The organism is Candidatus Schekmanbacteria bacterium RIFCSPLOWO2_02_FULL_38_14, assembly GCA_001790855.1.
Lineage (GTDB): Bacteria > Schekmanbacteria > GWA2-38-11 > GWA2-38-11 > GWA2-38-11 > 2-02-FULL-38-14-A.
Map to the genome: position 1 here is coordinate 1 of MGDH01000022.1, position 57,671 is coordinate 57,671.

Genomic DNA, 57,671 nt, shown 5'->3' on the forward strand with positions numbered 1-57,671 from the left:
AGCATTTCACCGCGAAGAAGCACATAAATTCTATGAAAAAAATGGTTTTGAGAAGAGGGCTTATCTTTTTTCAAAAAGAGTCATAAAGACTTAAAGATAGATAAGGAAGCTTTTAGTTGATTTAATGTAGAGACAGAGTTTATCCCTGTCCAAAAACTTCCTTCTCCCCTTGCGGGAGAGGACTCTGGGTGAGGGGGAGTTATTTTCTAACCTGGAATTTCCAGTAAATTACTCCAGACATCCCAACAATCACAAAGGTGAGTATTAGAATAGTTCTTGAGGATATCTGAACATAAATCATCTCCTCAAGGTAATGGGTAATAAAAGAGCTAGGGTAAGCTAAAGAGGGGTCGTATTGCTCATGTAACCATACTTCAAGATGGGTCAGTGGGCATATCCAGAAAAATATCTGGCTCACAATGCTGAATAGAAGGCTTGCTATATGGATATTCCGCACAGCTCTATTATACCTTCCCCAAAGAGCTCCAAAGATTATGAATAGAATCCAGAGGAAGTGTAAAATGATAACAAAATCAGCAGAAAGTTTGTAGAGCATAGACCTTGTTATACTCTCGTAAGTTATAATAAGAAAAATTTGGTAGCCGCAGGCTTTAGCCTGCGATCAAAATGACAAATTCAAATCTCAAAATCCAAAGTTCAAATGAATGTTAAATGAGGGAATGTCAAAAGATTTTTGAGATTGCCACGTCGCTATCGCTTCTCGCAATGACTTCCGGGTCCGTCTGTAAATCCCTACACCTGTACTCCAAAGACACCCTTGAAGGCAAAGCCGAAGGCAATTGAAAGGACAAAGAAGATAACAAGCCAGTGGATTTTGTAACCAAAGACATTTAGGTCTGTAGGAGAATATCTTATCTCAATTGATTCCACAACTGAGTTCTTTTTAATCGGTTTTTCTGCAGGATTAAAAATCAGATCAAAAAAACCAGAGGAAACTCTTTTTGGAGAAATCATTGTAAGTTTGTCAGTGACTTTAATATTTTTATGAAATTTCTCTCCTCCAATCTGAAATTCCAAATCAAAATTTCCATACTCCTTTGCCCTGATTCTCCAGTCTACTTCTTTCCTTTCATCAATTCTTAAAATCGGAGTCTCTACCTCTATGCCCGGGTGAGTGATAATTTTTGCTTCTATACCGTTCACATTAATGCCTTTGTTCATATTCAATACAACAATCGCATCATCCCCTGGTTTCAGAGGAGAATACCCAAACCTGAAATTAAGCTGTATCAGTATAAGAACAACCGGAATCATCATAACAAGCATAGGCATCACTGAGTATTTCATATAAGTAAAATTATGCTTTAATATGTTTTTCTGGGCATTAAGTATTAAACCCATGTCATCCTTGAAAAGCCTCACCTCAAGAAGGTGAGCTTTTATTTTTTCCTTTGCCTCCTTTATCCCTTCCTGATTTGAAGTGTAGCGGAAAATAATAAGCATAACAATTCCTGTGAGAAAGGAAATTATGCTAAGTCCCCAGAGAGGGTTTACTTCCCTGAAAGGAGAAAAAAACAGGTCAAAAATTTTGTTTAAAAAATTATTCAAAAACCACATAAGTTAATTCCAAATATCAAAATGAGTTTATTTTGAACTTTGACATTTGAGCTTTTCACGAGATGTATCCCAGTCCCTGAAGCTTCTTTTTTATCTCATCCTCTGAATCAGATTCCTCAAGCTTTGCTATCTCTTTTTCAAGGGCATGGGTTATGAATTCCTCTACAGAAGAATACCCCGCAATCTGGGAATACTTCTTCACTTTTTCAAGCAATTCCTTGTTTAATTTTATTTTTGAACCAAACATATGTCCTCCTAAAAATAAGTTCCAAATTTCAAAATCCCTGCCTGACGGCAGGCAGGCAAATGTCAAATGAATGTCAAAATCCAAATATCAAAAGTTTTAATAATCATTTGAGCTTTAGAATTTATTTGAACTTTGAGCTTTGTCATTTGATATTTTCATATCCATTTTAATAAATAGAGGTACCCACCATCTCTTTTAATTTAGGAATCCCAAACTCTGAAAGAACAGTTGGAGCTAAATCTGTAAGAGATGGATTTTTCAGTTTTATTTTTTTGTTGCTCAGGATTATTCCGGGCACTTCCTCTGCAGCCATGCAGTGGTCTCCGCTCCATTTTTCAGTATTATCTTTTAAAAGAGCTTTTGGTATTGCCCCAAGCGCTGCCTCCCATCCTGTCCTGTATCCTCTTGCATATCCAATTAAAAGGTCAGGTGAGTTTTTTACATAAGGACCTTTATATATCTCAGATGCTTTATATACTCGTAAAACTACTTTCTCGCCATTTTTTGGGTCTCTTGCTTCAAGAAGTTTTTTTGAAATTTCATCCAAAAGTTTTTCATACTCAGGCCCCTGCTCCACAATCCCGTTAGCCTCCCTGTCTGTACGGTTGATGTAAAGTCCGTTAAATCCAAGTGAGTAAGCCTTGGTACCTGACCAGTCAACATTTTCAAAAAATTCCTTGCTTTCACCAGCAGATTCATCGTTCAGCTTAATATAACCATTCTGCATGAGCCATGTATTTATCTGAAAAGAGCGGTAATAAGGAGCAAAACCGTGGTCTGACATTACAATAAGAGTAGTATTGCTATCTATCTTTTTAAAAGCTTTTCCAAGAACCCCGTCCATTTCAATATAGAGGTTTTCAATCACTTTCGCATACTTCTCTCCATTTTCTTTATCATAGGCTGGATGGGTTTTGTCAGTTGTTCTCCAGAACATATGACTATTTAAATCAGTGGTTCCAAAATAATAAAAAAGAAGTCCTGATTTAAATCTGTTCAATTCATAGTCAAACATCTCTTCTCTTTCCTTCAGAACAAAATCTGACTGCTGGAGATATTCACCATCATTTAATATTCCGCCAGACAAAGCCTTTGTATCCTCTGGCATCCCTTGTGTGTAGAAATAACCAAACTGTTCGCAAAGCTCTTCAGAGTAATCTTGCGGAGTTGAAATCGGCATTGCAGGGGCTGAAGGATCAATATTTACCGGGCTAACATAGAGTTTAAAATCAGGTCTGACCTCTTTTAAAAAAAACTTACAGATTCCATAAACACTCTGGATGTAGGGAATCATTTCAAACTCCACTCTCACCCACCTGCTCCATTCACCCTGCTTTAGAATTGCCTCCCTATCTCCTACAACAACCTTGCCAACTGGATTTTTTGGATCAAGATAGAGTACAAAATCTACTGTAGATGTTGGATTATCTTTTACAAAAGCATTCGGAGGACCCATCAGCTTACCCTCTACCTTGTTGTCCGCAACATTGGCTTCATATATTTTACCACCTGAAACATCTTTTTTCTCTGTTTCCGGTCTGTTGGTATAGAATGAAAAAGTTCCGTAGGAACCGACTATGTCAGGAGTCCCCATTCCTGAAAGAGCCCTTCCTTCTGTTTTAACCGGAGGGAAATTTGAAGGAATTCTGAAAACAGTTGTTGGAATCCCCTTATCCTCAAGAATCTCCCAAAATGCCTTTCCCTTCCTGAGAAGCAGAACTTCTCCCCCTGATAAGGGAATTATCCATTTGCCAAGTTTGATAGTATTCCCGGCTGGCTTTGTTTCTGAAGTTGAAAGGTAGGGAATCATTGTCTTTGGATCATTATGTATGAAATCAAAAATTCCGTGCCCGCCCGGTGTCAGACCAGTTATAAAATTAGCCCATGCAACAGGACTCTGAGGAGGCATACTTGTCTGAAGAGGAAGAAATGAACCTGTCTCCTTAAGATGCCTGAAATTCGGCATTTTGTCCTCACCCATCATCCTTTCAAGAAGCTGCGGGTCCATCCCGTCAAAACCAATGATAAGAACTTTTTTAGATGTATTATTAGCTTTGCTCTTGGTACAGCCTGAGACTGTGCTGATAAGAGCTATCAAAAAAATAAGAATTGCTGTAAATCTGAAATAATTCTTTTTTGTAATTTGAAAATGTTTAAACATATTTTTTATTCTTAATAACTGTAGGGACAGGGCTTGTCCCTGTCCATTATATTGGACAGCCATAAAGGCTGTCCCTATATTTAATAATTATTCCATAACTTAAAACTAATAACCCAACCACTGGAACCCTTGACCCTTTTACCCTTACCCATTTATTAATGGCTTCCCATCCATATAAGAAGGAACTTCTACGCCAAAAAGCTTCAGCACAGTCGGGGCTATGTCAATAATCTCTGGAGACTGAGCATCTATTTTCCTGTTGCAGAAAAATACTCCGGGAACAAGCCTTGGGTCAATGCAGTGGTCGCCGCTCCAGCTTTTCACATTGTCATCAAAAACAGTATGGTTCACTATTCCTGCCACTCCATCCCACGAAGCCCTGTAGCCAATATTATAACCTATGAAAAGGTCAGGTGAGTTTGACACATAAGGACCTGAAAAAATCTTTGAACTGTCAAAAACCTCCTGTATGGCAACCTCTCCCTTTTCCTCATCCCTAAGCCCGTTCAGCTTCTGGATGATTTCTTTTTTCAATTTTTCTGCTTCTTTACCGGGACTTACAATCCCCTTTGCTTCCCTTCCCTTTATATTTAAATACATTCCTCCAAGCCCAAGAGCATAAGCCTTAGTCTTTTCCCAGTCAACATCCTTAAACCATTCTCTGCTCTCATTTCCATTTTTAAGTGCAAGATAACCGTTAAGATAGAGCCACGAGTTAAGATTTATTCCTCTCCTGAATGATTTGAAACCATGGTCTGACATTATTATGAGGATGTCCTTCTCGGCAATTTTCTCCATAACCCTTCCAACAAGGCTGTCCATTTTCATATAAAGTTCTTCAATGGTTTTTCTGTGTTTTTCTGTATCCTTATTCCTGTTTGCCGGATGTCCCTCGTCAATGTAGCGCCAGAACATGTGCTGGATTCTGTCAGTTGAATCAAAGACACATGCACAGACACCTTTTTTGGTTTTTTCAAGGGCATTGAAGAACATCTTTTCTCTTTCTTCCTGTATCAGGTAGCACTGCTTCAGGAATGCATCTTCATCAATTATTCTTTCATTTAAAGCCCATGTATCTTCTGCAAGCCCCAAGGTTGCAAAAGACCCGAACATCTTCGCCAGATAAATTGAATAGAAAAATGGATGGGAGATTGGCATAGCAGGATTCTCAGGGTCAATATTAATCGGAGTCACATAGAGTTTGAACTCAGGTGAAATTTCATTGATGTAGAATCTGCATATACCGTTAACCTTAACTCCAAGCCCGGGTTTAAAGGTAAGCTTAATCCATTTTGAGTATTCACCCTGTTTCAGCCTTAACTTTTCTTCTTGTATCTTAATTTCAGCTTCCTGTTTTTCATTATCAATAGTAACTGTGAATGGAATACGCATCTCTTCCTGTTTTTTAAGCAAAGAGTTTTCCGGTCCCGCGATATAGGAAGTTATTTTATTTGCTTCAAGTTTAACTGGTATCTGGACTCCTCCTGTGTGTTTCTTCTCGCTCGTTTCTGTCGTGTAAAAAGAAAATGTCCCCTGTGTTCCCTTCAAATCAGGAACACACATGGCTGATAAAAGAACACCTTTGAATTTCTCAGGCGGGAATGTGATTGGAACCCTTAAAATTGAGCTTGTAATATCCTTTTCACTCAAAATATTCCAGAAGGGTTTGCTTTTGCGAAGCAACTGTATTTTTGGCTTGCCAATCGGAATCTGGTATTTGCCCAAAGAAATAGCTTTTGGAGCCTTCCCTACCTGACTTGAAGAAAGTTCTGGCAGGTATGTCTGCTTATTCCTGCTTAAAAAATCAAAGATGCTGTGCTTTGAAGGATTAACACCTGTAATAAAAGAGGACCACGCAACAGGAGACATTGCAGGCAAAGTGGTTCCAAGACATGTAAACGAACCCTGCTCCTTTATCTTTGCAAGATTTGGAAGTTTTCCTTCATCCATAAATTTCCTTGCAAGAAGAGGGTCAAGGCCATCAAGCCCCACAATTACAACACGGTTCACATTTGTCTTTGTAAATCCCTTCTTCCTTCTTATTGCTTTGAATAACAGCCTGATGGGCCAGATGAGGATAGAAATGAAAGCCAGAAGGAAAGTTACGAAAAGTGTTGCAAAGGAGGTCAGAAAAGCAAACCCCGCACCGGGACCAATGTAGGCGTGAAGAGTTTTTGGATATATAAAATAGAAAAAAAGAGCAAGGGATAAAATTATAATTTTTCTTTCAGTATTTTTTTTTTCCATGCCTTGTATGCTCTAAATATTTACCCTTAAAAAAAATATGTCAGGCATTTTGCCTGACTTTTTCTCGAAATCTTTACTTATATATTAAGAGAGTGTCAACCTAAAAATAGGAAAACTATTGACAAAATCTTTTATCAGCATAAATTAAAATAAAAAATATTAATAAAAACCCCCCGAGTAAAAAAATCACAAAATTAAATATTTTTTCTTTGGTAAATTTCAGTGGATATAGAACAATTGAAAATTGCTGTAAAAAATGGAAATATTGAATGGCAAAGGCATTCGTTTGAAAGAATGATGGAAAGAGAAATTTCAAGGAAATTGTGAAAGAAGTTTTGTTATCTGGAGAAATTATTGAGGATTATCCTGATAGCAAGGCTTATCCAAGTGCATTATTTTTAGGATGCATTAAAGGCGAACCTTATCAGGATAATTAAAGTTTATTGATTAAAGCTCTATAATTTTATTAATAGAGAGTTATTAGGCAGGTTCAATAATCTAACGCAATACTTTGGTATCATAGATGGTAGCCAAAGGAGGCGTTTAGATTATGAGAATAAAATCGTATAAGCAGCTTAGTGCGGAAGCACGTGGTAATTTACTTAAATGAGTCTTCAATTTAATATCGCAAAAAATACAATTATTCAGATAGTTGGCAAAACAATAACTCTTGTTCTATCTATAATTGTTACAACATCCCTTACAAGATATCTAGGACCTGAAGGATATGGCAAATATACATTCATTTTCACATATATTTCTTTTTTTGTTTTATTAGGCGATTTTGGATTAAATAGCATTCTAGTAAGAGAAATATCAAAAGAAAAAAATAATGCAGACATATTAATAGGAAATGCTTTAGTCATTAAAACATTATTTTCAACGGTAGCTATTTTTCTTTCTGTTATAATTATCTGCCTGCTTAACTACTCGAATGATATCAAAGTTGGAGTTGCAATAGCTTCTATAACTATCGCAATTTCTGCTTTTGAAACTCTCAGAATCTTATTTCAAATATACTTAAAAATGGAATATCAGGCTGTGATTGATATTGTAAGCAAGATTGTTTTTTTAGGGCTTGTATTAGGAACTATATTTTATGCAAAAAATTTATATTTTATAATAGCTAGTTTTGTTCTTTCATCCATCATTAGCTTAATCCTCACTATCTATTTTTCTTTCAAATTTATAAAACCCAAGTTTAAAATTCATTTACAATTATGGCCAAATTTACTCAAAGAAGTGCTGCCATTAGGAATATCTTTAATATTAACAATTATATATGGAAGAATTGATATCATAATGTTATCTTTAATGAAAAGCAACGAGGATGTCGGGCTTTACAATCTTGCATACAAATTTATTGAACTTTTAACACTTTTAGTTCCCGGTACTATTATGGTATCAATATTTCCAATAATGTCAGAGCAATTTAAAACGAATAAAAATAGCCTTCAGGGTCTTATCCAAAAAACTTTTGATATTATGATAATTGTTTCAGTATTTATTGCGATTGAAACAATACTTTCCGCTGAAAAGATTATTTTAATCCTTGGAGGAGAAAATTTTAAAAACTCAACATCAGCTTTACAAATCCTAATCATGGGAACTGTATTTATTTTCATAGGTAATATATTTGGTTTTTTATTAATATCTGCAGGAATGCAGAGGTTGAATTTAATAACCGATTTTATCGGAAGTGTTTTAAATATATCTCTAAACCTTTACTTAATATCTAAATTTAGCTTTATAGGAGCTTCAGTTTCAACAGTATTGACACAAGCAGTCGTACTGGTCATTGCTATGATATTTGTTAATAAATTTATAAATATCAAAATCAGCTTTCGAATTTTAAAAAAAATTATATTCATTTCTATTTTAATTTATGCTGAAATACTCTTTCTTGAATTTTTTGAAATCAATACATACACAACTATAATAATAAGCTCCTTAACCTATTTTTTGTTAGTATTTCTCTTTAAATGTTTTCTTCTTGAAGAATTAAGGCAGATTATGAAAGAAGGGCTTAATAGGCTGGGTTTTAAAGAGTTTTTTGACAAACAATAGAGGATTCTGGACTGCACCCTTTGGACTGGAGGCTTAACCGTGTAGTTTTAGGGTGACCCGTCCGAGCAATTGTTTTCTGTTTTTGTCGAGCAATATAGCTTCAAACTCTTCCGGTGGCAAGTACTGAATTCCTGAATGAACTCGCTTTCTGTTGTAGACCTTTTCTATAAACTCAGGAATGCGTTCCACGACATCCGTAAAAGTCTCATATTCCCATAAGCACACCTCCTCGTTTTTTAATGTTTTAAAGAATGACTCAGCATAGGCATTATCATAGGGGTTGCCCTTAGCCAACATGCTGATGAGAATCTAGTTCCCTGACGTAATCTCTGCAGGCATACTGGACTCCTTGAGCAGAGTGATGGATCAACCCACATCCTTTATCTCCATCCCTCTGAGAAGATTGGGATATATGTGGAAGGAATGCTCAGAATCGGTTGTCTGGATGAACCGCCTCTTGATATGCCGGAACAGGTCATACTTGTGCATAACCCTCAAAATGCGTTTTCCATTCACCCGAAGACCGTAACGAAGCCAAAGCTGGGCTCTCAATGTCCGATACCCCCAACACAAGTAATTTGCCTGTAAAGTCCTCAATCTTATCCCGCAGGTCTGCATCCACCCGTTCCCTGTCTTTCCGGCATACCTTTGGATTGTAGTAATACGTAGACTCGCTCAGTCCGATCATTTTGCACCCCTCCCTGACTGACCCACAATCTCCCCAGTGACAACGCACCCACAGGACCTTCTCATGGATGGATAAGTCTTGTTGAGTTTTTTTAAAAGCTCATTCTGGATGGTCAGCTCTCCAACCTTCTTCTTGTAACGGTCAAGCTCCTTCTCAAGCTGACGCTCACGGGCAGTGGGACTTGACTGCATCCTGCCTTAGTAAATCTGCTTTTGCCAACAGTTTATCAAAGAAGGGGAAATGTCATTCTCTCTCCCAGCCGCTGCCTTGCTGATAGCCCCACTGTCTATCTGGGATACCAGCGACCTCTTGAACTCCTCGCTGAATTGACGGTACTTCTTCATCTGTCCGACTCCTTTCTGGAAGATCTTTGCCTCTTCCTCTGTCGAACAAACAACCTAATTCTTAATGCCAAATACTCCAACTACAGGGGTGCACTCCACTCTTTGAGAAAGAACAAAACCCTGAACCCTGTCAATTTAGTCTAACCTGAGATTACAGACAGAGGGGTTTACTCCAGACTGAAGATTAATATTCATAATATTTTATGTATAGTTAGGTTCGGAAGGTTTTTTATTTGTCAATAATTATTAAGAATGTTATATGATTACTAAAATATTATTAATATTTGAAGGCTTTCATCCTTTCTAATATGGATTTGATTTTAAAAACTTATGATAAAATTAAAAATATTTTTTGACTGGTTACAGGTGTTTTTGTTTTCAATTATAATCTTCTTAACAATACCGTATACTCCTCTCTTGTGGAAGGTTTTATCTCAGGATCAGAAATCTTTTGTAATTTTTGGAATTTATCTATTGTCTTTTTCATTTATATTTTCAATCTTAATTTATCTTTTTTTCTACAAAAAAGAAAGAATGCTATTGCCTTATTTGTGGCTTTTAATAATTGCTTTTTTATATATTTTATTACTTAAGAATCTGAATGAATTTCCAGTTGAAAAGATTCATCTTGTAGAATACGGCATATTAGGATTACTTACATTTAAAGCATTAAAAAATAGTATAAAAGATTTAACTGTCTATATATTGTCATTTGTAATTACATTTTATGTAGGGATGTTTGATGAAGTAATTCAATGGATAGTCCCTAATAGAGTTGGTACGATTGAAGATGTTTGGCTCAATGTAAAAAGCAGTCTATTAATTTTGATGTTAATAGGATTAGTAATAAAACCTAAAGAAATTACAACAAATATGCATTTAAGGGATTTAAAAAGAACATATATTCCAATTTCACTGGCTGTAATAGTCACTGGAATATTTATAAACACTATTCACGGATTTGGTTTTAGAATTGAGGTAAATGATTATATTGAAGCCTATTCTCGCTTTTCAAAAACAGAGCTAAGATTAATTAATAACTTGCTTAAAAATGATTCATTTTTGCTGGAATCAACTGCTAAAAAGTTTGAGAGCGTTGATGTATTAAATTTGAAGATCCTTTCAGAAGATGGTAAAAGATTAACTTTTTTTAAAGAAGCTGCTGACCATAAATGGGAAAGAGATCACTCCTTTTCTAAAAAAAGATTTATTAAGAGCCTGAATGAACAAATTATACTCATGAATTATTATTCTTCCCTTTTTTATTTTGATTTTTTTAAATGGAGCGATGGGAAAAAAATATTTGTTGAAAGGTTTTTTCAGAATGAATTGTCAGAAAAGAGAATTTATAAAAGCCCTGTTTGCGGTATTTTGATAACTGAATTTTCAAAACTGCATATGTGGGTATTTATTATTTTTACAACTGTAATCTTTACTATTTTATTTATTAAAACCAAGGGATGATGTTATTAGGCAGATTAGAAGTAAATTACCACATGCTTCCGCACAGGGTATTCAGGTTGTTTCTTTCATAAAAATAAAATTATAGAAAATATTTTCAGTTGTAATGTCAATTTATGTAACCTAGAGCTTTCAATTTTTCCATCATTATCTCATCCTTTATTAAGTTTTCATTCTCTTTTTTGAACAGATTTTTTGGATTATAGTTTGTATCATAGGTTTCTATTGTTGTTGGAGGATATTTTGAGAGCAAATCCTTGTCAATTATTTCAGTTAATACTTTGCCATCCATATCCTTTCCAATTGGCAAACCTAAAAGATATAAAATTGTAGGAGTTATATCATAAATAGTCGGGATTTGACTGTGGAAGGTACCAGAAATATTCTTGCCACTTGCTATAAAAATCCCATCAGAACCAATTTCATGTCCACCAGATATATTATTAGAAAAAAAATTAAATATTGGTTCGTGGCCATGATCTGAAATTACAAAAAAAGTTGTATTAGCATCTTTATACTGCAATAAATCTCCTACATATTCATCTACTTGCTGATAATAATCATATATTAAATTTTCATATTTCTTTTTTTCTACTTTATTTACCCATGGGAATTTATCTATGTCAGTATATTTCCAAAAATGGTGCTCAAAATCATCTGTTCCTCTGAAATATAGAGCAAAGAAATCTATATTATTAGATGCTGCAAGTAATCGTTTTGCAATGTTGAAATAGATATTTTCTGATGTATAAGTATACTTTACATAAGATGATACAAAGTTACGCTTTTTAATTTCAGGTGAAATGTAAGATGTTATATTGTCAGAAATTTCACGGCATAAGTTAGTTGGATAAATTAAATCTTCTCTATAGCATTGATATTTATTTAAATCATTTTCATAGTCTCCAGTATTTAAAAGGAATCTGTCAGATATAAAATAACCATTAATTATTTCTGCTGGATAGGAGAAAAACCAATTCGCCATTAAGACTTTTTTCTTATTTTGTGTGAGTATATTCCAAATAGCAGGAGTTTTTCTATAAATAGGATTTATAGGATATACTCTTGTTAATCCTGTAAACTTGAGATATTGTAGTTTGCCAAATATCCCTTCTTGGAAAACTTGACACAATGGCTTGCTTACACCGTTAAGTGATATTAATATAAAGGATTTTATTCCGTGTTTCTTAGGATTTTTACCAGTAGCGATTGAAGTCCATAAGATTGGAGACTCTGTAGGTATTGAAGTTTTAATATGACTTCTAACGCCATTATCAATAAGTCTTTTTAAGTTATTTAATCCTCCCCTTTTTATCATTGGGTCTATAATATCCCATGTTGCTCCATCTACACCTATAAGAAAGACCTTGTTTTCAGAAAAAGAATCTCTCACTTTTATTTTTTCAGTTGGTATTGTATTAACTGATATTTTAGACCTATTATAAAAGATTGGGGAAACAAGAAATAAGATATAAGCAAAAACAATTATAGTGATAATTATAACTGGATTTAATACCTCATGAGATTTTCTAAGAATGTTTAAATATATGGTTGCAGATAATTTTGCAAGGATAATTGAAATTATTGCTGATACAATGACAGCACACCACATTAATATTGCCATTTTCCAGTAGTTGTCAGCAAATGGGAAGACAGAGTAATAAGAATAAGCACGAATAAATTTATTCAGAAATTGGGAAAAAAGAATCAGAGAGAAAATAATCAAAAACACAGATTGCTTAAATGGTTTTTTAATAATAAATGATGGCTTGATGAATAGAAGTGAGACATATATTCCACTAAAAATGACAGTCCCTGCGATAGATATAAGAATAGTGTAAAGTAGTATCATGTACAGAGAAATCACAAAAGCATCTGAAAAAGATATGATTCTGTCGTTAAGGAGAATGGTGCCGGCTGTAACTAGAACACCATCTAAAAAGCCAATGAGAAACAATGGTATAATTAGCCCTTTTAATTCTGAAAAGAATGTTGTATTAAGTGAATTATTTTTAGTTGTATCAGTCATAATCTAGCTTAGAAAATTCATTAGATGATTTAAAAGACTTGGTTATGCTTAAGCGATATTAAATATACAGATAGTCGAAAATCAGAAAATTGTATTATTTATTTTCCAGATTATAAACATTGTTTTTCTTCCAAAATGATTATACTCTTTTGAACGATAAATTTCATCAGATTTTTTTAATGTCAATGTTCCACCAAATACATCATATAAATGGCTAAAACTTTTAAAAAGATATTTATCATAATTTCCACTTCTAACATCAGGGTTGTCCCAAAAAGCATGGTGTACAAAATATTTTATATTTTTTTCTCTGATATAGTCAAGAAACTTTCCCTCCTTGAGATAGTCCTGAAACTCAAAATTGTTAATGACACCATCAATATTTACAATTCTTCTATTTGAAAAATAGGAGATAATTCCAGCATCCTCAAGCATGAAAATGTCATCAGGGGAGGTATTCTCCTTAATCCAGAGAGCTTCCCTGTAACCTTCGTACTGAAATCTATTCTCAACAGATCTTTTTACAGAAGCAAACTGAGCTAATAATGCAAGTATGATGAGAAGTGATGCTAAGAAAAAAGATGGTTGTTTGATGCCAGGAAAATAGTGCTGAAGTTTTTCCTCTGCTGCACGGATGATAAGAGGCATGACTAAGAGGAGAAAAACAGTATATCCTGCAAAATGCCATCTAAAAACTGCCCATTTCATAAAGAGGAGTGTATCAAAAAAATGTATTATTACATAAATAGCAAGAACTATCAATACAGCTCTGTATTCTATGTTTGGAGCTAAGTTTTTTATTGCCTTATTTTTGAATAGTGTAAGAACAAAAAACCCAATTGCAATAAAAAAAATAACAGAAAAATCAATAAACTGATAAAAGTATTCAGGGCTAAATGATGGGGTAGGAAAGGAATGTTTCAGACTTCCGCTAATGGGGGTTATATGCCCGAATGAGGAGTAATTCCATGCAAGATAAGGGAGGGGGATGAAAGATGCTGGAATAAAGATGGTAAGAATCTTTTTTAAGTATGTTCCTATTTTCTGCCGTGTTTCTGGTATCAAGACATTGTTTTGAATATTGAATGTTAGGTAGGATACTATTGATATAAAGTAAAAGATAGAGTCAAGTCTTGCGAGAAAAATGAGAGTGAGAATTATTCCAAAAATGAGGTTTTTCCTGAAATTCCCATGAGAAGTCAGAATACAGTGGTTCAAACAGTAGTTTACTGATAATAGCAAAAGGAATATAAGCAGGCCTGCCTCAAGGCCATATTCGGTTTGGCTTAAGAAACGAGGCCACATAAATATGGCAAGGGTAACAATAGGATATGGGGATCCGAACTCTCTGTAGAGAATCTTTCCTAAAAGAAATATTATGGCTCCAAGAATTACTGCCTGAAGCGTCATAACAAAGTGTATTGAGAGTTCTTCGTTGCCATTTGTCAGATAAAATATTGGGAGGATTGAAAACATCCAAAGAGGATGATACCCGTTTGTTTTGTTTATTCCGTCAAAAGTAGATGTATGTTCTTTTACAATATTCTGAGTTGTCTTAAAATAATAGAATGCATCATCTACAACTCTTCCAAGGATAAAGCTCATGTCAAGCCATGAGAATATTAAACGAGTTCCGATGACTATAAATGCTAAAATAAAAAAAAGCTTGTTTTTGCTATATAATGTTTCCATTTAAACAAGAATATTATCTATAGACATAATATTATATTAAATTTTTTAATTATATCATTGCTTTTCCTGAAGTAGCAATATCATTATTTAAGATACCTATTTTGAAATTTGACTTAAATTAATGTCATTTAAAAAGTAAATTGATAAGTTTAATGTGAATATATTTTAAAGCTTAAACATTTTTAACGAAAAAATAAGAAAATACTCATTGTCAGTTTGATATTTATCAAATTTTTCCACAAAATTATTATGTGAGACATGAACATAATTATAAAAAAAATTATAAAAGAAACTTTTAGCTTTTTTGTTTTTTACTCAGGAATTCTTTCTATATATCGTTTTTTAAGAAAAAAAAAGATAACAATATTAAATTATCATGATATTAAAGGTGAGGATTTTGAAAGACATGTGAAATATTTAATAAGGCATTTTGATATTATTCCTCTCGGTGAATGTGTGGATTGTCTGAATGAGGGTAAGGAAAAGAGCAATAGCCTTGTAATTACTTTTGACGATGGCTATAAGTTATTCTATAAAGAAATATTTCCTATACTTAAAAAATATAGTATTCCTGCGACTGTTTTTATAGCAACCGATTATGTGGGTTCAAGTAAGCTTTTCTGGTTTGATTTGCTAAAACTATATTTCGAAGAAAAAGGTGTTGAAGCCTTCAAAAAAAAATTGGAGAATATAAGAGGAGATTTTGATTCAGTAGTTAGCTCTCTAAATCAGTTAGGAGAAGATGAAAAGAGGAGAAAAATCGTAGAAATTATAGAAGGATATGAAATAGATCATGAGAATAATAACAAAGCAGCAAATTATCGTATCCTGAACTGGAAAGAGATAAAGGAGATGGCAGGAGGTCTTATTTGTTTTGGTGCCCATACAATGAGCCATCCAATACTGACCAAAATTTCACTTGATAGAGCACGAGAGGAAATTTTTGGTTCAAAGGATATATTAGAAAGGCAACTTGAAGTAGAGATAAAATTCTTTGCCTATCCCAATGGAGACGTTACTGATTTTGATGATAATATAATCAAAATTGTTAAAAAAGCAGGTTTTTCCTCTGCCCTTACTACAATTGACGGAAATTGCAAAATCGGGGATGATTTGTTCATATTAAAGAGAAAGGTGATAGATGGGAAATTTAGTATACCATGTCTTGCAGCTAAGATAGCAGGGTTGTGGGTTTCATTGACAAGAAAAGGCATATAAGTAGAATGAATAAAAAATATAACTATAATTTAAGAAAATATAAAAAAGAAGACATGAAAGAAATTTTTGAACTCATGAGATTTATCTATCCAGAAGAAAAATATAATAATTTTATTCATCGAAGGAGAAAAATGTGGGAGTGGGAGTTCTTGGAAAATCCTTTGATAAAAAAAGGGGAGGAAAAAATTTGGGTTGCTGAAGATAGCGGAAAAATTATAGGACATGTTGCAACTATGCCAGTGAAGTTGAAATGTGATGACAAATATTACATTGCCCATTTTGCAATGGATTTAATAGTTGATAGTGCTTATAGAGGGAAAGGTATTGGACAGGGTTTAATGGAAGCTTGGAGAGATAGTAGCGAAATAGCTATTGGACTTGGCTTAACTCCTGCGGTCTTACCAATCTATTATAAGTTGGGATGGAAAGTTTTTAATACAAAAAAGGTATTGGTAAAGGTATTTAAAAGTAGAAAAATTTTGAAAAAATTAATAAAAAAAGAAAATATTTTATTGAGAACTGGAGAAAAACTAATTAATTCTGGATTAAAGGCTTTTAACTTCGTTTTGAGTAAGCCTTTAAAAGTAGATTGGAAGAGTATTTTTGAAATTTATGAATTTGATTCAAAGATTGATATTTTTTGGGAAAAAGTAAAGGATGATTATAACATTGCTTTGAGAAAGAGTAAGGATTATTTAAATTGGAAATATACCAATCATCCCTATTACCAGTATAAAAAGTTTTATTATATGGGAAAGGATGGAATTAAAGGATATGTAGTTTTAAGGGAATCAGAGGAAGAGGGTTATTGCGAAGGGCATATTGTAGATATGATGACAAGAGCAGATGATTTTAAATCGATGGGTTTAATGGTAGCATGGATAATTGATTATTTTAGAAAAAATGGAGTAGAATGTATTTACTTTATGACCACATGTGCAAATCAGAGAAAAGTGCTTTTAAGGAATGGATTTTTACCTCTTAAGAGAGGTCCTGTTTTTTCTGTCTATTCCCACGATAAAGATTTGCTTAAAAGATTATGGAGTTTTAACGATTGGTTTCTAACCAAAGATTCTTCGGATTTAGAAATATCTTACATTTAATCCCCTTTGTAAAAGAGCCAACTTCCAGTTTTTAAAAATTCTGTTTTAACCTCTCTACTTTTTTAAGATATTCATAGAACTTTTTAGCCTGTTTTTCCCAAGTAAATTCTTCCTCTACTAACTCTATCCCAGAATATCCTATTTCTTTTAGGTTTCCTCGCAGATTATAGGCTCTTAGAATTCCATCCTTAATATCTAAAGGATTAGAAGAATCTATAAATATTCCACATTTCCTTTCTTTTATTATCTGAAGGTGAGCATCAATTTTGGTTAAAATTACAGGCTTCCCCATAGCCAGATATTCCATAAGTTTTAAAGGGCTACTCATTCTCCACCAAAGAAGATCAGGTAAAGGCAAAAGGCCTACATCACACATACCTATAAAGATTGGGACAATATCGTATTCTACAGGGTCATGAATTATTATATTATTTTCAAGCCCATTTTCTGCCACAAAACGTTTAAGTTCATTTTCCACATTTCCTCTCCCGAGTATAAAGAAACATAATTCTGGTATTTCATCTCTTAAAAGTTCTACAGCCTTGACAGCATCAGCAATCCCCCTTGATATACTTATTCCACCATGATACATAACAACAAATTTATCCATTAATTTAAATTTCTCTCTTAAGCTTTTTACAGATTTTGGATTGAAAAGCTTCAGAGAGACACCCGATGTCCATATCCCCATTCGTTCTTTTTCTATTCCATAATCCTTAGCAATTTTATCTCTGTAAAGTGGAGTAATAACCGTAAATCCATCAAATAAATATTTACATAAGTAAATTGATAATTTAAATCTTAAGATATGAATTTTATCCTGAATTCCAAATGTATCAACAGGAATACTTCTTATGTCTAATACAAACTTTGTTTTTATAATCCTGAGTTTAGATAATATATTGAAAGGAAACGTTGTTAACACGCAGTAGTGGTCAAGAATAACGTAATTATAATCCTTAAATATTACTTTGAATAAAAGGTAGAAAAATAGTGAAAATTGAAATGAAATACTTGATAAAAAAAAATTTCTTGGATATGGAAGAAAAGATACGTCCAAGTTTTCAACAGAGAGCGATTTCTTGTTTTTTAATGCTGGAATGAGTAATTTTACTTTATTGCCAAGCTTTTTTAACTCAAAGGCCATTTCTTGCCAAGTGGCAATATCGAGATTTTCATTAAAGTCAGTTTGAGTTATCCAGATAATTCTCATGAAAACGAACTGTTATTATATTTCTTTTACTTTGTGTAAAATATTATGAAAAAGCAGAAATGATTGCTTTTTGAATTTTAATTGACTGAAATATAACTGATATAGGGTTATTAATCAACAAAAATGAATTAGTAATTAATACTTAGTTTATCATGAATTTTTTAAGTTTTCTAAAAAAATATTATAAATTAACTTTATTTTGATTATAAATTTTATATTTACAAAGCAATTTTAGATATGATTGAGAATAATAAAAGGATTTTAAAAGTAATTATGTGTTATTTTATAGATTTAAAAGAATTACAAATAAAAAATTAAATTAAAAAAGGAGGTTGTGTGAGAATTTTAGTAACTGGGGCGAGTGGAATGTTGGGCAGCGATCTTTGCAAATTATTTTCTGAAAAATACGAAATATTGGCTACGGATCTTTCAAGTCGGATATCGCAAAAGTGGAATTGTGGTGCAAAAATTATGGAAATGGATGTAAGAGACTATGAAAAAATAAATTCTGCTTTTCAATTATTCAGGCCTGATTTTGCAATCCACTTAGCTGCAAAGACTGATGTTGATGGATGTGAAAGTGATGTTGATGGGGCTTATGGAACAAATACGATTGGAACAAAAAACATAGCGTTAGCGTGCAGGAAGTTTAATTCGGTTATGGTATATATTAGTACGGGAAGTGTTTTCGATGGTGAAAAAGAAGTTCCCTATACTGAGTTTGACATACCAAATCCTATGAGTATTTATTCTAAGTCTAAATACGAAGGTGAATTGATGGTTCAAAAACTTTTAAATAGATTTTTTATTTTTAGAGCAGGATGGATGTTTGGTGGAGGAAAGGAGGATAAGAAATTTGTTGCGAAGATATTGGATTTGGCAATGGCAAGAGATGAACTAAAAGTGGTGAATGATAAATTTGGGTCTCCAACTTATACAAAAGATATTTCAAAAGGAATAATGACTATGATAAATTCTGAAGTGTATGGGCTATATCATATGGTTAATCCTGGATATTGCTCAAGATACGAATGCGCAGAAAAAATATTAGAGTTTGCAAAAATTCAGAAATGCAGACTTATCCCTATCAATTCAGATGAATTTCCACTTCCAGCTAAAAGACCAAGAATGGAAGCTTTAAGAAACTACCATTTGGAACTTATTGGAATGAATATCATGAGACCATGGAAAGAAGCACTCGAAGAATATATAAATGAGATAGCTTAAGGATTAACTAAAAATATTTAACTGCCTATGAAGATTTCTATTATAGGAATTAACGGAATTCCAGCTCAACACGGAGGATTCGAGACCTGTGTTGATAATACAAGCACAAGGTTGGCTGCAAAGGGTCATGAGCTGACAGTTTACTGCAAAAGAAGAAATATAAAATTAAAAGATAAGTTTTATAAGGGTGTGAGAGTTATAAAGCTCCCCTCCATTGGTAACAAGCATCTTGAAACCTTAAGCCATAGTTTTTTGTCTGTAATTCACCTTTTATTTAAAAAATGGGATATAATTCATATTTACGGTATAGGGAGTTCAATTTTTGCACCATTTCTGAAGATGTTAGGTAAAAGGATTGTGGTTTCTGTTGATGCCCTTGATTGGGAAAGAAAAAAATGGGGAAAAGTCGCGAGATGGTATCTAAAAAAGTCGGCTTATTTTGCTATAAAATATTCTGATGAAATGATTGTGGATTCAAAAATAATTCAGAAATTTTACAAAGATAATTTTGCAAGAGATGCAGTATATATTCCATATGGAGCATTAGTAGGGCGGAAATGTGATGAAAAGGTTTTGAAGAAATTTAGTTTAATAAATGATAAATATCTACTTTTTGTTGGGAGATTAATTCCTGAAAAAGGAGTCCACCACTTAATTAATGCTTATAAAAAGTTAGATACCGAACTTGATCTTGTTATTGTTGGCGGAGATTGGTTTGCAACTGACTATATTGAGCATCTAAAAGATTTAGCCAGTGGAACAAAAACAAGATTCCTAGGGTTCGTTTACGGAGAAGATTATAACAACATTTGCAGTGGTGCATATGTTTATATCCAACCTTCTGAAGTTGATGGAACTTCTCCATCACTTCTTGCATCAATGGGATTTGGGAACTGTGTTATTGTAAATGGAATTCCAGAAAATTTAGAAACTATCGGAGATGCAGGTTTAAGCTATAAAAATAATAATGTTGAAGATTTGAAGGAAAAAATAAAATATCTTATATTAAATCCAGAAAAAGTGAATGAGTACAGAAAAAAGGCTGAAGACAGAATCAGGCATTACTATGATTGGGACAGGGTTTCAAAAACGCTTGAAGAGGTTTATAGAAAAATAATCAATGGTGAAAAAGTAGTTCCTGATCTTTATGAGTTTGTCAATTAGTCTTGCAGTTAATTTATTTTATAGATAGAATTTCGAAATCAAGTAATCTTTATTGTTCGCAAGCCTTGCGAAGCATTATAATTTTTTTGACAGGGTCATCACTGTTAAAAATTTCAGATCCAGCAATTAATATATCAGCTCCTGCCATGGCAATTTGTTTTGCATTATCATTTTTTACTCCTCCATCTACAGCGAGCAAAATGCGGGAGTTTTTCTTTAATATAAGGTTTTTTAGCTCTTCTATTTTTTTTAATACATGAAAAATAAATTTTTGCCCGCCAAAGCCTGGATTTACTGACATAAGAAGGACTAAGTCAATATCAGGAAGTATGTATTTAAGGGTACTTATTGAGGTAGCAGGATTTAAAGCTATTCCTACTTTTGATTTAAAACTTTTTATAAGCTCGATTGTTCTATGAATGTGTTTACAGGTTTCCTGATGAATTGTAATAAATTCACTTCCTGCTTTTGCAAATTGCTCGATATATCTATCTGGATTTTCTATCATCAAATGAACATCAAGTGGAAGTTTACTAATTTTTTTTAATGCAGTTATAATCATCGGACCAACAGTTATGTTGGGGACAAAATGCCCATCCATGATATCTACATGAATTAAGTCAGCATATTGTTCAATCGGTTTTATTGCTTTTTCCAGATTGCTAAAATCTGCAGATAGTATAGAAGGTGCAATTTTTATCATAGAAAGCTCCATTTAAAAATTTTGTTCTATTGTTTTTATCCCATCGATGAAAATTGTTATATAAGTTTTCCCAATAACTTCAATTAAGAGATTAATAGGTTTTCCGGGTGTGACAATTTTGTTAAATAATTCTTTGCTTCCTTTTGCATTTTTAACAATAATTTTTACGTTTTTATTTTCACTACCATCAGGAACTTTATAGCTGAAAGGTCTAAAAGTTTTAAGAAGTTGTGGTTGAGTTCTAAATGATGTTTTATTTATTGTTAGCTTCACAACTTGGCTGTAAGTTAAGGGATATCCAGGTTTTGGATCTTGATCAAAAACTGTATCCGGAGGCTGAGTAGGTGCTGATATTTTTTTTGGTTCTACTATGTTCACATTTAATTTGTTTAAAATTTTTAAAGCCTTTTCTTCCTTAACACTAATAAGATTAGGCATTAAGAAGTTATTTTCTTTTTTGCCAAGGCTTATTAAAATGTTTACAGAATCTCCAGGGCTTCCTTTTTCATCTGATTTTGGTTCCTGTGCTATGCAAGAACCTTCAGGGTATATATTTGAATGAACTTTTAAAATATCTCCTATCCTTAACTGCTTCTCTGTTAAAGATAATTCTATTTCTCTAAGTGATTGCCCCAAAAGATTTGGAATTAAGAGAATACGAGGTCCTTTGCTAATTAGTATTTTAACCATTCTGCCTTTTTTTATTGTTTTACCAGGTTTGGGTTTTTGGAAAATTATATGGTATATTGGTATATTGTTATCATATCTTGTTCCTTCGACAATAGGATAAAGGTTATTTTGTCCAAGGGTTATAAGTGCTTGGTCTAGCGGTTTATTGGTAAGGTCTGGAATCGTGACATTTCCGCTTTTGATAACAATATTCATTACCATTAAGCCACTTGTAAGCCCAGCAATAATGAAAGTTATTATGATAAGTGAATATTTTATTAGAGTTTTTATTAGCTTGTTTATCATTCCCATTCTATGTATTTGTTTTTAGCCATATAAACTTATCAGGAAGCTGAAATTCTGTCAATCTATAGACAGATATAGTTTTGTTTTCCATATTTCTTGACACCGGAACTGTTTGAAAGTATTGTTATTTGAATTTTGCTACTCTCTTTATTAGATAAAAAATATAAAATAATTAAAAGGATATTATTTTCTATGAATAATTTGATAATATTATTTACGACTGGATTTTATTCTGGGTATTTTCCTATCGCATCAGGAACTGCAGGTTCCTTTGTAGGTGTTGGTTTATATCTGTTAATGGATAGATTTATATCAGTTCCTTACTATGCAGTAGTAACTCTTGTTGTTTTTATTTTGGGTATATTAGCTTCTTCAAAAGCTGAAGTTGTTTTTGCTAAAAAAGACAGCGGAAAAATAGTAATAGATGAAATTGTTGGTTTTATGGTTACAATGTTTGCAATTCCTTCGACCTTGAAATATGTTTTGGCTGGATTTTTTCTTTTCAGGGTTTTTGATATCATTAAACCCTTTCCGATTCGAAGGTTTGAAAAACTTGAAGGCGGGCTTGGTGTTATGTTGGATGATTTTATAGCAGGGATTTATGTTAATTTAATATTGCATGGGTGGAAATATTTAGGATAATATAAAAAAGGGTAAAGAATATAAACAAACTTGAGATTAAGACAGTTAATTTCCTTAAGATGAATCATTTCTTGTTTTTCAGAAAGACATCATCAAAAATAGATCTGCTAATAGCTTTTTCAGCAATAATTTCTCCTCTGATTTGGTATGTTCCTTTTTCGATGTCTTTTTTAAGAGCTTCTATTTTTTGGGACCTAATTTTTTGAATATCTTTTAAAATTTTCTTTGAATTTGCCATTTTCTAGGTTCCTTTAAAAAATTAATATTTCCTTTTAAAGCTTTCTATTTTGATAACTTCTTAATCAAGAAAATAAGTTTATTAGGAATCTATCGGTTAAACAGTATTTAGTTTAAGACTTAATTCAGAATAGTAAATAATTTTAATACTAATATCTTGGGAAATAAAAAAGAATTTCAGTATCTGAAAAGCTCCAAAATAAAAAATGATTGTGATTTTTGATATTCTCATTTATTATTTAAGCAAATTACCTTGATTTATTATCAATATTTATTATGTAAACAATAAAAAATAAAGAAAATATAATATGAAGAGAGAAGAGCTTTCAATATTACCAAATAATAAACTGATATCTACCATAAAAAAGTTTAAAAAAAAACACAATGCAATAATTCTTGCTCACAATTATCAAAGAGATGAGATTCAGGAAGTTGCTGATATCTGTGGTGATTCCCTCGGACTGTCAATTGAGGCTTCTAAAACAGATGCTGAAGTAATAGTTTTTTGTGGAGTACATTTTATGGCTGAAAGCGCTTCAATTTTATCTCCCCAAAAGACAGTTATATTGCCTAGAATTGATGCAGGATGTCCTCTGGCAGATATGGTTGACGTTCCAAGATTAAAAAAGAAAAAGGAAGAACTTGAGAACATTCCTGTAGTCTGCTATGTGAATTCTTCAGCTGCAGTTAAGGCTGAAAGTGATATCTGCTGTACGTCTGCTAATGCTATTAAAGTTGTGAGTTCATTAAATGATGCTGATAAAGTTTTAATGATTCCAGATAGAAATTTGGCTTTTTATACATCAAAATTTACATCAAAAGAAATTATCCCTTGGGAAGGATTTTGTCCTACCCATCATTTGTTAAAGGTTGAGGATGTACAAAAAGCAAAAACTGAGCATCCTAATGCTCTTTTTATTGCACACCCTGAATGCACTCCAGAAATACTTAAATATGCTGACCATGTTTGCAGCACCTCAGGAATGTATAGGTTTGCTAAGGAGACCAGTGAAAAGGAGCTTATCATAGGCACAGAGGAGGGAATTCTGTATCGCTTGAAAAAAGAGAACCCTGATAAAAAATTTTATCTTCCTGCAGAGCATGTGCTGTGCCCGAATATGAAACTTACAAGGCTTGAGGATATTGCTGTAAGCCTTGAGACCTTAGAGCCTGTAGTTAAAGTTCCTGAGGAAATAAGAGTTAAAGCATACCAGGCTTTGAAGAGAATGATAGGAATACCCAGAGACTGAGGGAGAAGGTGGGAAGGTCACATCGTTCTAAATCTTACAGGTATTTTCTCTCCATTGCCTCTTTCTTCAGCAAATCTCTGAAATCAGGATGGGCAATAGAGATAAGGGCTTTTGCCCTTTCTCTCAGGCTTTTCCCGTGGAGATTTGCAGCTCCGTATTCTGTTACAACCCAGTGGACATCCCCACGTGAGGTGACGACTGCAGTGCCGGTGTCAAACCTTGGGACAATGCGTGAAATCTTCCCGTTTTTGGCTGTAGAAGGTAGGGCAATAATCGGTTTCCCGCCCTCTGAGCGGGCAGCGCCACGGATAAAGTCAACTTGGCCTCCTATCCCGCTGAATTGTTTTGTTCCAATCGTGTCAGCGCATACTTGGCCCGTAATGTCTATCTGAATTGCAGAATTAATTGCTACCATTTTATTGTTCTGAGTTATTATGAAAGGGTCATTTGTATAATCTGAAGGATGAAGTTCTACAATAGGGTTGTTATCTACAAAGTCGTAAAGATTTTTACTTCCCATTAAAAAACTTGAAATTATTTTTCCAGGATGGAGAGTTTTCTTCTCATTATTGATAACACTTTTTTCAACGAGTTCAATTATACCATCTGAGAACATTTCAGTATGGATCCCAAGATCTTTTTTGTTACCAAGAAATGAGAGTACAGCATCAGGAATTCCTCCTATTCCCATTTGAAGGGTTGAACCATCCTCTATGAGGTCTGCTATATGGCTCCCAATTTTTCTATGTACCTCAGATGATTCACCCTTTAGCAGAGTGAGTATAGGTTCTGAGCTTTCAACAACTGCTGTAAGTTTTCTTACATGAATGAAACTATCTCCGAAAACACGCGGCATCTGATCATTGACTTCAGCAATGACAATTTTGGCATTTTCAGCAGCAGGTTTTATGATATCAACTGATATACCAAAAGAGCAGAAACCATGCTCATCAGGAGGAGAGACCTGTATCAGCGCTACATCAACAGAAAGAGTTCCATTTTTAAACAGTTTTGGAATTTCCGAGAGAAATATTGGGGTAAAGTCAGCTCGTCCATCATTTACTGCATCTCTAGTATTAGTACCCACGAAAAAAGCATTATGCCTGAAAATTCCTTGATATTGTTTATGTGTATAATCTGCAATTCCTGTTGTCAGGAGACTTATAATCTCTACATTTCTTAGTTTTGGGGCTAAGCTGTTTAAAGCCTTTACCAAAACCTGAGGTTCAGCGCAACCAGAACCAATAATTATTCTATTCCCAGATTTTATTAGCTCAACAGCTTTTTCAGGTGTTGTTACTTTGTTTCTGTAAATAGCTGGCCAGTCCATTAGAATAAACTCTCAATAGGGAAGTATTTTTTCTTGAAAAGTTCAGCTAATACTTTCATGGTTATTTTGCCTTTATGGGTATAAGCACCTGATGCTATATCCGGGATATATTTAAGAAAATCATCTCCAGAATTTGTAAGTTCAAGAATATATGGGAAAAGGACATGGCTTATAGACAGTGAAGATGAGTGAGCGACCAGAGATGTAATGTTTGGAACACAGTAATGAATAACACCTTTGTATTCATAAACCGGAGATTTTAATGTAGTTGGCCTGCTTGTTGCTATGCATCCTCCCTGATCAATAGAAAGATCTATAATAAGAGATTTCTTTTTCATTGAAGCCACCATTTCCTCAGAAACTACAATCGGGGCTTTGGCTCCTTTTATATAAATGGCACCAATGACAACATCAGATTCCTTTACCCATTCTGTAAGACCATGAACACTTGAGAAACCAGTATGAACCCCCTTTCCATAATGTCTTTCAACCATTCTCAGCTTTTTGATGTCTCTATCAACAATAAGAACATTCGCTCCTAGAGCTGAAGCTGTTTCTGCCGCTGCTCTGCCAACAGAGCCAGCTCCTATTACAAGAATATTGGCTGGTTGAATTCCTGGTGCTCCGCCCAAAAGTATACCCTTTCCTCCAAAATTACTCTGAAGATACTGTGTTGCAACATGGATGCTTAGACTCCCTGCAATTTCACTGGTAGCTGAAAGTATTGGTAACTCTCCGGAAGAATCAGATATGACCTCAAATCCAATAGCAGTAATTTTTCTGTTTAAAAGTTCAGCAAGATATTTTTCACTTGCAACTGCCAGATGAAGAAAACACATCAGAATACTTCCTTTGTTCATTAAAGAGATGACTTCAAATGGCGGCGGTGTAACTGTTAGTATAAGTTTTCCTCTCTGATAGGCTTCTTCAGGGGAATAGACAATTTTTGCACCTTTGTTTAAATAATCTTCATCACTGAAATCGCTAGCTGTTCCTGCACCTTTAAGAATATAGACATTGTGACCATTCTTTACGATTGTGCTTATTGCCCCAGGGGAGAGCGGAATTCTTAAGTCCTGCTCTTGAGGATTATAAACTATGCTAATATCCATATTTTTAACTTAACTAAGGATAAAATTAAATTCTAATATTTCAAAAAATTTCAGAAATCAAATAGTTCTTAAAGCCAGAGGAAAAAGTTTAGACTAATTATTTGGGATTTTAATTTGTTTTAAACATAGATGTCAAAATCTAATATCTATTTAGTTTGATACAACTTATTCGCAAATAAAGTTTTTAGTATTGCTGAAATAGTTTTCCCCATTTTGTGTTCATAAATTCTTTCACAACCTTTTTACCTTTTACAGGATACCAGAAGAAATCATGGTAAAAATATGAACCAAATACAAAAAGATATACAAGTGGTGTATGGAAAAAGAGTTTCTGGAAAATTTTTAAAGGAGAAAACCAGAGAATATCTCCAATGTAGCTTGCAGTATTATCTCCGACAAAGAAGTTGAAGTTGACTTTTGATATGTCATCTCCAACAATTTCTATTTCTTCAATTTTTCCAACACCCAAACCCTGTTCATGGGCTAATCTGATATATTCAAGACTCATGGGGTCAAAGCCCATCATCTTGGATGCAACTGCATCTATAGCAACACAATCACCACTTGCCAGAATATAGTCTTTCTCAACAGGAATCATTGTTCTTGGTCCTGGTCCGTTTCCGCATGTAGTTCCATCCATTACAGCAAAAATTCCGGAGTGGATTTCCTTTTGTATTGCCAGAAGGTCAACAAGGGTTTTATGGATTTCGCTGTGAGTGTAATGTCTGCGAGTATTTAAAAGTCCACCAAAGGCATTCTTCATAGCTCCGGTAGTTGTAGTATATATATGGGTTTTCATAGTTGGGAGATGGATAATATTTTTATCAAAGAAAAAGTCGGGAAGATAAATTCCTTCGGGATAGATTTTGTAAAGAATATTCATTTTCGCTTTTGGCTCGTAACGAATCCATTTTATATCTTGGGGAAGGAAATTATACTTTTTAGGAATATCATATTTTTTAAAAACCGGATTGAATTTATTAAGTTCTTCTCCCTTAAAAGCATTTGTAACAACGGTTTCATTTGCTACGGACACAAGTTCAGTATAACCAGAAGATTTTAATTTTTTTATTGTTCCTTCAAGCTGCCATGGGGTTGTATTTGCACCAGGGAAAGGGAAATGCCATGAAATGTTATCTTTTAATATTGTGGTTTTGTTTTTTGACAGGAATTTATCAAATTCAGCCAAATCAAGTAATTTCTGATAGTCCTCGATTACTGTTTCAGGTCTTGTCTTTAAAACAGCAACTTTGGTTTTTGCCATTTAGTTTCTCCTTATGTAACACACTTGTTATTTAATTCGTGGCTAATTTAAAAAACGATTTATTTTTTTATGACCTTTAATTTAACAGCACCTAAAGATGATCTTACAACTTTTATAATGCCTTCAGTATCAAGTCCGAATTTTTCTCTCAATTCTACCTGAGACCCGTGTTCGACAAACTCATCAGGAATTCCTATTCTGCAAGAGACAGAATTTGCCAGTCCGTTTTCTGTTAATATTTCTAAAACTGCACTTCCAAAACCACCCTGAAGAACATTTTCTTCAATAGTTATAACTATATTTACTTCAGAAGCAATATTGCAGATTGTAGTTCTGTCCAAAGGTTTTATAAATCTTGAATTAACGACAGCTGTTCTGATACCATCTTTTTCTAATTTTTCAGATGCACACAGTGACGGATATACCATGTTGCCTATTGCTAATAGGGCAACATCTTTTCCTTTTTTAATCACCTCTGCTTTCCCTACTTCAATTAATTTAAATTCCTTTTCGATAACTACTCCGGTACCAATGCTTCTTGGGTATCTTATTGCAACAGGTTGATTCATATTAATAGCAGTATAAAGCATATGCTGTAGTTCATTTTCATCTTTTGGTGACATAACAATCATATTGGGCATAAACCTTAGGTATGATATGTCAAAAACTCCCTGGTGTGTAACCCCATCAGAGCCTACTATTCCTGCCCTATCTATAGCAAATATGACCGGTAGATTTGGGATACATACATCATGTATTATCTGGTCAAAACCTCTTTGTAAAAAGGTTGAATAGATAGCAACTATAGGTTTAAGTCCTTTTGATGCCATGCCTGCAGCAAATGTTATCCCATGTTGTTCAGCTATTCCAACATCATAAAACCTTTCAGGGAATTTATCCCTGAAAATGCAGAGGCCAGTACCTTCAGCCATAGCAGCAGTTACTGCTACTACCCTTTCATCTTTTTCTGCAAGTTTTAAAACTGTTTCTCCAAAAACCTGTGTATAAGATGGAACAGTTGATTTTTCTTTGCTAAAACAGCCGCTTTCAATCTCAAAAGATGTTACTCCGTGGAAAGTGCAGGGATTTTCTTCAGCATATTTATACCCTTTTCCTTTTTGAGTTATCACATGGATTAAGACAGGACTTTGGATTTCCTTAACATTTTTTAAAGTTTCTATCAGGTAATGAATATTATGCCCATCAATTGGTCCTACATACTTAAAACCCAATTCTTCAAATATTATCCCTGGTACAATAAGGCTTTTAATTGCTTCTTCAAGCTTTCTTACCTGCTTTGCCACCCGGGTACCGATTTTGGGGATGCTTTTGAGCAAGGTTTCTATCTCTTTTCTGAATTTCATGTAGCGGGTTCCAGTAGTAACCTTTGACAGATATGCTGCAATTGCTCCTACATTTGGGGAAATTGACATCTCATTATCATTTAATACGACTATGAAGTTTTTCTTAAATCGCCCCGCATGATTTAACCCTTCATAGGCTAATCCTCCGGTAAGCGAACCATCACCAACAACTGCTATTACATAGTTTTCTTCTTTCAGATGACGCATTGCCTCAGCAATACCCAGAGAAACAGAGATAGAAGTGCTTGCGTGCCCTGCAGTGAAAGGGTCATAGATACTTTCTTCAGGGTGTGGAAACCCGCTCAATCCTTTATATTTTCTTATTGTAGAAAATTTATCCTTTCTGCCAGTTAAAATCTTATGTGCGTAACTCTGATGGCCAACATCCCATACTATCTTATCATCAGGGGCATTAAATACATAATGAAGGGCAATTGTAAGTTCTACAACACCAAGACTTGATGCAAGATGTCCACCATTTTGTGAAATAATCTTGATTATCAGTTCTCTGATTTCTGAGGCTAATACATCAAGTTCCTTCAGTGTCATCTCTTTCAAATCATTTGGGTAATTTATCTTTTTTAAAATTTCTTCCATATTTAATTTTTTCTATTATTTGTTTCTTGAAGTTATGTATTTTGTTATCTCCCTAAGCAGTTTAGCACTGCTACCAAAGTTCTGTAAGATATTCAATGCTTCTTCAACAAGCTGACTGGCTTTCCTTTTGGAAGTATCCATGCCAAGGCATTGTGGATAAGTAGCTTTGTCAGTTTTTTTATCACTTCCTGTTTCCTTGCCAATTTTTTCTTCAATCCCTTCAATATCAAGAATATCATCTATTATCTGAAATGCCAAGCCTATTTTTGTACCGTATTGAGTTAGGAGTTTAAGGTTTTTTTCAGATGCTTTTGCCACAATTGCTCCTGCTCTTACGGATGCTGTTATTAATGCTCCGGTTTTATGTGAGTGAATATAATTAAGTGTTTCCTCCTTTACCATTTTTCCTTCTGACTGAATGTCTGCTGCCTGTCCTCCAATCATTCCGTCAATTCCTGAGAAGAATGCTATGTCATTTATTATTTTTAGTGTTAAAGAAGGGTCAAAATTTTCAAGGTTATCCTCATCACTTATTATTTTAAAAGCAAGAGTCAAAAGTGCATCACCCGCTAAAATAGCTATCGCTTCACCGAAAACCTTATGATTTGTCAATTGTCCTCTTCTATAGGTGTCATTATCCATTGCAGGTAGATCATCATGGATTAACGAGTAGGTATGAATAAGTTCAATGGCGCATGCAAATGGGATTGCATATTTCACCACACCTCCGAGGGTTTCGCAGATTACAAGAGTAAGAATTGACCTTAATCTTTTTCCTCCAGCAAAAACACTGTAATTAATGGATTCTTTGAGAGAATCCGGATATCCACTGTATTGAGAAATGAATTTTTTTAATGAATCTTCAATTAATATTTTCCTTGATTCTAATTCTTTTTTGAGCTCCATACTGTTTTTATTCATCAGACTCTTCACTGTTGAGTTCATCAAAAGGCTTTATTATGTTTGATCCGTTTTCTCCTTTAATCAGGATTTCAACTTTTTTTTCAGCTTCTTCAAGTTTTGAAGCACATACTTTGCTGAGGTTAATACCCTCTTCAAATAACCTCATGGATTCTTCTAAGTTAAGGTTTCCTTCTTCAAGTTTTTTTACAATTATTTCAAGTTTCCCAAAGGCATCTTCAAATTTTATTTCATTTCCCATCAGCAGAATTCCCCTTTTGAAAAAATATTGATTCTATAATTAATTTACTTCACAAGATATTTTTCCATCTTTTAAGGTCAAGCTTAATTGTTCTCCTGTTTTTACCTGAGATATGCTTTTAATAAGGTTTCCGTCATTTGATTTCTGGCATATGCAGTAACCTCTTTCCATCTGAGAATAAGGGTTAAAAAAATTTAATATTTCAAATCGTTTCGAATACTCCTTTTTGTAATTTGCTATCAATACCTTCATTGCTGATTGAAGGCGGTTTTCAATTTGTTTTAAAATTCCCTGATAGCTTGATATTCTGTAAGTTGGCTTATGAGCCAAAAATTTTCCATACATAATGATAAGGGACTCTTTCTTTTCACTGATGAGATTAAGAGTTTCTCTATTGATTCTGGATGTCAGTTCGTCAGTTTTCTGATAATATTTTCGAATGAGGCTTAATGGTGTATATGCCTGGCACAGGCTGATTAATAGCTCCAATGATTTATTTAGATATTTTATTTTTGACAGAAATTTATCTTTTAATCTGCTTTGCAGAAAATGCAAATTCTTTTGGATTTCTTCTTTGCTTGAAATTACAAGTTCAGCTGCTGCTGATGGGGTTGGAGCTCTGACATCAGCTACAAAATCAGAAATAGTATAATCAATTTCATGTCCAACAGCAGAGATGACAGGTATTTTTGAGGCAAAGATAGCTCTTGCAACAATTTCTTCATTAAATGCCCAAAGGTCTTCAATTGAACCTCCACCCCTTCCAACAATCAAAACGTCAATATCACTAAATTTATTCAGTTCTTCTATTCCATAAGCTATCTCTTTTGCTGCTTCATCGCCCTGGACTTTTACTGGATAAACCAGAATATGCAGGTTAGCAAATCTTCTGTTAATTACATGGATTATGTCCCTTATTGCTGCACCGGTTGGAGAGGTCACAATTCCGATTTTTTTTGGAAAAAAAGGGAGCTTCTTTTTAAACTTTTTTTCAAAAAGTCCCTCTTCTGCAAGCTTTACTTTCAACTGCTCAAAAGCTAACTGAAGGGCACCTATCCCTTTTGGTTCTATGTAATCAATTATTATCTGATAGATTCCCCTTGCTTCGTAAACTGTTATTCTTCCATTCACAATTACGCTAAGCCCGTCTTTGACATCAAATTTTATAAATCTTCGTTGTGTTTTAAAGATTACAGCTTGAATCTGGGCAAACTCATCTTTTAAAGTAAAATAGATATGTCCTGAGGATGGAATTTTTAAGTTAGATATTTCACCTTCTATCCAAATATTATTGAAATTTAGTTCTAGTTTTTCTTTAATAAGCTGAGTAATTTTCGAGATAGTATAGATTTGAGTTTCTACCATAGTTCAGTAAACCTCATGATTTTGAGATTGAGCTTAAGAGAAATAATACTCTGTGTCAAGGGAGTTTTTATAGTTTCTGAAAACTGTTTTATTTCAGAAACACAATAGGTTCTAAGCTATTTATTTTTATGGCTTTTGAGGACTATGTTTTTAAATTTTTTTTAATGTCGGGTTTTTAGACACTTTTTATATTTATAAAACAATGAGTTAGATTATCTCTGCTAAAAAATGTCGGAAATTTAGACAAATTTCAAGTTTCTATATTTGTACTTTTAAATAAGTCTAATCGATTATTATGGAATTAAGCAATTAAAACAAATAGTTATATTTTTGCCCTAAAAATGGCATAAATTTTGCATAAATCTTAAGTATCAAAAGAATATTTTTTAAAAGGGTGAGAATTAAAACTTTTATTAAAGCCTTTCTTCTCTAACCAGCAATTTCTTAAGGAAAACTATGTCTGACAATAGTGGGAAAAAAGAAGAATTTGCTGAAGAAGAAACAAAATTTCTTCAGCTAAGAACTGCTGTTAACCTTACAAAGTTAATAATATTGCAGGGAGAAATTACGTATGGAGAGGCTTTAAAACTTGTTGAAAACCTCAGGTCTTATTCCATGAAGCTTTTTCCTGAAAAAGAAGAGACTTTTGAGTTGGTTTATAGAGGAAGATTTAATAGAATAATGGACGAAAAATACAAGTATTTGGAAGAATAAATTTATTTATTCAGTAAGAGTTTCAAAAATAAGAAGGAAAGTATTATTATAATTTTTTAAGATTTAGTATTCTGTCAAAAATCTTCTCTGCAACTTCTTCTTTTGAGAGTTTTGGCAGGTCTTTAATTTTTCCATTTCTGTCTATAAGCTTGACAATGTTTGTGTCAGAATTAAAACCTGCACCATTCTGAGTTACATCATTTGCAACTATGAGGTCGCAGTTTTTTTCTTTAAGTTTTTTCTGGGCGTTTTTTATAAGGTTTTCAGTTTCTGCGGCAAAGCCCACAAGAATCCTTTTTCCTTTTTTCTTTCCCACCTCAAGCAATATGTCAGGAGTTTTTTCAAGTTTCAGGGTAACAGATTCTTTCTCATCTTTTTTAATTTTGGCGTAAGATTCTTTTTTGGGTTTGAAATCAGAAACAGCAGCAGCTTTGATTATCATAGTGGATTCCGGGAGATTCTTGAGAACTGCTTCTCTCATTTGCGAAGCAGACAGAACATTTATTATTTTTGCACCGGGAGGGAAGGGAATACCGGTCGGAGCGCTTACCAGGGTTACATCTGCCCCCCGGGCTAAAGCTACCTTAGCAAGAGCATAACCCATTTTCCCGCTTGAGCGGTTAGTGATATATCTTACAGGATCAATTGCCTCCTGAGTTCCTCCTGCAGTAATTAATATTTTTTCTCCCTTGAGGTCTGATTTCTGAAGCAAAGTTTTTTTTACTTTTTCAATTATCAATGAAACTTCAGCTAATTTTCCTATACCCTCATCTCCACACGCAAGCTCGCCTGTCTGCGGCTCAATAAATTCAACTCCAAGGGATGATAGTTTTTTTATATTTTCTTTTGTTGTATGATGCAGATACATATTTGAGTTCATGGCAGGGGCAATTAGTATTTTTCCTCTAAATGCTAAATAAAAAGTTGAAAGAAAATCATCAGCTATGCCGCTAGCAAACTTTGCAATAATATTGGCTGTTGCAGGGACCACAAGGAGGAGGTCAGTTTCTTTTGCGAGGTTTATATGGCAGACATCAAACTCTGACGGAAGATCAAACTGCCCACTTATTACCCCGTTTTTTGTAAGAGTCTGTAGGGTTAAAGGAGTTATGAACTCACAAGCATTTTTTGTCATAATTGCAGTGACTGAAACTCCTGCTTTTCTTAATTCTCTTACAATTTCGCAAGCCTTGTAAGCAGCAATTCCGCCTGTTATTCCGAGAACTATATTTTTACCCTTAAGCACAGTTTAAGATTTTTACCCGTTATAAGTTTTGTATCATATTCTTTTTTGTCATTGCGAGCGATAGCGAAGCAATCTCGGTTTTTAGCTATTAGCTGATAGCTGTCAGTATTGTAATGAGATTGCTTCGTCGCTAAATAGCTCCTCGCAATGACAAAGACTTTTTTCAACAGCCTGTTAAAGCTGTTTAGGATTTCGAATTTAGAATTTTCCCCCTACTCAACCACAATCAGTGTGTCTCCTGCATTTACAACAACCCCTTCTTCAACTGCTATCTCTTTTACTACACCTTTACTTGACGACTTAAGCTCGTTTTCCATCTTCATTGCCTCAACTACGATCATTCCTGCCCCGGACTCAACTTCTTCTCCTTCTTTTACCAGTATCTTAACGATTTTTCCTGGCATAGGAGCCTTGATAACCTGTTTTCCGCTTTCGGGTTCCTTTTTTTTCTGAGCCATCCGCCTTGTTGCTTCATCAAACACTTCAATTTCAAAGCTTTCACCACTTATATCAACTATGTATTTATTTTCCTCGCTTTTAATATTGGAAAGATATGATTTGTTTGACACAATAAGGGAGTAGAGTTCCTTTTTAAAAAGAGTAGCATCAACATCAAATTCTTCACCGTCAATCTTTATAAGAAAAGACTTCTCTTTTCTTTCAATTTCAACAGAATATTCTTTATTCCCTACTAAAATGTCAAAAATCATTTTTATGTTTTTTTTAGAGCCTGCTTCCCCACATCTGCCATTTGCCAGCAACTTTCCAGTGGTTTTTGGGCTGGTGACTCTGGTCATGGAAAAGCGATTCCTTTTCAGCCTTTTTGAATGATTCAATAACAGCAGTGAGAATGGCTATTTTGAGAGCCTCGTCTGAAGGGAAAGAAGAGGGTTCAATTCTTTTTGCTATAAAATTCGTATCAATATCACCTTCTATAAAATGTTTATTTGATATTACCTTTTTCAAGAAAGGTATTGTTGTTTTAATTCCTGTTATTGAATACTCATTTAAAGCCCTTAACATTCTCATTCGCGCTTCTTCTCTGTCTTTTCCCCATACAACAAGTTTTGAAATCAAAGGGTCATAGTGGACTGAGATATTGCATCCTTCATAAGCACTTGAATCATATCTGATTCCGTAACCTCCGGGACTACGCAGAGTTCTTATTATGCCGGGGGACGGAAGAAAATTTTTTTCAGGGTCTTCTGCGTAAATTCTGCATTCCATTGCACAGCCATTTCTTTTAATCTTATCCTGTGTAAGTTTCAGCTTTTCTCCTGAAGCAATTCTTATCTGTTCTCTAACAATATCTATTCCTGTTACTATTTCAGTTATGGCATGTTCCACCTGAAGACGGGTGTTCATTTCAAGAAAGTAAAAATTATTCTTTTTATCTACAAGGAATTCAACCGTGCCTGCATTGGTATAGTTAACTGCTTTGACTGCCTTTAGTGCAGCAATTCCCATCCTCTCTCTGAGCTTATCATCCACAACAGTAGAAGGTGTTTCTTCGATTATCTTCTGATGTCTTCTCTGGATTGAGCATTCTCTCTCAAAGAGATGGACACTGTTTCCATGCTTATCTGCCAATACCTGAATTTCAATATGTCTCGGGTTTTCAAGATATTTTTCAACATAGACAGAGGAATTCCCAAAAGCGGCACCTGCTTCTGAACGTGCAGCACGCACGCTTGATTTCAACTCGTTTTCTGTATGAACAATTCTCATCCCTTTTCCGCCGCCACCGGCAGCAGCCTTAATCATTATTGGAAATCCTATCTCCTTGGCTATTTTAAAAACCTCATCATCATTCTCAATGCTTTCAGTTGTTCCTGGAAGGATAGGGATGCCAGCTTCAGCCATTATTTTTCTGGCTGTTGTTTTGTTTCCCATTTTTTCAATAACGTCAGATGAAGGACCAATAAAGGTTATTTTTTCTTTTTCACACTCTTGAGCAAACCTTGAATTTTCTGAAAGAAAACCATAGCCGGGATGGATTGCATCTGCTCCGCTTTCTTTTGCAACAGAGATGATTTTATCTATGTTAAGATAGCTTTTGATTGAAGCAGCTTCACCAATACAGTAGGCTTCATCAGCGAGACCTACGTGAAGGGAATTTCTGTCGGGTTTAGAATAAACTGCAACTGTAGGGATGTTTAAATCCTGACAGGCGCGGATTATCCTTATGGCAATTTCGCCACGATTAGAAATTAAGATTTTTTTAAACATAGTATTAATTTTATTCTTTAACAAAAATAAAACCGAAAAGCAACAGAATTTTCTTCACTCTTTCATTTCTGTTGACAATCCTGATTGTCAAATTATAATTATTTGCCTATTTCTAAATTAGTTAATTAATTTAATAAGTTAGCAAAAAGGTTGAGGGTTCAAAAACTCTATAGTTTAAATCCCGTCAACCACCCTTTAAAAAGTTGGGACAAGTGGAATTTGATTTTTATAATTATAGGAGCATAACAAATTGAAAAGAACACATTCATGCGGAGCTTTGAGAAAAGAAAATATAAATCATGAGGTGTCACTTGCCGGATGGGTGCAGAGAAGAAGGGACCATGGCGGGTTAATATTCATTGATTTAAGAGACAGAGAAGGCATTACTCAGATAGTATTCAATCCTACTATAGGTTCTGAAGCTCATTCAAAAGCAAAGGATTTGAGAAGCGAATATGTCATGGCTGTCAGAGGGATTGTTTCTCCAAGGCCTGAAGGAACTAAAAATCCTAATCTGCCTACTGGTGAGATTGAAGTTCTAGCAAAGGAGCTTGATATACTAAATGAAGCAAAAACACCTCCGTTTATGATTGAGGATGACGTGAATGTTGCGGAGGATGTAAGGCTGAAATACAGATACCTTGACCTGAGAAGACCATCCATACAGTCAAAGATAATACTGCGACATAATGTAACAAAAACTGTCAGAGATTATTTAAGCAATGAAGGTTTTTTAGAGGTAGAGACCCCGTTTCTTACAAAAAGTACTCCTGAAGGCGCAAGAGATTATCTTGTCCCAAGCAGGGTCAATCCCGGAAGGTTTTATGCCCTTCCGCAGTCTCCACAGCTTTTTAAGCAGATACTCATGGTTGCTGGCTATGAAAAATATTTCCAGATTGTAAGATGCTTCAGGGATGAGGATTTACGGGCAGACAGGCAGCCTGAATTTACTCAGATTGATATAGAAATGTCATTTGTTGACAGAGAAGATATTTATTCTACAATAGAAGGATTGTTCTTAGAACTTTGGAAAAAGATAAAAGGCATAGAGCTTAAAATTCCTTTCCCAAGGCTTTCATACAAAGAGGCAATGTCAAGGTTTGGAAATGATAAGCCTGATACAAGATTCGGACTGGAACTTTGTGATTTGGGAGAGATACTTGGAAACTCTGAGTTTAAGGTCTTTTCTGATGCTATTAAATCAGGAGGAAAAATTTGCGGAATAAATGCAAAGGGATGTGCCAATTTTACAAGAAAGGAAATTGATGAATTTACGGAGTTTGTCAAGATATACAATGCAAAAGGGCTTGCAACTTTTAAGGTTACAGAGACTGAGCTACAGTCCCCAATAACAAAGTATTTAAAAGATGAACAGATTCAGAAAATAAAAAAGACAATGGGGGCTGAGGTTGGTGACCTTTTGATGATTGTTGCTGATAAGGAAAAAGTTGTTTATGATTCTCTTGCAAATCTGAGGTTGAAACTCGGAGAGAAAATAAATATTATAGATAAGGATAAATTCAATTTTCTCTGGGTTACAGATTTCCCTTTGCTTGAATACAGCGAGGAGGATAAAAGGTTTGTGGCAATGCACCATCCCTTTACTTCACCAAAAGATGAGGATATAAACTTTTTTGATACTGAGCCTTCCAAAATTCTTGCAAAGGCATATGACCTTGTTCTTAATGGTTCAGAAGTTGGAGGCGGGAGTATCAGAATCCACAAGAGGGATGTTCAGAACAAAATGTTCAGGACTCTTGGAATTTCAGATGAAGAAGCTCAGGTGAAATTTGGGTTCCTCCTTGAGGCCCTAGAATATGGAACTCCTCCTCACGGAGGCATTGCTTTTGGTCTGGACAGAATTGTAATGATACTTACAGGTGCATCATCAATCCGTGAGGTTATTGCTTTTCCAAAGACACAGAAGGCAACCTGTCTTATGACTGATGCACCTTCAGAAGTTGATAAAAAACAGCTTGATGAGTTGGGAATAAAATTGAAGGTTAATTAAAAAGGGTTTGAGGATTCTATGTTTTTACGCTTTGCGCTTTAAGCTGTTTTGACTATTGAACCCATTGTTCTTTACCTTTTGGGCAGAGTCAGACTAATAAATCAAAATAGAGGGATTAAGTATGCTTGATGTGATGAGAAAGAACATAAAGTCTTTATCAATATTTTTATGGCTCGTGATTTTTTCTTTCATAGCCTTTTACGGTGTTAACACAAGGAATCCCAGTGAGACTGAATCAGTGGCAGTAGTAAACGGAGATGCAATATCTTTTTCTTTATACAGACAAGAATATTACAAGACACAGGAGTTCTTTAGAAATATTTTAAAAGAAAATGCAGATGAGTATCTGAAAACTGTTGATTTGAAAAAGATAGTTCTTGATAGATTGATAGAAAGAACTCTTTTGTCCCAGCTTGCAAAGAAGATGGAGATAACTGCAACTGATGAGGAGCTTGTTGACAGGCTCAAAAAGTATGATGTGTTCTTGAATGAGAGAGGTGACATTGATAATGACAGAATAGTGAACGTTCTGGAGAAAAATAGAATTGATCCTAAGAATTTCATGGAAGAGCAGAAACAGGAGATTCTTGTTGAAAAGATGAAAAAGCTGATTGAAGATTCTGCAAAGGTTTCCACTTCTACTGTGAGGGATGAATATATCAAAAAATATGAAAAAATAATGGTAGAATATGCATTTACTCCAAACGATTTTTACAATGACAATGTTAATGTCAACGAATCTGATACGAAGAGTTATTTTGATAAGAATAAAGAAAATTACCGCAAGCCAAAAATCAGAAAGGTAAAGTACACCATCATAGATACAAATGGATTTGATAAGGATTTAAAAATTGGGGAGAATGAGGTCAGGGATTATTACAATAAAAATATTGATCTCTACAGGGCAAAAAACAAAGAAGTCAGGGCAAGACATATACTCTTTTCCTTAAAACCAGATGCGCCAAAAGAGGAGGAGGAAATAGTAAGAAAAAAGGCTGAAAAGGTTTTAAAAGAAGCAAGAAACGGAAAGGATTTCACAGCGCTTGCACAGCTTAATTCTGATGAGCCAATGGCAACTGTAAGCGGTGGCGAGCTTGGATATTTTTCAAAAGGAAGGATGGTTCCGGAGTTTGAAAAGGCAGCATTTTCTTTAAAAAAAGGTGAAATCAGTGATTTGGTAAAGACTAACTTTGGATACCATATAATAAAAGTAGAAGATATACTTGAAGCAGGAACACCAAGACCTTTTGAGTATGTTAAGGCTGAGATAAGATCAAAAATTATTAATGAGAGAAAAAGGAGTTTAGGATTAGAGAAGGCTAATGAGGTTTATAATGAGTGGGTAAAACAAAAAGAAAAAGAAAACCTTGAGGAAATAAGAGGCAATAGGATTATAAGTGACGAGATTGAAGAAGGAAGTTTTATAAAGGAGATGGGCAGGAATACTGATGTTAACAGGACTTTGGCAGAACTCAGGGAAGGAGAGTTTTCAAAACCATTTTTAACAGGTAATGGATGGGTAGTGTTAAAGCTTGAAAAAATAATTCCATCTTCTCTTTCTTCATTTGAGGAAGTAAAAGAGAAAGTGAGAAAAGATGTGGGTTCAGAGAAAAGTTCTCAGATGTTGGCTGAAAGGGCGAAAGAATGGTCAAAGAGTTTAAACAATAAATTAGCTTTTAAACAGATAGTTGATAAGAAAATTACAGTCAAAGAAAGCGGCGAGATAAACAGAGATAGTAATCTTGCAGGGATATCAGAGCAGGAAAATTTTAAAGGCTTTGCTTTCTCTTTATCAGAAAAAAATCCTGCAACTTATTTTAAAGCAAAAGATGGATACTTCTTAATAAATCTTATTAAGAGAATTCAAATAGATGAAAAGGATTTTGAAAAAAAGAAAAATGAATTCTATAAAAGCCTTCTTGCAGAGGAAAAAAACAGAGTTTTTACCGAGTCAATAAAAAATCTTAAAGCTCAGGCTGAAATTAAAACCTACAAAGAATTCTTGTGATAACTAATCATTAACTTAGTTTCAAATACCAAAGCTGAAATTCCAAATATGCCTTTATAACTGCAATGACTAAAACCGGTTTAGTTTATCATGACGATTATCTGACCCATATTGCAGGTCTTAGTCATCCGGAAAGACCGGAAAGGCTTAAGTCAATTATAAGTTTTCTTGAAAATAGCAGATTGATGAAGCAACTTATCAGGATTGAGCCTGTGAAAGCAGGAATTGAATGGATAGGAGAAATTCATAGTCAACACTATATAGAACATGTAAGAGAATCATGTGAAAAGGGTGATATCTTCCTTGATTCAATGGATACAGGGATTTGCAAAAATTCCTATGATGTTGCACTTCTTGCATCAGGAGGATGTTTGAAGGCAGCAGATGCTGTTATGGAAAATCTTGTTAATAATGTCTTTTGTGCTGTAAGGCCACCTGGACACCATGCAGAAAAAAACCAAGCGATGGGGTTTTGTATTTTCAATAATATTGCAATTTTAGCAAGATATCTTCAAAAGAAACATGATATAAAAAATATTCTTATAATAGACTGGGATGTACATCACGGCAATGGCACTCAAAAGGCTTTTTATGACGACGATTCAGTTTTTTACTTCAGCATCCATCAATTTCCCCATTATCCAGGAACAGGCAGGGAATCGGAAAAAGGAAATGGTTCAGGGACAGGATATACTCTAAATGTTCCTGTAAGCATAGGATATGGAGATGAAGATTACATTAAAATATTCAAAGAAACATTAAAGTCTGCTGCTTTACGCTTTGAGCCTGACTTTGTTTTGATTTCTGCAGGGTTTGATGCTCATTCAAATGATCCCCTGTCAGGGATTTATATGTCAGAAAAGGGATTTAATGGTATTACAAGAATTGTAAAGGAAATTGCAGATGAATGCAGCAGAGGAAGAATAATCTCTGTTTTGGAAGGAGGATATGACTTAAACTCTTTGGTAAAAAGTGTTAACGCACATATTTCAGCATTAATGGAGTAGTTTCACAGATGAGAAGCTTATTGAGCTGTTTTTTGATTTTTCTGTTAATGACAATATTTACTGAAGCTGGAATGAATAAAGAAAAAGCTAAAAGCAGTGAAACTTTATACGCAGGCTTAAGGGACAGAATGGTTGAGGAGCAGATAGTTGCCAGAGGGGTAAAAGACAAAAGGGTAATAGGTGCAATGAGGAAGGTTCCCCGCCACAAGTTCATTCCTGAGGAAAACAGGGAATATGCTTATGAAGATGAGCCGGTTCCAATAGGATATGGACAAACCATTTCACAGCCGTATATTGTTGCACTTATGACTGAATACATCGGAATTAAGGGGAATGAAAAAGTTCTTGAGATTGGTACCGGTTCCGGTTATCAGGCTGCAGTCTTAGCTGAGATTGCAAGGGAAGTTTATACAGTAGAAATTATTGAGCCTTTGGGCAGGTATGCAAAAAAGAGACTGGATGAGATGGGATATAAAAATATAAAGGTTAAAATTGGAGATGGATACAAGGGATGGAAAGAATATGCGCCGTTTGATTGTATAATTGTGACAGCAGCTCCTGCAGAAATTCCACAGGCTTTAATAGAACAGCTCAGGGTTGGAGGTAAAATGGTAATACCTGTGGGGAAATGGTTTCAGGATCTGGTTCTCGTAGAGAAACTTGATAAAGGGATTAAAAAAAGAACAGTTGCTCCTGTAAGGTTTGTTCCGATGACAGGAGAAACCCAGAGATGATTTTTGTTGAAAAAAGGTTAGAAAAAATTATAATAAAAACTTTAAAAATCGTGGAGTTTTTTTAATCCAAAACAGAGTAACTCTTAAAATATTATTTCAGAAATCATAAGCAAACAAGTAAGTTAAAATTTATTAAAACTTATGGAAAAAATTAATAAGTGCTTAAAATGCGGGAAGAAATTTGGAGAAGGAGAGTTAAAATACAAAATTAATATGGTTATTGCTTCGGATTTTGATGGTGTGCTTGGTGAATCTGAAGAAGAAATGGAGATTGATGAGTTGATGGAAGAGATTGAAAACAAAGAGCCTGAAGAACTGGAGGATGAAGTATATAAGGAAGTTAATTTTCTTCTATGCAAGCCTTGCAGGGATATTTTTCTAAAAAAAATAACTGATCTTCAGATAAAGCAGATTATCGAGGATGAAGATCTTACTTGGCAGTAAGGTTGTGAGTTTATTAGTATAGTACAAATTAATGATTTGGATTTAATTTGGCAGATAATAGATAATTTATAGCAAGTTTAAATTTTATTTGGGGAGGTGGTACAGAGGGGAAATAATTTATATATTAAAGACGAAGATTAAGTTATAATTTTTTTACAGGAGTAGGGTTGATGAAAAGAATATATTTTTTTGGAATTTTGTTTTTATTAATTTTAGGATGTGAACAATTTCAGTTGAGAGATCCAAAGGAATTTTATGACAGAGGAGATAATCTGGCAAAACTTGGCCAGATTGAACTTGCTCAGTTAGAATATCAAAAGGGGCTGAAAGTAAATCCCAATGATCCAAGAGGGCATTACAGTTTAGGAGTCACATATAAAATTTTAGACAAGAGAGCCGAAGCTATCAGAGAATTTCATGAAACACTTAAATTAGCCCCAACCGATCCCGGCGCACATCATATGTTAGGTGATATGTATTTTACTGAGGGGAAACGGGATGAGGCTATAAAAGAATTTAATGAAGCTTTAAAGAATGGAACGAATTATCCTGGTTTGTCTGAATTGCTGTTGATGATGGGACATGTTTATTTTGATAAAAAGGATTATGAACATGCTGCTAAATATTACACTGATTCAATAGCAAAAAACCCTAATAGCTATATATCTCATCTTTTTCTTGGTTATAGCTATTCAAGCATAAACAAGCTTGATGATGCTCTAAAAGAGTTTCACGAGGCATCAAGGCTTGAACCGAATGACTATGAGCCTTTTTTCAGAATAGCCCTGATTTATGATGTTCAGGGTAAACTTGATGAAGCAATGAATAAGTATAATGAAGCATTGAAGTTGAAACCAGACCTTAAAGATGCAGTTTTCAGAATGGGTACCATTTATTACAAAAAAGAAAAATATGAGGATGCATTAAAAAAATATGAGGAGGTCTTGAAAATTGACCCTAATGATGCAGATTCACACCTTAACCTTGGCTCGATTTATGAGAATAAACTGAAATCAGATGAAAAAGCAATTTATTATTATAAAGAGTTTTTGAGGTTAAATCCAAGTTATAAAGATGCAGATGTAATAAAAGTAAGGATAGAACAGTTAGAACCATCAAAAAAATAGCAAACAACACATTGCAGAAATCATAGATTTTTACGCTTTAATAAAATAACTGCTACCTTGGATTATTTAAAGCTTTTATTCTTTTCGCTAAGGGTTATGATGAAAACTTTTAGAAAGGAATCCAGTGATAAGCAATACAGCTTTTAGGAGAATTTTTGTCATAGACAGAGTAATCTCTGATGTGATTTCTTTAGTAATTGCTTTTTATCTGGCACACTTTATACGCTATACTGTCCAAGAGCCGCTTTTTTACAGGCCATTAAGCGAATACTATGATAATTTTGCTGTGGGGCTGGTAGCTTGGATTCTGCTTTTTATAAGATCTACCTTGTACAAGCACAAGGCTCAGTTATGTAAGTTTGATCAGTTTTTTTCCATTCTTGGGAACGGGGTTTTAGCTACGCTGACTATTTTTACATATATGGCATTGGTAAAGGAGTCAGAGTATGCAAGATTGACAATCATATACTTTGGAGCTTTAGGGGTTGTTTTTATTTCTATTGGAAGGTTCTCTATCAGAAAAATTCACAATAAATTCAGGAGAATGGGATATGGAGTCAAAAATGTGCTTCTTGTAGGAAGTGGAAAATCAGGAGATATGCTGGAGAATAAAATCAAAAATCATCCTGAACTTGGCTACAGGCTTGTTAAAGTGATAAAACCTGAAGTTGTTAATGAAAATGGACAGGTTAGCACGGAAAAAATTAACAAGCTCTTTGATGAAACTTTTTCTTTTGTTGAGAAGAACAGGGTTGATGATATCATCTATATCCATTCAAGAGGTTATAAAGAAGATATAATGAAACTGCTTTACTTATGCGAGGATAAAAAAATTGTGCTTACAATTGTTCCTAATCTTTTTGAAATTATGACCAAACAACTGGATTTTACAGATATTGGCAATATTCCTTTGATAAAACTCAAAGAAAAACCGTTAAAAAAATGGCAGGAGTTTTTCAAGAGAATAATAGATTTAGCTCTTGCAATTCCAGGGGTTATAGTTCTTCTGCCATTTATGGTTCTTGTCTGGGTTTTAATAAAAATTGATTCCCAGGGACCAGGATTATTCAGCCAGGAACGCATAGGAAAGGGTGGCAAACCTTTTATAATGTATAAATTCAGATCAATGCAGGTCTATGCAGCCTCTCTACCTCCTACAAGAACTCAGGCTAATGACCCAAGAATGACAATGATAGGAAAGTATTTGAGAAAGTACAGCATTGATGAACTGCCGCAGCTTTTTAATGTAATTAAGGGAGATATGACTCTGGTTGGTCCAAGACCTGAAACAGCATTGTATGTTGACCAGTACACAAGCTGGCAGAGGAGAAGGCTTGAAACCAAACCAGGAGTAACAGGATTGGCTCAGGTAAACGGAGTCAGAGGCAATATAGATTCTGTAGATGAAAGAGTTATGTACGATGTTGAATATATTGAAAACCAGAGCATAACCCTTGATGCAAAAATTCTATTTGCAACACTTCTTGTGTTTCCTTTTCAGACAAAAGCCGAATGATAGAACACTTTTGTTTTTGTACCAGGTAGTAGATGAAAGCATTTCTGTTAGCTGCAGGACTGGGAACACGCCTCAGACCAATAACGAATAAGATTCCAAAATGTTTGGTTAAGATTCATAATCAACCTCTTTTATATTACTGGTTGAAGCTGTGCGAGAAGTATGGGGTAAATGAAGTTATTATTAACCTCCATTATCTTCCTGAGAAGGTCAAAGAATTCCTTGAGAAAAATCAGACTGCTGTCCGTTTAAAAACTGTGTATGAGGAAGAACTTTTTGGAAGCGGAGGAACGATTTTTAAGAATAAGGATTTTGTTAAAGGCGAAGAGTCATTTTTTATTTTTTATGCTGATAATCTTACAAATGTCAACCTTGATAAAATAAAATCCTTTCACAAAACACACAACGGCTTTCTTACAATGGGACTTTTTATGACAAACTCTCCAGAAAACTGCGGGATTGCAGAACTTGACGGGAATAAAAGGATAATTGATTTTGTGGAAAAACCTAAGAAACCCAAAAGCAATCTGGCAAATGCAGGAATTTATCTCGCCCGGCAAGAGATATTTTCATTCTTTCCTAATGATAACAAGCTGATAGATTTTGGGGTTGACATTTTGCCAAAATTGGTAAATAAAATGTACGGATATCTTATATCAGAGTATCTGATTGATATAGGTACTATGGAGAATTACGAAAAAGCTCAGAAAGAGTGGAAAGGTTTGTGAGGTATGATAATTTCTCAAACCCCCTTAAGAATCAGCTTTGCAGGCGGGGGAACAGATTTTAAGGATTATTACAAGAACTTTGATGGTGGAGTTGTTATAAGCACAGCTATTGATAAATATGTTTATGTTATTATAAAAAAAAGGTTTGATAAGAATATTCGCATTGGTTATTCAATAACAGAGCTGGTGGATGAAGTAGATTCGATAAAACATGACCTTGTAAGAGAGGGGTTGAAACGGGCTAAGATTTCCGGAGGAGTTGAGATATCGACGATGGCAGATATCCCTTCAACAGGCTCTGGTCTTGGTTCATCAAGCAGTGTTACAGTAGGCCTTCTTAATGCGATGTATGCTTTCCAGGGAATACAGAAAACATCAGAAGAGCTGGCAAAAGAAGCCTGCGAGATAGAGATAGATATTTTAAAAAAACCAATCGGAAAACAGGATCAGTATATAGCGGCATATGGGAGTTTAAGAGAAATCCATTTCAAAAAGGACGGGAAGGTGAAAGTTGATGAGATAAAAATTCCAGAGGAAGTTAAGGAGAAATTAAATAGGAACCTGCTTTTGTTTTATACCGGGGAAAAAAGAGATTCAAGTACTGTTTTATTAGAGCAGAAAAATAATATTAACACCTTTTTTAACACTTTGAATGAAATGAAGGCAATGGTTCCTGAATTTAAAAAAGCCCTGCAGAAAGGTGAAATTGATGAGTTTGGGAGGCTTTTGCATAGTACATGGGAATACAAGAAAAGTTTGGCAAGCAAGATAACAAATTCTCATATAGACAAACTCTACGAGAAAGCCATTGATGCAGGTGCGCTTGGAGGGAAAATTGCAGGCGCAGGAGGCGGTGGTTTTCTCCTCCTATACTGTCCCTATAAAAAACAGGATAAAGTAAAAAGCTCTTTAACCGGTTTGAAGGAACTCAAGTTTGGATTTGAAAGGGACGGAAGTAAAATTATTTTCAATATAAATAAGTAAATTGCAGCTATGAACTGTAAGGCATAAGTGATAAGGAATTTCTTATGAGAGAGATAAAAGAATATTTGATTGACGTAGGGTCTATATTAAACACATTTCCTGTTGAAAAAATTAATGAAATTATAAACAAGCTTATAGATGCTTACAGAAACAACAGACAGATATTTCTGTTTGGAAACGGAGGAAGTGCAGCTACAGCCTCCCATTTTGCTTGCGATTTGGGAAAAAGTACCGCAATGCAAAACAGAAAAAGATTCAGGGTGTATTCATTGGCAGATAACATTCCTCTTCTGACTGCGTGGGCAAATGATACTGATTATGAATTCATATTTTCAGAACAGATGGAGAATTTTATTGAAAATGGCGACATAGCTTTTGCACTCAGCGGAAGCGGAAATTCAAAAAATGTGCTTAATGCCCTGAAACTTGCGAAGGGAAAAAATATTTTCACAATAGGGCTTACTGGCTATGCAGGAGGAAAGATGAAAGACCTCTGTGATATATGCCTCATAGTTCCGAGTGATAATATGCAAAAGATAGAAGATGTTCATCTCGTTTTATGCCATGTAATCTTTTCAAGAATCAGAGACAGATTATCTGTAAATGGAAGCAGTATTCATAGATAGAGACGGCGTTATAAATGAAAACCTTAACGGCGATTATGTTAAGGAGTGGAAAGAATTTAAATTCCTTCCAGGAGTTCTTCACTCGCTTAAACTCCTCAAAACAAATAAGGTAAAAGTAGTAGTTGTGTCTAATCAATCAGGAGTTGCCAAAGGATTGATGACAGAGAAACAGCTCAGCAATGTAAGCCGTTATTTTGTTAAAAAAGTAAAGGATTGTGGAGGAAATATAGAAGCTATTTATTACTGCGTTCATAATGTCGGCGAGAACTGTGACTGCAGAAAGCCAAAACCAGGACTCCTGTTAAAAGCATCAAAAGAGCTCGGAATTGACCTTAATAAAACTTATATTGTTGGTGATTACATAAGCGATATAGAGGCAGGAGTTACTGCTGGTTCAAAAACAATTTTGGTTAGAACCGGGAGAGGAAAAGAAACTATCTCAAAGAGAGACGAATGGACTGTTGAACCTGATTATATAGTCTCAGACCTCAGTGAGGCAGTAGAGATTATAATAAAATCAAAACTTAAGAGTTAAAAGGCAGAACTAAAAATATAACTCTGATACAGAGGGAGGGATGAGTGAAAAAAGCTTTAGTAACTGGCGGGGCAGGTTTTATTGCTTCCCACGTTGTTGATGCCCTGATTGAAAGAGGTTACGAGGTTGCAATAGTTGATAACCTTTCAACAGGGTATGAGAGAAACCTCAACTCAAAGGCTAAATTCTATAAAATGGATATAAGGGACGAGAACCTTAAAGATGTTTTTGATAAGGAAAAACCCGAACTTGTAAACCATCATGCTGCTCAGATGGATGTGAGAAAATCTGTTACAGACCCGATTTATGATGCTCAGGTAAATGTTCTTGGCTCTTTAAACCTTCTTGAAAACTGCAAAAGAGTTGGAGTTAAAAAGATAGTTTATGCTTCAACAGGAGGCGCGGTTTATGGTGAGCCAAGCCCCGATATTTTTCCTGTTGATGAGAAGTGTGATGTTGATCCACTTTCCCAGTATGGAATTACAAAGCATGTTGTAGAGCATTATTTATCACTTTATTATAAACTCTACAGCTTGAGATATGCTGTTCTGAGATACCCCAATGTCTATGGACCGAGGCAGGATCCTCACGGTGAGGCAGGAGTTGTTGCAATTTTCACAGAACAGATGCTTGAAGGAATTACTCCAAAGATTTTTGGTGATGGTTCTAAAACAAGAGACTACGTATTTGTTGGAGACATAGTAAAAGCTAATATGATTGCCATTGATAAAGGGGAGAATGATGTTTTTAATCTTGGCTGGGGCAGGGAAATTACTGATTTTGAAATATTTGATGCAATACGTATAGCATTGGGGCTGAAAATTAAACCAATTTATGCAGAGAAACGGCTTGGAGAGATAGACAGAATCTGCCTTGATGCTTCAAAGGCAAAAAAAGTTTTAGGCTGGCAGCCAACTGTATGCCTAAAAGAAGGGATTGCAAAGGCAGTTGAGTATTACAGGAAGAAAAAAACAGGCTCATTGTAAGATTTCGCTTTTCCTAAAAAGTGCTTCAAATTCATAACCTTCCTTTTGAACATTTTTCCTTCCACCCTCTTCGCGGTCAACAAGGGCAATTACTTTTATTATTTTACCTCTTTCATTTTCAACTGCTTTTATTATTTTTAGTGTTGAAGCCCCTGTTGTCACAACATCCTCAACAATTATAACCCTGTTTCCGGGTTTGAATATTCCTTCAATCATTTTCATTGTTCCATGGGATTTTGCCTCTTTTCTCACATAGAAACCCGGGACAGGTTTTTCTGACAACGCACTTGCAATTGAAACAGCGCTTACAATCGGGTCAGCACCAAGGGTTGGACCTCCTATGCAGTCAAAATCCAGATGTTTTATTTTTTTAAAAATAATTTCTCCTATTAATTTTGCTCCCATTGGATGCAATGATGTTCTGCGCATATCAATATAGAAATTACTCTTTTTCCCGGAAGCTAATATGAATTCTCCTTTAAATACTGATTCTTTTTTTATAATATCAAGCAACTGTTTTTTAAGTTTCTCAATTTTATCCATTTCCGCTCCTAAAAATTTACAGTTTATAGCCTGAAGCTAACCAATTAATTATATTCTATAATTTCAGCTTGGATTTTTCCAATTATATTTACAAGTGGACTTATATCATCAAAGGTTTCTCCTTCGACGAATTTTATATGAGTTGCATCAGCAGGAATCTGGTTGAATGTAGGGTCAATAGCAACCCATTTCCCAGCATAGCTTTCAGCCCAGGCATGATAGAGAAAACCTTTTTCCTCCATATAGACTATCCCTGAAACGATTTTTGTTGGTATGCCAGAAGCCCTTGCAAGGGCTGTGTAGAGATAAGTGTGCGCCTGACATTCTCCTTTTTTTGAATGAAGAACGTTCAGTGCTGAGAATGAATCAGAAAAATCATTTTCAACTTCCCTACTTACCCACTGTACAAGCTTCTTTATTGCAATAAAAGAGTTTTTTTCATCTCCAACTACTTCTTTGGATTTTTCAATAATCTCCTGATTGGAACTCTGGATGTAAATAGACGGTTTTAGATATTTATTCAGCAGAGGCTCATTTATTGGCAGCAATGATGGTTTTTCTATTTCAGCAGGGATTAAATCTATTTTATACTCAACCTTTGAAATGCCATTTTTAGCAAGCTTATATGCTTTCTGTCTCTCATCAGAGATTATAGCATCTTCCTCATCCATTCCTACCAGCTTTAAATGGAGAGTTTTAACATTCTTGGGGTTGTTGATAATTTTATCAGCTTTTACCAGGCTGAAATCAAGAAGGATGTCATCTTTAGAGAGGCTTTCCTGATATATAAATTTTTTTGCAGAGATTTCATCTTCTTTCATTGAGATTAAAAGCCCCCCCATTTCAATTTCAATAAGGCTTTCACCATCTTTATTTATCCAGCTATCTGCGCTTACAAGTCCAATTGATGTTCTGACCTTGAATGCAGGTTCATCACAGAGTTCATTTTTTTCATAGGAAAGAATTTTTTGTTTTATGTTCTGGAGTGATTGTATTTCTAAAAGGTAACTCTGATAGCTAAAAACATCTCCAATTTTAAATCCTTTAAGAAAAGGATAGAGATATGGTGCAGTTGAGGAATATAGTTTATTTTTTAATTTAAATTTTTGGGAATGGGTTAAGTTTTCATCTACAATTTTAACTGTAAGTTCTTCATCTTTAACTTCACCATTCATAATAACCTTTTTATCCCCAATCCTCTCCTCTCCGGAGAAGCTAATAAGAGAAAGGTCTGGATTTACGAGGTCTGTTTCTTTAAGATTTATTTCTTGCTTAAAACCTAAAAAGCTGAATTTTAGAAGTGCTTCTGATGTTATTTTGTAGACTTCAGGGTTGTCCTGATATTTTTCAATCTTGTAATGGTTAAACCCTACTTTTTTCTGCCCGTTGAGTATTATCCCGAACCATGATTCATTATGCTTGAGGTTAGATAGATTTTCAAATGGCTTGACCGGCTCAGTGAGTGGGATCTTCTTTGCATACATCCATGAGAAATTACAGCATGCTGAAAGAAAAAACGGAGAAATTAAAATTAAAAATGTTTTATGTTTCATATGTCCTACTAGTTTTAATTAATTTAAAACATATCAGGAGTAAAGGCAATTAAAAACAGGATTGTTCTGACTTTTATGTTGAATTATTTAACAGAATTCCTATGTTTAGTATAGAAATAAAAATTATTATAAGGAGGAATGAAATGAAAAAAAGATTGATCCTAATAAATGTTTGCTTGCTGGTTTTATTAAGTTTTTTATCATTTGAATACTTGCAAGCAGGTTATAGTGTTGGTGGAAAAAAGGGTAGTAAAATCACAAAGGTTCAGCTTTTACCTCAGACTGCAAAGGTTAAGGTTGGAAAGACAAGGAAATTTACTGCAAATGTAATTGGCAAGGGCAAGTTTAACAGGAGTGTATTATGGTCTGTTGATGGCGGAGATGTTGACGGTACATTTTCTTCTACAGGGAGTAAACAAGCGACCTATCAAGCCCCTGATTCTGTTCCTGAAGGTGGAAAGGTAATAATTCCGTGCAACAAGCAATGGTGATAGTTTAGTCTCAGGAACAGCAAACATTACAATCTTAGGAGTTTCGACTACAACAACAACTACAACCACTACTTCAACCACAACAACCACTATTCCAACAGCTATTCCAGGAAGCAGCGTTAACAATACAATCACAATTGAAAATTTTTCCTTTAGCCCTATTAATATAAGCGTTGACTCGGGAACTACAATAACTGTTACAAATAAAGACGGAAGCGGGCACTCAGTGACAAGCCAGGCTAAAGCAGGAGATTTTAAATCAGGCTCAGTTGGCGGAGTTTCTTTTGACACAGGTTTATTTACAACTACTGACCAAACAATTACGATTCCATCTGATGCGGTTTCAGGAACTGTTATTCCATATTTTTGCACACTTCACAAATCCTCTATGTCAACTAAAAACGGCTATGTGACTGTGGAATAAATGGAAAGTGAGAGGGAATTGTTTTATTCAAGTATTTCATTTGCTATGGCATCGTGTTTTTCAGAATTGTATTCTCTATCGCTATTTTATCTTCTTCTATTATTTTTTCCTCTCTCTCACCTGTTCTGTTATCCACTGCAACTATCCTGCACCTGCTTCCGAAAACGCAGATTACTTCGTTTTGATATTGATGATAATGATTCCCGCGAACAACTTCTGGTTTAAGACTTACAAGATGCAGATTGAAAAGCTTTTTGCTTTGAAGCTCTTCATCGCTGATTGGTCTTATTGCAATACCGCGGTTATCAGATGAGAAGTTTAAATCCTCAATTTTTATAAATTTCATAACATCTCACTTTTATGTTTAAGTTCCAAATTCTAATATCTAAATCCTAAACAAATTCCAAATTCTAATCACCTAAATTCAAAACAAATTTGAAGATTTGAATTTTGGATTTAGATATTGTTTAGGATTTCGAATTTAGGATTTAATCCCACTATCTATCATTTCCACGCAATTAATATGCTTATGTACGGTGATTTTATTGCTTCCTGTGCTTCCTTGTCAAAAAAGTAGTAATTGCTATAATATTTATCAAGCTCTGCTTTTACATCACTGTATAGCAGAGTTTTAGCGCCTATTTTTGAAAATGCCTTGTCATATCCATAAATCTTTCCTGTGATACTAAGCCAGTCTCCGAGAACAAGGATATCTGCAGCTTTTGCAATGTTTGCAATTGAACTTATGCCTGCATAGGTTATTGTGTAGCGCTCGTATAAAAGGGCTGGTGGAGTTATAGAGGCGAGGAGTTCTTTTGATGGTGATTCCTTAATGTCCCAGAGAAACGGGTTTATTTTAACTTCTGGGAAATCTTCTTTTAGCTTATCTATTACTTTATTTATTACAGGTTTTGACTCGGTGACAACAAGTGGAAAATAGTTTTTTTTACTTTTCATTGCTTTGCAGGCAAGACGTGTTAGTTTGCCGTTTCCTGCGCCTATTTCCAAAAGAGTTTTAGGTTTGATTGCTCCAGCAAGTGTGATTGCAATTTCTACAACTGTTTCCCCGAAAAACTGGTGAAAAACTCCGCCTGAAATTGCTGCAAAGGCTTCTCTCAGTTTAGGGCTGTTCCAGTCAAACTCTCCAAGGTTTTCCATTTCAATCAAAATCTTCATTGCCCGCAGTTCGTTGTGGAATGCTTTTGGAATTTTATTTTCATCTACCGGTTGGCGATGATAAACCTTTTCTGACGCTTCAGCCCAGATTTCCCAGTTTTCAAAATGCTCTATCTGAAAACGAGTATATCTTTCTTGAAGAGCTACGAGTTTATCTTTTACAAGCTGGTGGTTAAGCATTTAAAAATCCCTTATGTGTAAAGGGTTAAAGGATTCGAGGATTTCCGGGTTTATCCCTGTTGTACGAGCTTTTTTACTTTTTCAACAACATCCTTACTTTCTGAAAATCCTTTTGGACATTCAACAACGCATTCAGATGGCTTTTCGCATTTAAGGATTCCAAGTTCCCTTAACTCATGGATTCTTGCATCTCTTGTTGCATCTCTTGCATCAAGGATGAACCTATATGATTTTACAATGCTGGCTGGGCTTAAAAAAGAGCTGTCCTTATCGAGTACCATACAATCTGAATGGCATACAGCACAAAGTGTGCACTGGGAGATCTTTGTGAGAGTATTGAAATCATCAGAATAATTAACCCTGAATTCACCTGATTCCGGAATTTTTGAAAAATCCTTTACAAGCCATGGCTTTGCTTTTTTCAAATTTTCTATGAAGGGTTCAAGGTCAACAACGAGGTCTTTAATGAGATTAAAATGCTTTAATGGCTCAATTACTATTACCCCGTTTTTAGGGAGTATGTCCTTTGCCTGAGTATTACAGGCGAGCATTGCCTTTCCATTAATGCGGACTGCGCAGGAACCACAGATGGCGCTTCTGCATGAACGTCTAAAGGTCAGTGTTCCATCAATTGTTTCTTTTATCTTAATCAGGGTATCAAGAACAGTCTCTCCGCCGGTGATTTTAATCTTGTAGTTTTTAAAATGTGGTTTGGGGTCTGTATCCTTATTGAACCTCTGGATTTCAAGGGTGATTTGTTTGTCCTTCATTTTTGCTCCTTTAGTAATTATAAGTTTAAATGACAAAATCCAAATTTCAAATCAATAACAAAATCCAAATGTTAAAAGTTTTAATCATTGGAGCTTTGAATTTCATTTGAACTTTGAGATTTAGCATTTGTCATTAGCTTGTCTTAATAAACCCTTTTCTGTGGCTGATACTTTGTTACAGACACTGGCTCGTAGGAAATATTTATTTTTCCATCCTTGCCTTTTTTTGCGATAGTATGCTTCATCCAGTTTTTGTCATTTCTTTCAGTATAGTCATTCCTGTAATGTGCTCCTCTGCTTTCCTTCCTGTTCAGGGCACCAAGGGCTATAATCTCAGAAATCGTAAGAAGGAACTCCATCTCAATGACTGAAGTGAGCTGTGTATTGTAAACAGTGCCTTTGTCCTGGATAAAAACTTTTTTTGCCCTTTCCTGAAGTTTCTTTATTTCTTTAAGAGCCTGTTCTATTTCATTACCGACTCTAAAGACCCCTACTTTGAATGTAAGAATTTCTGAAAGTTCTTTTCTTATTGCAGAGGATGATTCTTTTCCTTTACGGTCAACAAGCTTCTTTATCCTTTTCTCTTCATCTTTTAGAATATTTTCGCTTATCTTGGAAAACTCAGCGGATGATACAAATTTTTCTAAATTTCTTCCGACTCTTCTGCCAAAAACAACTGTCTCAAGAAGTGAATTTCCTCCAAGCCTGTTGGCTCCGTGGACACTTACGCAGCCACACTCTCCAACCGCATACAGCCCTTTTATGTTTGTTTCTCCGTTAACATTATTCCTGATTCCGCCCATGGAATAGTGCTGTGCGGGTTGAACAGGCATTGGTTCTTTAACTATGTCAACACCTGCAAATTTCTTTGCAAGCTCTTTTACCTGAGGGATCTTTTCATTTATTTTTGCTTCACCAAAGTGAGTTACATCGAGGTGAACATATTCATTCTCAAATCCTCTTCCTTCTCTTACCTCTATTTGTATACACCGAGAAACAACGTCTCTTGGGGCAAGTTCCATTTTTGATGGAACATATCTTTCCATAAACCTCTCATCTTTGTTGTTTTTAAGATATCCGCCTTCACCCCTTACACCTTCTGATACGAGAATGTTGGTTCCAAAAAGAGTTGTTGGGTGGAACTGGACAAATTCCATATCAGCAAGAGGTGTTCCTATCTCATAGGCAAGAGCCATTCCATCACCGGTATTTATATGAGCATTGGTAGTTCGAGCAAAGGCTCTCCCATATCCCCCTGTTGCTAAGACTATTGCCTTTGTTTTCAAGAGTTCAAAATTACCTTTTTGCATATTATAGCAAATAGCACCTTTGCAGACCCCATCTTCTGCGATCAATTTGGTGACAAATCGTTCATTATAGATTTTTACATTGCTCTTAAGAAGTTGTTCATAGAGGAGGTGAAGAAGGGTATGACCTGTTAAGTCTCCAAAAAAACAAGCTCGAGGAAAGCTTGCGCCTCCTAGCTCTCTCTGGGCAATCTTTCCATCCTCAGTCCTGCTAAAGATTGCTCCCATGTGCTCTATTTCGTAGATGTTTTCAGGGGCTTCCTTAATGAGAATCTCAATGGCGTTCTGGTCACCAAGATAATCGCCTCCCTTTACAGTATCAAAAATATGGCTTTCAAGAGTATCTTCAGGGTTAAGTACTGCATTGATTCCTCCCTGCGCTGCACCTGAATGGGAGCGTGTGGGATAGACTTTTGAAATAATTCCTACGTTGGCATATTTAGATGCTTCTATTGCAGCCCTCATTCCTGCAATTCCTGCGCCGACTATGACTATGTCGTGGTAAATCATCAATTAATCTCCCTTCTTATTAATATAGTCTTACTATTTCTATTGCATCAACAGGACATTTTTCAAGGCAGAGATTGCACAGAGTGCATTCGTCTTCATTTGCCTCAACAGAGATTATGGTGTTATCTTTCTTGTCAAAAATATTCACAGGACATATTTTGACACATTCACCACAGTCCTTGAATCCGCGGCATGTTTTCTGGTTGATTTTTATGTTTATGAAAATACTCATCCTTTTCTCCCTCTGTGTATGAGTTATAAATCCTAAATTCTAATATCTAAATTCCCTGCCTGTCGGCAGACAGGTAAACAATATCAAAATTCCAATTTTTAAAACTGTTTTGGATTTTGGTCATTTGAATTTGTTTAGAATTTAGAGCTTAGGCTTTAGAATTTTTTATGATACATTCTTTCTAATAAGCTCTATTATCTCAGAAAATTTTTCTGCAACAAGGATTCCTGCATCCCTGAATTTTTCTATTTTGCCTTTTGTACTTCCTCTATTTCCTTCAACAATTGCTGCTGCGTGGCCAAAACGGATACCCGGCATCTCATCAGCGAATCTTCCTGCAACAAATGCGATTATTGGAAGTTTGATTTTGTTTTCCTTTACAAACTCTGCAAGAAGTTCTTCTGCTGTACCTCCGGGTTCGCAGAAGATTACGATTGCCTTTGTCTGGTTGTCTTTCTGGAAAAGTGGAACGAGGTCAAGGTAGTTTGAACCGACAATTGCATCTCCTCCAACGCTAATGCAGGTGCTCTGTCCGATTCCGTTTAATGTCAGGAGGTTGGCAATCTCTGTTGTCATTCCTCCGCTTCTTGAGATTATTCCTATATTCCCTTCACTGTAAGCCTTCTTTACATCATCAACTCTTCCGCCAACCATTCCAATTTTGGTCTTGTGAGGCGATATTATTCCAAGGGAGTTTGGTCCTATTACTGTTGCGCCTTTTTCTCTTGCAAAAGCAACTATCTCAACTACATCCTTTCTTGGAACTCGTTCTGTTACAATGACAACAAGTTTAATGCCATTATCAATCGCCTCAAGGCTTGCACCTTTTACCATTCCGGGCGGAACTGATATTATGCTTGCTTCAGCAGGGTGTACGGTTATTGCTTCTTTTACTGTATCATAGACAGGGACACCGTAAACATCCCATCCGCCCTTGCCGGGAGTTATTCCTGCAACAACTTTTGAGCCGTAATCAAGTAAATCCCTCGTAAAAGTGGTTGCCTCTCTGCCGGTAATTCCCTGAATGATTATCCTTGTATTTTCATCAGCCAAGATTGACATCTCATTCTCCTTAATTTATCTCTTGAACTTTATTTTTTGTCATTGCGAGCGACCAACGGGAGCGTGGCAATCTCATCTTTTACTTGGG

The 57,671-nt window shown here is 34.8% G+C and carries 54 protein-coding genes; 23 read left to right on the forward strand and 31 right to left on the reverse strand.

All coding sequences use genetic code 11. The annotated features are described in order from the left end of the window. Positions 1 to 199 precede the first annotated feature (199 nt). From A3H37_00940 to A3H37_00960, 5 genes are all read right to left on the reverse strand, one after another. Positions 200 to 556, reverse strand: a complete 357-nt coding sequence (locus A3H37_00940; protein OGL49593.1) for a hypothetical protein — start codon at positions 554 to 556, stop codon at positions 200 to 202. Between the two features lie 197 nt (positions 557 to 753). Beyond that, a complete protein-coding gene (locus A3H37_00945) occupies positions 754 to 1,578 on the reverse strand; it encodes a hypothetical protein (GenBank protein ID OGL49594.1) in 825 nt (274 codons plus the stop codon). Between the two features lie 55 nt (positions 1,579 to 1,633). Then, positions 1,634 to 1,825, reverse strand: coding sequence for a hypothetical protein (locus A3H37_00950; protein OGL49595.1), 192 nt, complete (start codon positions 1,823 to 1,825; stop codon positions 1,634 to 1,636). A gap of 166 nt (positions 1,826 to 1,991) precedes the next feature. Continuing rightward, the gene (locus tag A3H37_00955) at positions 1,992 to 3,986 is read right to left on the reverse strand and encodes a hypothetical protein (GenBank protein ID OGL49596.1); all 1,995 of its coding nucleotides are present in this window, start codon (positions 3,984 to 3,986) and stop codon (positions 1,992 to 1,994) included. A gap of 144 nt (positions 3,987 to 4,130) precedes the next feature. After that, the gene (locus tag A3H37_00960) at positions 4,131 to 5,996 is read right to left on the reverse strand and encodes a nucleotide pyrophosphatase (protein OGL49743.1); all 1,866 of its coding nucleotides are present in this window, start codon (positions 5,994 to 5,996) and stop codon (positions 4,131 to 4,133) included. Positions 5,997 to 6,839: 843 nt separating this feature from the next. Between A3H37_00960 and A3H37_00965 the strand changes: the two genes are divergently transcribed. Beyond that, positions 6,840 to 8,300 carry a hypothetical protein gene (locus tag A3H37_00965; GenBank protein OGL49597.1) on the forward strand — a complete coding sequence of 487 codons (1,461 nt, stop codon included), beginning with the start codon at positions 6,840 to 6,842 and terminating at the stop codon, positions 8,298 to 8,300. A gap of 33 nt (positions 8,301 to 8,333) precedes the next feature. Here A3H37_00965 and A3H37_00970 read toward each other — a convergent pair whose 3' ends face one another. From A3H37_00970 to A3H37_00980, 3 genes are all read right to left on the reverse strand, one after another. Next, positions 8,334 to 8,597, reverse strand: a complete 264-nt coding sequence (locus tag A3H37_00970) for a hypothetical protein (GenBank protein OGL49598.1) — start codon at positions 8,595 to 8,597, stop codon at positions 8,334 to 8,336. A 178-nt stretch (positions 8,598 to 8,775) separates the two neighbouring features. Beyond that, positions 8,776 to 8,988: a hypothetical protein gene (locus A3H37_00975; protein OGL49599.1), complete on the reverse strand. Its 213-nt coding sequence runs from the start codon at positions 8,986 to 8,988 to the stop codon at positions 8,776 to 8,778. Continuing rightward, entirely contained in the window at positions 8,985 to 9,179 is a 195-nt protein-coding gene (locus A3H37_00980; protein ID OGL49600.1) for a hypothetical protein, read from the reverse strand. Before A3H37_00980 ends, A3H37_00975 begins: the two co-directional genes overlap by 4 nt. A gap of 483 nt (positions 9,180 to 9,662) precedes the next feature. On the opposite strand from A3H37_00980, the gene A3H37_00985 reads away from it, so the two are divergent. Next, a complete protein-coding gene (locus A3H37_00985; GenBank protein ID OGL49601.1) occupies positions 9,663 to 10,796 on the forward strand; it encodes a hypothetical protein in 1,134 nt (377 codons plus the stop codon). Between the two features lie 106 nt (positions 10,797 to 10,902). Here A3H37_00985 and A3H37_00990 read toward each other — a convergent pair whose 3' ends face one another. After that, entirely contained in the window at positions 10,903 to 12,822 is a 1,920-nt protein-coding gene (locus A3H37_00990) for a hypothetical protein (GenBank protein OGL49602.1), read from the reverse strand. Positions 12,823 to 12,903: 81 nt separating this feature from the next. After that, positions 12,904 to 14,514, reverse strand: coding sequence for a hypothetical protein (locus tag A3H37_00995; GenBank protein OGL49603.1), 1,611 nt, complete (start codon positions 14,512 to 14,514; stop codon positions 12,904 to 12,906). Positions 14,515 to 14,772: 258 nt separating this feature from the next. On the opposite strand from A3H37_00995, the gene A3H37_01000 reads away from it, so the two are divergent. Both A3H37_01000 and A3H37_01005 read left to right on the forward strand, forming a co-directional pair. Further along, complete coding sequence (locus A3H37_01000; protein ID OGL49604.1) at positions 14,773 to 15,732, forward strand: hypothetical protein; 960 nt, start codon at positions 14,773 to 14,775, stop codon at positions 15,730 to 15,732. Then, on the forward strand, positions 15,702 to 16,835 hold the full coding sequence (locus tag A3H37_01005) for a hypothetical protein (protein OGL49605.1): 1,134 nt from the start codon (positions 15,702 to 15,704) through the stop codon (positions 16,833 to 16,835). Before A3H37_01000 ends, A3H37_01005 begins: the two co-directional genes overlap by 31 nt. A gap of 31 nt (positions 16,836 to 16,866) precedes the next feature. Here the strand turns inward: A3H37_01005 and A3H37_01010 are convergent, their stop codons facing one another. After that, complete coding sequence (locus A3H37_01010; GenBank protein OGL49606.1) at positions 16,867 to 18,048, reverse strand: hypothetical protein; 1,182 nt, start codon at positions 18,046 to 18,048, stop codon at positions 16,867 to 16,869. 366 nt (positions 18,049 to 18,414) lie between these two features. Here A3H37_01010 and A3H37_01015 point away from each other — a divergent pair, with 366 nt between their 5' ends. Together A3H37_01015 and A3H37_01020 are read left to right on the forward strand one after the other, a co-directional pair. After that, positions 18,415 to 19,275: a dTDP-4-dehydrorhamnose reductase gene (locus A3H37_01015; protein OGL49607.1), complete on the forward strand. Its 861-nt coding sequence runs from the start codon at positions 18,415 to 18,417 to the stop codon at positions 19,273 to 19,275. Between the two features lie 27 nt (positions 19,276 to 19,302). Beyond that, a complete protein-coding gene (locus tag A3H37_01020) occupies positions 19,303 to 20,439 on the forward strand; it encodes a hypothetical protein (protein OGL49608.1) in 1,137 nt (378 codons plus the stop codon). Positions 20,440 to 20,488: 49 nt separating this feature from the next. On the opposite strand, the gene A3H37_01025 is transcribed toward A3H37_01020, so the two are convergent. Both A3H37_01025 and A3H37_01030 read right to left on the reverse strand, forming a co-directional pair. After that, positions 20,489 to 21,139: a ribulose-phosphate 3-epimerase gene (locus A3H37_01025; GenBank protein OGL49744.1), complete on the reverse strand. Its 651-nt coding sequence runs from the start codon at positions 21,137 to 21,139 to the stop codon at positions 20,489 to 20,491. Between the two features lie 15 nt (positions 21,140 to 21,154). Then, the gene (locus A3H37_01030) at positions 21,155 to 22,123 is read right to left on the reverse strand and encodes a hypothetical protein (protein OGL49609.1); all 969 of its coding nucleotides are present in this window, start codon (positions 22,121 to 22,123) and stop codon (positions 21,155 to 21,157) included. A gap of 186 nt (positions 22,124 to 22,309) precedes the next feature. Here A3H37_01030 and A3H37_01035 point away from each other — a divergent pair, with 186 nt between their 5' ends. After that, a complete protein-coding gene (locus tag A3H37_01035; protein ID OGL49610.1) occupies positions 22,310 to 22,759 on the forward strand; it encodes a hypothetical protein in 450 nt (149 codons plus the stop codon). A gap of 545 nt (positions 22,760 to 23,304) precedes the next feature. Then, on the forward strand, positions 23,305 to 24,246 hold the full coding sequence (locus tag A3H37_01040; GenBank protein OGL49611.1) for a quinolinate synthase: 942 nt from the start codon (positions 23,305 to 23,307) through the stop codon (positions 24,244 to 24,246). Positions 24,247 to 24,280: 34 nt separating this feature from the next. On the opposite strand, the gene A3H37_01045 is transcribed toward A3H37_01040, so the two are convergent. From A3H37_01045 to A3H37_01075, 7 genes are all read right to left on the reverse strand, one after another. Further along, positions 24,281 to 25,576, reverse strand: coding sequence for a 4-hydroxybutyrate CoA-transferase (locus A3H37_01045; GenBank protein ID OGL49612.1), 1,296 nt, complete (start codon positions 25,574 to 25,576; stop codon positions 24,281 to 24,283). Further along, entirely contained in the window at positions 25,576 to 26,688 is a 1,113-nt protein-coding gene (locus tag A3H37_01050; protein ID OGL49613.1) for a hypothetical protein, read from the reverse strand. Before A3H37_01050 ends, A3H37_01045 begins: the two co-directional genes overlap by 1 nt. Before the next feature lie 184 nt (positions 26,689 to 26,872). After that, positions 26,873 to 27,952, reverse strand: coding sequence for an iron-sulfur cluster-binding protein (locus A3H37_01055; GenBank protein OGL49614.1), 1,080 nt, complete (start codon positions 27,950 to 27,952; stop codon positions 26,873 to 26,875). Between the two features lie 59 nt (positions 27,953 to 28,011). Then, positions 28,012 to 29,913 carry a 1-deoxy-D-xylulose-5-phosphate synthase gene (locus A3H37_01060; GenBank protein ID OGL49615.1) on the reverse strand — a complete coding sequence of 634 codons (1,902 nt, stop codon included), beginning with the start codon at positions 29,911 to 29,913 and terminating at the stop codon, positions 28,012 to 28,014. A gap of 15 nt (positions 29,914 to 29,928) precedes the next feature. Then, positions 29,929 to 30,819, reverse strand: coding sequence for a hypothetical protein (locus A3H37_01065; GenBank protein OGL49745.1), 891 nt, complete (start codon positions 30,817 to 30,819; stop codon positions 29,929 to 29,931). Between the two features lie 7 nt (positions 30,820 to 30,826). Then, positions 30,827 to 31,075, reverse strand: a complete 249-nt coding sequence (locus tag A3H37_01070) for an exodeoxyribonuclease VII small subunit (protein ID OGL49616.1) — start codon at positions 31,073 to 31,075, stop codon at positions 30,827 to 30,829. A gap of 39 nt (positions 31,076 to 31,114) precedes the next feature. Next, positions 31,115 to 32,440: an exodeoxyribonuclease VII large subunit gene (locus A3H37_01075; GenBank protein ID OGL49617.1), complete on the reverse strand. Its 1,326-nt coding sequence runs from the start codon at positions 32,438 to 32,440 to the stop codon at positions 31,115 to 31,117. Positions 32,441 to 32,896: 456 nt separating this feature from the next. Between A3H37_01075 and A3H37_01080 the strand changes: the two genes are divergently transcribed. Continuing rightward, positions 32,897 to 33,154 carry a hypothetical protein gene (locus A3H37_01080; GenBank protein OGL49618.1) on the forward strand — a complete coding sequence of 86 codons (258 nt, stop codon included), beginning with the start codon at positions 32,897 to 32,899 and terminating at the stop codon, positions 33,152 to 33,154. Between the two features lie 46 nt (positions 33,155 to 33,200). Here A3H37_01080 and A3H37_01085 read toward each other — a convergent pair whose 3' ends face one another. From A3H37_01085 to A3H37_01095, 3 genes are all read right to left on the reverse strand, one after another. Further along, a complete protein-coding gene (locus A3H37_01085) occupies positions 33,201 to 34,400 on the reverse strand; it encodes a phosphopantothenoylcysteine decarboxylase (GenBank protein OGL49619.1) in 1,200 nt (399 codons plus the stop codon). 212 nt (positions 34,401 to 34,612) lie between these two features. Continuing rightward, positions 34,613 to 35,110 (reverse strand): hypothetical protein, encoded by a 498-nt coding sequence (locus tag A3H37_01090; protein ID OGL49620.1) that lies wholly within the window; start codon positions 35,108 to 35,110, stop codon positions 34,613 to 34,615. A 13-nt stretch (positions 35,111 to 35,123) separates the two neighbouring features. Continuing rightward, positions 35,124 to 36,629: an acetyl-CoA carboxylase biotin carboxylase subunit gene (locus tag A3H37_01095; GenBank protein ID OGL49621.1), complete on the reverse strand. Its 1,506-nt coding sequence runs from the start codon at positions 36,627 to 36,629 to the stop codon at positions 35,124 to 35,126. Positions 36,630 to 36,879: 250 nt separating this feature from the next. Between A3H37_01095 and A3H37_01100 the strand changes: the two genes are divergently transcribed. From A3H37_01100 to A3H37_01155, 12 genes are all read left to right on the forward strand, one after another. After that, positions 36,880 to 38,640, forward strand: coding sequence for an aspartate--tRNA ligase (locus A3H37_01100; protein ID OGL49622.1), 1,761 nt, complete (start codon positions 36,880 to 36,882; stop codon positions 38,638 to 38,640). A 121-nt stretch (positions 38,641 to 38,761) separates the two neighbouring features. Then, a complete protein-coding gene (locus tag A3H37_01105) occupies positions 38,762 to 40,648 on the forward strand; it encodes a hypothetical protein (protein OGL49623.1) in 1,887 nt (628 codons plus the stop codon). A 65-nt stretch (positions 40,649 to 40,713) separates the two neighbouring features. Then, positions 40,714 to 41,655 carry a hypothetical protein gene (locus A3H37_01110; protein ID OGL49624.1) on the forward strand — a complete coding sequence of 314 codons (942 nt, stop codon included), beginning with the start codon at positions 40,714 to 40,716 and terminating at the stop codon, positions 41,653 to 41,655. Between the two features lie 71 nt (positions 41,656 to 41,726). Next, positions 41,727 to 42,389, forward strand: a complete 663-nt coding sequence (locus A3H37_01115; protein ID OGL49746.1) for a protein-L-isoaspartate O-methyltransferase — start codon at positions 41,727 to 41,729, stop codon at positions 42,387 to 42,389. 141 nt (positions 42,390 to 42,530) lie between these two features. Next, positions 42,531 to 42,833, forward strand: coding sequence for a hypothetical protein (locus A3H37_01120; GenBank protein OGL49625.1), 303 nt, complete (start codon positions 42,531 to 42,533; stop codon positions 42,831 to 42,833). Between the two features lie 170 nt (positions 42,834 to 43,003). After that, positions 43,004 to 43,960, forward strand: coding sequence for a hypothetical protein (locus A3H37_01125; protein ID OGL49626.1), 957 nt, complete (start codon positions 43,004 to 43,006; stop codon positions 43,958 to 43,960). A 124-nt stretch (positions 43,961 to 44,084) separates the two neighbouring features. After that, positions 44,085 to 45,476: a hypothetical protein gene (locus tag A3H37_01130; protein OGL49627.1), complete on the forward strand. Its 1,392-nt coding sequence runs from the start codon at positions 44,085 to 44,087 to the stop codon at positions 45,474 to 45,476. A gap of 32 nt (positions 45,477 to 45,508) precedes the next feature. After that, a complete protein-coding gene (locus A3H37_01135) occupies positions 45,509 to 46,204 on the forward strand; it encodes a nucleotidyl transferase (protein ID OGL49628.1) in 696 nt (231 codons plus the stop codon). 3 nt (positions 46,205 to 46,207) lie between these two features. Further along, complete coding sequence (locus tag A3H37_01140) at positions 46,208 to 47,188, forward strand: GHMP kinase (protein OGL49629.1); 981 nt, start codon at positions 46,208 to 46,210, stop codon at positions 47,186 to 47,188. A gap of 44 nt (positions 47,189 to 47,232) precedes the next feature. Continuing rightward, positions 47,233 to 47,814, forward strand: a complete 582-nt coding sequence (locus tag A3H37_01145) for a hypothetical protein (GenBank protein ID OGL49630.1) — start codon at positions 47,233 to 47,235, stop codon at positions 47,812 to 47,814. After that, positions 47,792 to 48,349 carry a hypothetical protein gene (locus A3H37_01150; protein ID OGL49631.1) on the forward strand — a complete coding sequence of 186 codons (558 nt, stop codon included), beginning with the start codon at positions 47,792 to 47,794 and terminating at the stop codon, positions 48,347 to 48,349. Before A3H37_01145 ends, A3H37_01150 begins: the two co-directional genes overlap by 23 nt. Positions 48,350 to 48,393: 44 nt before the next feature. Then, entirely contained in the window at positions 48,394 to 49,335 is a 942-nt protein-coding gene (locus tag A3H37_01155; GenBank protein ID OGL49632.1) for a UDP-glucose 4-epimerase, read from the forward strand. On the opposite strand, the gene A3H37_01160 is transcribed toward A3H37_01155, so the two are convergent. After that, positions 49,327 to 49,878 (reverse strand): orotate phosphoribosyltransferase, encoded by a 552-nt coding sequence (locus A3H37_01160; protein OGL49633.1) that lies wholly within the window; start codon positions 49,876 to 49,878, stop codon positions 49,327 to 49,329. The two genes, A3H37_01155 and A3H37_01160, sit on opposite strands and share 9 nt — an antisense overlap. 44 nt (positions 49,879 to 49,922) lie before the next feature. Next, a complete protein-coding gene (locus A3H37_01165) occupies positions 49,923 to 51,431 on the reverse strand; it encodes a hypothetical protein (protein ID OGL49634.1) in 1,509 nt (502 codons plus the stop codon). A 143-nt stretch (positions 51,432 to 51,574) separates the two neighbouring features. Between A3H37_01165 and A3H37_01170 the strand changes: the two genes are divergently transcribed. Both A3H37_01170 and A3H37_01175 read left to right on the forward strand, forming a co-directional pair. Further along, positions 51,575 to 51,922, forward strand: coding sequence for a hypothetical protein (locus A3H37_01170; GenBank protein ID OGL49635.1), 348 nt, complete (start codon positions 51,575 to 51,577; stop codon positions 51,920 to 51,922). Between the two features lie 226 nt (positions 51,923 to 52,148). Beyond that, on the forward strand, positions 52,149 to 52,346 hold the full coding sequence (locus A3H37_01175; GenBank protein ID OGL49636.1) for a hypothetical protein: 198 nt from the start codon (positions 52,149 to 52,151) through the stop codon (positions 52,344 to 52,346). A 43-nt stretch (positions 52,347 to 52,389) separates the two neighbouring features. Here A3H37_01175 and A3H37_01180 read toward each other — a convergent pair whose 3' ends face one another. From A3H37_01180 to A3H37_01205, 6 genes are all read right to left on the reverse strand, one after another. Next, complete coding sequence (locus tag A3H37_01180) at positions 52,390 to 52,692, reverse strand: hypothetical protein (protein OGL49637.1); 303 nt, start codon at positions 52,690 to 52,692, stop codon at positions 52,390 to 52,392. Positions 52,693 to 52,850: 158 nt separating this feature from the next. Next, positions 52,851 to 53,702, reverse strand: coding sequence for a hypothetical protein (locus A3H37_01185; protein OGL49638.1), 852 nt, complete (start codon positions 53,700 to 53,702; stop codon positions 52,851 to 52,853). 50 nt (positions 53,703 to 53,752) lie between these two features. Then, on the reverse strand, positions 53,753 to 54,472 hold the full coding sequence (locus A3H37_01190) for a hypothetical protein (protein ID OGL49639.1): 720 nt from the start codon (positions 54,470 to 54,472) through the stop codon (positions 53,753 to 53,755). 143 nt (positions 54,473 to 54,615) lie between these two features. After that, the gene (locus A3H37_01195; protein OGL49640.1) at positions 54,616 to 56,289 is read right to left on the reverse strand and encodes a fumarate reductase (quinol) flavoprotein subunit; all 1,674 of its coding nucleotides are present in this window, start codon (positions 56,287 to 56,289) and stop codon (positions 54,616 to 54,618) included. Between the two features lie 19 nt (positions 56,290 to 56,308). Then, the gene (locus A3H37_01200; GenBank protein ID OGL49747.1) at positions 56,309 to 56,509 is read right to left on the reverse strand and encodes a hypothetical protein; all 201 of its coding nucleotides are present in this window, start codon (positions 56,507 to 56,509) and stop codon (positions 56,309 to 56,311) included. A gap of 177 nt (positions 56,510 to 56,686) precedes the next feature. Continuing rightward, a complete protein-coding gene (locus tag A3H37_01205) occupies positions 56,687 to 57,583 on the reverse strand; it encodes a hypothetical protein (protein ID OGL49641.1) in 897 nt (298 codons plus the stop codon). Between the last annotated feature and the right edge of the window lie 88 nt (positions 57,584 to 57,671).

Bases quoted from the DNA above. Each gene is read 5' to 3' on its own strand.
- A3H37_01120 (OGL49625.1), top strand. From the start codon at position 42,531: ATGGAAAAAATTAATAAGTGCTTAAAATGCGGGAAGAAATTTGGAGAA.
- A3H37_01000 (OGL49604.1), top strand. From the start codon at position 14,773: ATGAACATAATTATAAAAAAAATTATAAAAGAAACTTTTAGCTTTTTT.
- A3H37_01140 (OGL49629.1), top strand. From the start codon at position 46,208: ATGATAATTTCTCAAACCCCCTTAAGAATCAGCTTTGCAGGCGGGGGA.
- A3H37_00995 (OGL49603.1), bottom strand. From the start codon at position 14,514: ATGGAAACATTATATAGCAAAAACAAGCTTTTTTTTATTTTAGCATTT.
- A3H37_01125 (OGL49626.1), top strand. From the start codon at position 43,004: ATGAAAAGAATATATTTTTTTGGAATTTTGTTTTTATTAATTTTAGGA.
- A3H37_01065 (OGL49745.1), bottom strand. From the start codon at position 30,819: ATGGAGCTCAAAAAAGAATTAGAATCAAGGAAAATATTAATTGAAGAT.
- A3H37_00980 (OGL49600.1), bottom strand. From the start codon at position 9,179: ATGCAGTCAAGTCCCACTGCCCGTGAGCGTCAGCTTGAGAAGGAGCTT.
- A3H37_01020 (OGL49608.1), top strand. From the start codon at position 19,303: ATGAAGATTTCTATTATAGGAATTAACGGAATTCCAGCTCAACACGGA.
- A3H37_00985 (OGL49601.1), top strand. From the start codon at position 9,663: ATGATAAAATTAAAAATATTTTTTGACTGGTTACAGGTGTTTTTGTTT.
- A3H37_01135 (OGL49628.1), top strand. From the start codon at position 45,509: ATGAAAGCATTTCTGTTAGCTGCAGGACTGGGAACACGCCTCAGACCA.
- A3H37_00970 (OGL49598.1), bottom strand. From the start codon at position 8,597: ATGTTGGCTAAGGGCAACCCCTATGATAATGCCTATGCTGAGTCATTC.
- A3H37_01035 (OGL49610.1), top strand. From the start codon at position 22,310: ATGAATAATTTGATAATATTATTTACGACTGGATTTTATTCTGGGTAT.
- A3H37_01045 (OGL49612.1), bottom strand. From the start codon at position 25,576: ATGGACTGGCCAGCTATTTACAGAAACAAAGTAACAACACCTGAAAAA.
- A3H37_01190 (OGL49639.1), bottom strand. From the start codon at position 54,472: ATGAAGGACAAACAAATCACCCTTGAAATCCAGAGGTTCAATAAGGAT.
- A3H37_01115 (OGL49746.1), top strand. From the start codon at position 41,727: ATGAATAAAGAAAAAGCTAAAAGCAGTGAAACTTTATACGCAGGCTTA.
- A3H37_01030 (OGL49609.1), bottom strand. From the start codon at position 22,123: ATGGGAATGATAAACAAGCTAATAAAAACTCTAATAAAATATTCACTT.
- A3H37_01090 (OGL49620.1), bottom strand. From the start codon at position 35,110: ATGATTTTTGACATTTTAGTAGGGAATAAAGAATATTCTGTTGAAATT.
- A3H37_01075 (OGL49617.1), bottom strand. From the start codon at position 32,440: ATGGTAGAAACTCAAATCTATACTATCTCGAAAATTACTCAGCTTATT.
- A3H37_01050 (OGL49613.1), bottom strand. From the start codon at position 26,688: ATGGATATTAGCATAGTTTATAATCCTCAAGAGCAGGACTTAAGAATT.
- A3H37_01170 (OGL49635.1), top strand. From the start codon at position 51,575: ATGAAAAAAAGATTGATCCTAATAAATGTTTGCTTGCTGGTTTTATTA.
- A3H37_00940 (OGL49593.1), bottom strand. From the start codon at position 556: ATGCTCTACAAACTTTCTGCTGATTTTGTTATCATTTTACACTTCCTC.
- A3H37_00950 (OGL49595.1), bottom strand. From the start codon at position 1,825: ATGTTTGGTTCAAAAATAAAATTAAACAAGGAATTGCTTGAAAAAGTG.
- A3H37_01040 (OGL49611.1), top strand. From the start codon at position 23,305: ATGAAGAGAGAAGAGCTTTCAATATTACCAAATAATAAACTGATATCT.
- A3H37_01010 (OGL49606.1), bottom strand. From the start codon at position 18,048: ATGAGAATTATCTGGATAACTCAAACTGACTTTAATGAAAATCTCGAT.
- A3H37_01185 (OGL49638.1), bottom strand. From the start codon at position 53,702: ATGCTTAACCACCAGCTTGTAAAAGATAAACTCGTAGCTCTTCAAGAA.
- A3H37_01055 (OGL49614.1), bottom strand. From the start codon at position 27,952: ATGGCAAAAACCAAAGTTGCTGTTTTAAAGACAAGACCTGAAACAGTA.
- A3H37_01080 (OGL49618.1), top strand. From the start codon at position 32,897: ATGTCTGACAATAGTGGGAAAAAAGAAGAATTTGCTGAAGAAGAAACA.
- A3H37_00965 (OGL49597.1), top strand. From the start codon at position 6,840: ATGAGTCTTCAATTTAATATCGCAAAAAATACAATTATTCAGATAGTT.
- A3H37_01060 (OGL49615.1), bottom strand. From the start codon at position 29,913: ATGGAAGAAATTTTAAAAAAGATAAATTACCCAAATGATTTGAAAGAG.
- A3H37_01180 (OGL49637.1), bottom strand. From the start codon at position 52,692: ATGAAATTTATAAAAATTGAGGATTTAAACTTCTCATCTGATAACCGC.
- A3H37_01150 (OGL49631.1), top strand. From the start codon at position 47,792: ATGGAAGCAGTATTCATAGATAGAGACGGCGTTATAAATGAAAACCTT.
- A3H37_01105 (OGL49623.1), top strand. From the start codon at position 38,762: ATGCTTGATGTGATGAGAAAGAACATAAAGTCTTTATCAATATTTTTA.
- A3H37_01110 (OGL49624.1), top strand. From the start codon at position 40,714: ATGACTAAAACCGGTTTAGTTTATCATGACGATTATCTGACCCATATT.
- A3H37_00990 (OGL49602.1), bottom strand. From the start codon at position 12,822: ATGACTGATACAACTAAAAATAATTCACTTAATACAACATTCTTTTCA.
- A3H37_00975 (OGL49599.1), bottom strand. From the start codon at position 8,988: ATGATCGGACTGAGCGAGTCTACGTATTACTACAATCCAAAGGTATGC.
- A3H37_00955 (OGL49596.1), bottom strand. From the start codon at position 3,986: ATGTTTAAACATTTTCAAATTACAAAAAAGAATTATTTCAGATTTACA.
- A3H37_01145 (OGL49630.1), top strand. From the start codon at position 47,233: ATGAGAGAGATAAAAGAATATTTGATTGACGTAGGGTCTATATTAAAC.
- A3H37_01095 (OGL49621.1), bottom strand. From the start codon at position 36,629: ATGTTTAAAAAAATCTTAATTTCTAATCGTGGCGAAATTGCCATAAGG.
- A3H37_01160 (OGL49633.1), bottom strand. From the start codon at position 49,878: ATGGATAAAATTGAGAAACTTAAAAAACAGTTGCTTGATATTATAAAA.
- A3H37_01195 (OGL49640.1), bottom strand. From the start codon at position 56,289: ATGATTTACCACGACATAGTCATAGTCGGCGCAGGAATTGCAGGAATG.
- A3H37_01165 (OGL49634.1), bottom strand. From the start codon at position 51,431: ATGAAACATAAAACATTTTTAATTTTAATTTCTCCGTTTTTTCTTTCA.
- A3H37_00945 (OGL49594.1), bottom strand. From the start codon at position 1,578: ATGTGGTTTTTGAATAATTTTTTAAACAAAATTTTTGACCTGTTTTTT.
- A3H37_01205 (OGL49641.1), bottom strand. From the start codon at position 57,583: ATGTCAATCTTGGCTGATGAAAATACAAGGATAATCATTCAGGGAATT.
- A3H37_01015 (OGL49607.1), top strand. From the start codon at position 18,415: ATGTTGGGCAGCGATCTTTGCAAATTATTTTCTGAAAAATACGAAATA.
- A3H37_01070 (OGL49616.1), bottom strand. From the start codon at position 31,075: ATGGGAAATGAAATAAAATTTGAAGATGCCTTTGGGAAACTTGAAATA.